Genomic DNA, 46,515 nt, shown 5'->3' with positions numbered 1-46,515 from the left:
CAGTACTTGCCCGAATCATATAAACCAAAATAGAACTTCATGTGATATTTCCCCGCCAGCCGAAGGAACATGTCCAACAAATCGACGGAAGGCATATAACACCCTTTGCCCAGCAAATGCGCCGAAGGATAAGTAATGAATTTGCGATAACCCGACCGGATCATTATGACCGTGTCAATTCCAATACTCTGCATATACCGGAAATCCTGATCCCATTCCCTTTCCCCCCAATTCTGATGGGGAATATCATGGGATATCTCATCCAAGAACGTGCCGGTAATTTTAAGTGCATCGCCCATGGGAACTAGCATGGAAGAGGCAGACTCTTGAGAAAAGAAGCAATCCCCATCACCCTCTCGCCCCAACAATGAAGGGGCCATGAATGCAGACGCACCGAACAAAGCGGTCCTCTTTAAAAAATCCCTGCGTGTTTTCATTATTAATAAAATTAAGATCAACCATTATATATTAAACCTATCGAATACACTTTTTTAAGATAAAAAATCAATTATGTTTTTCATTGTTTTAGATATTAATTGTTATTATTCAATTATCACGCTGCAAATATAGATATATTTATTATATTTGCAAGACTTAATAAAGTATTTAATTAATATATAACCTACAATTAATATATATTAACGCGTAATTACAAAACAATTTACATAATAACAAATCAAATACATAATATTTCAGAATAATAAATCCGTATTTATTAATATAATAAGCAAAATAGAGTAAATAACATAAAAATACATACATATGAAACAGAACTTATTAAAAGAAATGGAAACCGGGAGCAAGAATGCACTCTTAAAAAAAAGGATCATCACACATTATATATATAATGGGAGCTCCACTATTACCGACTTGGCCAAGGAACTCGATCTGAGTGTGCCCACAACCACCAAATTCATCAATGAAATGTGTGAGGACAACTATATAAACGACTATGGGAAACTGGAGACCAGTAGCGGCCGCCATCCAAGCCTATACGGACTCAACCCGGAATCAGGATACTTCATTGGAGTGGACATTAAGAAATTTGCCATAAACATCGGACTGATCAATTTCAAGGGGGATATGGTGGAAATCAGGATGAACATACCATACAAGTTCGAAAATACACAGGAAGCTTTGGAAGAACTGTGTGCACTCATCCGAAACTTCATAAAGGGAACGGAAATCAACGACAAGAAGATAATGAACATCTGCATCAACATCTCCGGAAGAGTAAATCCGGAATCAGGATATAGTTTCAGCATGTTCAACTTTTCAGAGCGTCCTTTGGCGGATGTATTGAATGAAAAAATAGGGTACCCGGTCTGCATAGACAACGACACAAGGGCCATGACCTATGGAGAGCATATGCAAGGATGCGTCAAAGGGGAAAAGGACATCATCTTTGTCAACATAAGCTGGGGACTCGGAATCGGCATCATCATAGACGGGAAGGTATACACGGGAAAATCTGGATTTTCCGGAGAATTCGGGCATGTCAATGTTTTCGATAATGAAATACTGTGCCACTGCGGCAAAAAAGGATGCCTGGAAACGGAAGCCTCAGGATCGGCACTACACCGCATCCTGTTGGAAAGAATCGGTAGCGGAGAAAGTTCCATACTATCAAAACGGACTGCAGAAAATCCGCCCACCTTGGATGAAATCATCACCGCAGTCAATAAAGAGGACTTGCTATGCATTGAGATAGTGGAAGAAATAGGCCAAAAACTGGGAAGGCAAATAGCTGGATTAATAAGCATATTCAATCCGGAACTAGTAATAATCGGGGGTACACTATCATCAACAGGAGACTATATAGTGCAGCCTATCAAAACGGCAATAAGGAAATACTCATTGAATCTGGTCAACAAAGACGCCACGGTGACTGTTTCCAAGCTAAAAGACAAGGCTGGAGTAGTTGGGGCCTGCATGCTGGCACGGAGCAGAATGTTCGAAATTTAAAACGACCATTGCCAGCATAATGGGATTGACAAAGAGTATACCAAGAACGCAACTATCATATGCAAAAATATTGAAAAAGCGAGTCAGTAGTTGGTTACTGATAAAAGCACAGAATAAACCAGCATCATGATAACCGATTTCCAATACTGCCTCATATTGTGGAATTCGAAAATGCAGATTATTAAACTGTCAATAAAGAGAAGATGGAATCTATAGGATATACTCGGAAATATTACGAACATAACAAAGATTTGGGAAAGTATACCCTAAGATAAGGACAGAAAAGCAAGAAGCCATCATTACGGGTATCTATATTACTATAATTCCCTATCTGTAGCCTGCGTAGTGGGTTTAGGTGACGGAAAGAGGTTGTGGCAATCACAATCTCTTTCTTTTTATGATACATGGGAAGCTGTTGCATTTCAGATAAAATCCTTTACCTTTGCCGGCAAACACATTTATCAAGATATCAGGATGAAGAAAGTACTTAAATTGGCCGGAGGATTCATGGTCGGGGCATGCATCGGTTTCGTAGGAGTAATAGGTGTAAGAGTCCTGGTTTTGGGAGACTCGTTCGACGGTTTACACAGCAAGTTTGCCGAAACCGGCATGCTGGAGACGGTAGGAATTTCCCTGTTAGCCATACTGATTCTGCTGTTCTCCATCTTCCTGCAAGTACTTCTGCACGAAGGCGGGCATCTTGTCTGCGGACTGGCAACCGACTACCGCTTCGTCTCCTTCCGCATCTTCAACCTTACCTTCATACGGAAAGACGGGAAATTATGCATCAAGCGTTTCAGCCTTGCCGGAACGGGAGGCCAATGCCTGCTTACCCCACCCGAAAGGCCTCTTGAAGATATCCCAACCACCTTGTACAACCTGGGTGGAGTGCTTGCCAACCTGCTGACCGCCATCCTTGCCTTCCTCCCCCTGCTGACCGTAGACGGGCTGCCTTACCTGCTGAAATTCTTCCTTCTGATGCTCTCTTTGATTGGCATTCTCCTTGCAGGGATGAACGGCATCCCCATGAAGATGGGCGGCATCGGCAATGATGCCGACAACATGTGCCTGCTTCTCAAGGACAGCAAGAGCAAGCAGGCACTGGTCACCCAGCTGCGCATCAACGCATTGGTGCAAGAGGGCATGCGTCCTAAGGACATGCCTGCCGAATGGTTCAGCCAAACGGAAGACATCAACTACAAAGATGCCCTGCAGGTCACCATAGCCTTGATGAGCGCCTCGCGCCTGCTCGACTGCGAAGAATGGGAAGCCGCCTACAATGCATTTGAGAAAATAATGAGCCACCGGCACGAAGTCATCGGGCTTTTGATAAAGGAAACCGCTTGCGAGCTGCTCTTCACCGCATTGGTGACAAAGAGGACCGCACGGGCAGAAGAATTATATACCGATGAGCTGGATACCTACATCCGGCAATATAAGGATGTGACGTCTTCCAAACAGCGGCTGCTCTGCGCCCTGGCACTCTACCGGGACAAGGATACGGCAAAGGCAAAAGAGATTTACGAAGCCACCTGCCAACGGAAAAACAAATACCTGATGCAGGGAGAAGTAGATTCGGACATAGCCTTGATGAAATCAATCCTTACCGCCAAGAATGCCTTGTAAGATGGAACGATATTTCTTTTACTTGTTATATCTGCTGCTTGGCTGCTCACTATGCGGTTGTAGCAGAAAACAAGCGCCAAAGCAGACACAAGACCCGGATACGGAGACCACCATCCCGTACGTCGACACCATAGCGGCACCCGTCCCTCCGGCTCCGGCTAAAAGCCGGACAGCCCGCTACCTGGACTCCCTCGGTTTCGTCAACATCGCCGAAGCGGACAGCAGCATCGCCATCGACTTGATGTACACCCGTGCCGACAACTTCACCGGAACCCTATTGTACGAAGACCTGAAAGAAGCCTACCTGCACCCCGATGCCATGAAAAGCCTGAAGCGGGCACAACGCCTACTGAAAGAACAGTACCCCGGCTACAGCCTCATCGTCTACGACGCAGCGCGCCCCTTGTCCGTACAGCAGAAGATGTGGAACGTAGTGAAAGGAACCTCCAAATACATCTATGTCTCCAACCCCTCACGCGGCGGCGGCCTGCACAACTACGGGTTGGCAGTAGACATCAGCATACTCGACGATAAAGGAACCCCTCTGCCCATGGGCACCCCGGTAGACCATCTGGGCAGGGAAGCCCACATCACAGAAGAAGCCGTGCTCGTGGCACAAGGCAAGCTGACGGAACAAGAACGTGAAAACCGGCTGCTGCTCCGGCAGGTAATGAAAGAAGCCGGATTCCACCCGCTACCCAGCGAATGGTGGCACTTCAATCGCGTCGGCAGGCAGACGGCGAAGGAGCGATACCGGGTCATCCCTTAACTCTCACCCCCAGCTTGTCCGAAAACTTAATTTTGCTATCGCTTTGACGCAGATGACACGGATTTTAATCTTCTTAATCTGCGTAATCAGCGTCATCTGTGTCTGAAAAATAATCAGACAGAAAGCTACGAATTCATGCCTTACTTTGCCCTTTTTGAGATAACTTTGCATCAGAATAAATAAGCCAAGCCATGCCTTTATCCCAAGACACCCTCCGTTTCATTCGCGAGCATCGTCGCGACGACGTGCGCAGCCTTGCTTTGCAGGCACGCCGCTACCCTTCGGTAGACATGCCCGCTGCCATCACACAAATTTCCGGCTGGCAGGTTGCCAAAGAGAAAATACCCGCATGGGCGAAGAACGACGACATCCTCTACCCCGCCCACCTCTCATTGGAGCAATGCTCCTCCCAAGCAACGGCACAGTATAAAGCGGAGATCATAGCTAACCTGCTATGCACAGAACAAGAGCATCCCGCGAAGGACAGCGCCCCTGCACCAGCCGCCACTTTTACCGACCTCACCGGAGGTTTCGGCATCGACTGCTCCTTCCTCTCCTGCTGCTTCGGGCACGCCACTTACGTAGAGCGCCAGGAAGCCCTCTGCCAGATAGCCGCACACAACTTTCCTGCCCTCGGCCTAAATCACATCTTCGTCTGCCACGCAGACAGCGTCCGCCATCTGCAAGAGATGGAACCCGTAGACTGCATATTCATAGACCCTGCCCGCCGCGACGGACACGGCGGAAAGACCATAGCCATCGGCGACTGCGAACCCGATGTAGCCACCCTGGAAGACCTGCTGCTCCGGAAGGCACGGCACGTACTGATAAAACTCTCCCCCATGCTCGACCTCACCCTTGCCATGAACGATTTGAAACATGTCCGCCAGGCACACATCGTCTCCGTAGGCAACGAATGCAAGGAGCTGCTGCTCTTGCTGGGACAAGGCGGAAGCCTGCCAACAGACGACGTCCCCATCCATTGCGTCAACTTCACCTCCGCCCCGGCTCCCCAAACCCTTGTCTTCACCCGCGGGCAAGAGAAAGAGTGTGCATGCCCCTACACTCCTCAACTGAAATCGTACCTCTACGAACCGAATGCCTCCGTGCTGAAAGCCGGAGCGTTCCGCAGCCTTTCCTTATTATATAAGGTTAAAAAGCTGCATCCCAACAGCCACCTCTACACTTCGGACAGCCTCCTTCCCGACTTCCCCGGCCGCAAGTTCCGAATCTCCTCCTCCTGCGGCTTCAGCAAGAAAGAAATGAAAGAGATGTTGGCTGCCGAGAAAAAGGCGAACCTCACCGTACGCAACTTTCCCGCCACCGTTGCCGAACTGCGCAAACGGCTGAAACTGGCCGAAGGGGGAGACTCTTATCTCTTTGCCACTACCCTGGCAGACGAAAAGAAGGTACTTATCCGCTGCCAGACTACCGGATAAGACACCAAACCCTATATCTTTCCTTGCACAAGATGTACATCTCATACTGTTCGAGATGTACATCTCATGCAGTCTGAGATGTGCATCTCGTGCATCCTTAGCATTAGTCTGCCAGACGACGACAAAAAGAGATAGCGCCGAAAGAGTACTACCTCCAAGAGCTTATGTAACTTCATTGTAACCGAATCGTTACCTGTTCTTCAACTCTCTGCAAAATCCGCGTAACGGCAACCTCCTACTTTTGCGGCAGATTATTAACAGATAATAACAATTATGAAACAGATCTTGAGAGCATTCTTATTCCTGCTCTTATTCACCGCCACCGGCAATACAGCCATGGCCGACGAAAAAGCAAATGTCACGAAACAAGGAACTGTACGCGGGCGTATCATTGACGCCACTAAACAGACTCTCCCGGGCGCTTCTATCTACATCGAGAAACTACACACTGGCGTGACGAGCGACGTCAACGGCTTCTACACTTTCTCTAACCTTGACCCGGGAACCTATACAGTAAAGGTGAGCTACGTGGGCTACTCGCCCGTAGAACTGAAAATCACCATCCCCGCAGGCCGCACACTGGAGAAAGACGTCGTGCTAAACGAAGGTGTGGAGTTGCAGGAAGTGGTGGTAGGCGGCGCCTTCCAGGGACAGCGCCGTGCCATCAACTCACAGAAAAACAACATGGGGATTACGAATGTAGTCTCTGCCGACCAGGTAGGCAAGTTCCCCGACTCCAACATCGGTGACGCCCTTAAACGCATCTCCGGCATCAACGTGCAGTACGACCAAGGCGAGGCGCGCTTCGGGCAAGTACGGGGCACGAGTGCCGACCTCAGCTCCGTCACCATCAACGGCAACCGCGTTCCCTCTGCCGAAGGCGATACGCGCAACGTACAGCTCGACCTCATTCCGGCAGATATGATTCAGACCATCGAAGTAAACAAGGTGGTCACTGCGGACATGGACGGCGACGCCATCGGCGGCAGCATCAACCTCGTCACCAAGAACTCCCCCTACAAGCGCACCATTGCCGCCACTGCCGGAACCGGCTACAACTGGGTGAGCGAAAAGGCGCAACTGAACCTTGGCTTCACCTACGGCGACCGCTTCTTCAACGACAAACTCGGCTTGATTGTATCGGCCTCCTATCAGAACTCACCTTCCGGCTCCTACGACACCGAATTCGTGTGGGAGCAGGACGATGACGGCAAGACGTACGTCAACGACTACCAAATCCGCCAATACTACGTCACCCGCGAACGCCAAAGCTACTCCGCCGCACTGGACTGGGACATCAATGCCAACCACAAACTCACCTTCAAAGGCATCTTCAACAACCGCAACGACTGGGAGAACCGCTACCGTACCACGCTGAAAGACCTTGACCCCGACGGCAACGCCACCGTACGCATACAGACCAAAGCCGGTACGCCGGACAACCGTAACGCCCGCCTGGAACGCCAGCGCACCATGGACTTTGCCCTCGGCGGCGAACACCTCTTCGGCTCACTCTCCATGGACTGGCACGCCAGCTATGCCAAAGCCAGCGAAGAACGTCCCAACGAACGCTACATCGACTTCCAACTGAAGAAACAGAAGTTCGACATGGACCTGAGCGACGAACGCGAACCGTTTGCCAGCCCCAAAGCAGGCTCTACCATGACGCTGAACGATGAATTCAGCCTGAAAGAGTTGACGGAACAGCAGGAAGACATCAAGGAGCAGGACCTGAAGTTCTCCGCCAACTTCAAGCTTCCCTTCAAGAACGGCAACAAGCTGAAGTTCGGCGCAAAGGTGGTGCGCAAGACCAAGGATAAAGAAGTGGACTTCTACGAATACTCTCCTCTGAACGAGGACGCCTTCATGACGAACAGCCTGGCAAATACAGTGGACCAAACCAACAAGAACTTCATGCCCGACAACAAATACCAGGCAGGCATCTACGCTAGCAAGGAATACACCGGCTCTTTAGACTTGAACAACGCTTCCCTCTTTGAGAAAGAGCAGGTGCAGGAAGAACTTGCCGGTAACTTCGATGCCCGCGAAACCGTGACTTCCGGCTACCTCCGCTTCGACCAAAAACTGACAAAAGACGTGGAACTGATGACCGGACTCCGCATAGAGAACACCAACCTTGCCTATACGGGACGCACCTACGATGCCGACGAAGACCTCACCAGTAAGACCGACCGTCAGCGCAACAGCTACATCAACTTCCTGCCGTCGCTGCTCGCCAAGTGGAATGTAAACGATGACTTCAAAGTGCGCGGTTCGTTTACCCAAACCTTGTCACGCCCCAAATACTCGGCCCTCGTGCCCAGTGTGAATATCAAGCGTTCCGACAACGAAATCACCATCGGAAACCCGGAGCTGAAACCTACCGTCTCCTACAACTTCGACTTGAGTGCCGACTATTACTTCCGCAGCATCGGTCTGATAAGCGCCGGCATCTTCTACAAGAAGATAGACGACTTCATCGTAGACCAGGTGAGCACCAACTACGAATACCAGGGTAACACCTACACCCGCTTCACCCAACCCAAGAATGCGGGCAACGCCAACCTGGTAGGGGTAGAGTTATCCTACCAGCGCGACTTCAGCTTCATTGCTCCCGCTCTGAAATGTGTAGGTTTCTACGGAACGTACACCTACACCCACTCCCGTGTGGAAGACTTCAACTTCGAAGGCCGCGAGAATGAGAAAGACTTGAGCATGCCAGGTTCTCCGGAGCATACCGCAAACGCTTCCCTATACTTTGAGAAAGGCGGCCTGAACCTGCGTCTGAGCTATAACTTCGCTTCCGACTTCATCGACGAAATGGGAGAAAGCACCTTCTACGACCGCTACTACGACAAAGTGAACTATATGGACGTAAACGCGAGCTATACCTTCGGAAAGAAATTCAAGACTACCTTCTACGCCGAAGCCAACAACCTGCTGAACCAGCCACTACGCTACTACCAGGGCACGAAAGACCGTACCATGCAGGCAGAATACTACGGCGTGAAAGTGAATGCAGGAGTGAAGATTAATTTTTAATGATGACTGATTATGAAGAAACTATTCCTTTTATTATTGGTTGCCCTACTCGGCAACGCGGCTATTGCCCAAATTACCGATTACTCCATCTTCGACAAGAAGTTCAACTTCTACGTAGCCAACGACCTCGGCCGCAACGGCTACTACGACCAGAAACCCATTGCCGAACTGATGGGACAGATGGCAGAGAACGGCGCAGACCCCGAATTCGTACTTGCCACCGGCGATGTACACCATTTTGAAGGTGTACGCAGTGTGAACGACCCTCTTTGGATGACCAACTACGAACTTATCTACAGCCATCCGGAGCTGATGATAGACTGGTTCCCCCTGCTGGGCAACCACGAATACCGCGGCAATACGCAAGCTGTGCTCGACTACAGTAACGTCAGCCGCCGCTGGACAATGCCTGCCCGTTATTATACCAAGACATTCGAGGATAAAGGCGCTACTATCCGCATCCTTTGGGTAGACACCGCCCCGATGATTGACAAATACCGCAATGAAAGCGATACCTATCCCGATGCCTGCAAGCAGGACTACCGGAAGCAACTTGCCTGGGTGGACTCCGTACTGAGCGCCGCCAAGGAAGACTGGGTTATCGTTGCCGGACACCATCCCATCTATGCCGAAACCCCGAAGGACGAGAGCGAACGCGCGGATATGCAGGCACACCTCGATCCCATTCTGCGCAAGCACAAGGTGGATATGTACATCTGCGGGCACATCCACAACTTCCAGCATGTACGCGTGGCAGGCAGCGACATCGACTATATCACCAATTCCGCCGGTTCGCTCGCCCGCAAGGTGAAGCCCATCGAAGGAACCGTATTCTGCAGCCCCGAACCGGGTTTCTCCATTGTATCGGCCAGCAAAAAGACACTGGAACTGCGCATGATTGACAAGAAAGGAAATGTACTGCACACGGTGACGCGCAGCAAATAACCTACTAAACTCTTCGCGACAGAAAATCCGGAAATGTTGAAGAAAATACAGTCACACTGAAGAATACATCGAAAAGTTTTCAAAACAAAACAGAAAAGGATCTTGCAGGAGATAATAGATGAACTGTAATATTATCACCGAATACGAAAAAGCTTGTACTTGCGGGATAAAGGGAAATCATGATTTCCCTTTATCCCGCAAGTCATCCTTGGGTATGGTCGTCTCACTGCCGTCACGCGTAGCTATGTAGTGAGGAGACATGATTTCGATGCCTGCTTCGTTGAAAACATCCTGGATATTCTGATGCAAATCAGAGTAAATCTGGCTAAGGCTGTTGGCATCCCTGATATAGGCATTCACTTGATAAACCGGATAATAATCCTGAAGGGAAGTTTCCAATATAAACGGGCGGGGATCATCTATCACTCCAGGGGTATTCAATGCAGCCTCTATCAACAGCTGGTGTGTCTTCCGCCACGGAACATCGTAGCCAATACTGACCTCCGAATGGATAATCAATCCATACTCACGGGCAGACTGGCTGTAATTGACCGTATGGGAAGACATGATGAAAGAGTTCGGAATGGTCACCACCTCATTCTTCGGGGTACGGATGCGGGTGACAAGCGGCGTTTTCTCAATGATGTTGCCCGTAGTGTCGTTCAGCTTGATGCGGTCACCCAGCTTGAAAGGTCGCATGTAGGTTATGACCAGCCCTGCAATGATATTGCCGATAACTGTACTGGAGCCGAGCGAAACAATCAAGCCGACAAACACAGAGATTCCCTGGAAGACTCCCGACTTGGAACCCGGCAAATAAGGGTAAATCATGGCAATCATAAACGCATAAAGCAAGAAGCGCACAATGTGATAGGTAGGAATGGCCCAATCCGGATAGAAGCCGTTTATCTTCAGCCGTTCAGCCTGCACCTCATTGGCAAGATAGCGCACCAGTCTGACTAAATACTTCACCGCATAGCATATCACAAAGATAGTGAACAGATTGGGTATATAGTCGGTTATTCCATTCAGAATGACCTTTATAGGATTCCAGATGTAGGAGAATAATGTATAAGCCAAACTCTTGGTCTGAGGGAAAATGGAGAATAACAGTGGAACTGTCAGCAACAACTGCAACAGCATGACCACATAACGCACCAGATTGGCAGCAAACACCAGCAGGTTGACCTGCTTCTGCGTATCCAACAATTCATAATCCTGAATGGAGATCGGTTTCAGTTTGGTATCCTTCAGTTTCTGGATGCGTAGTTTGAGCTTTCTGAACAGCCAGTTAGTAAACTTGAATAGGAAGAATTGTCCTACAAGCACCAGGATAAAATACAAGATGCGTTTACCCAACTGCCACAAGCTATGCTCCTTCTGCATGGCTTTTAGTTTGTCCACCACGACATGCCTCTTGCTGGCGGCCAGCTGGTCGCGAGTACAGTTTTCCCACAAAGCATCCTGATCGGTAAAGGAAATGATGACCTTTTCGCCATACATCAAGTCCGTAACAATATCCGTACTCTCCAAATAAACAGAGTCCGGACGCAGACTGAAACGCGTGCCCAATGCTTCGATGACGCTACTTACATCCTTGGCCCGCTGCTGAGGCGTATGCCCTCCACGCTTGGCATATAGATAGAACAAGGTGTCCTTCTCTACCACCACCGGAATACCCGGCGTCACCGTCCGCAACGAATCAATGCGTTGTTTCTGCAATGCCAGTTTCACCGAATCGGCCGCATAGCCCGCCAACTTCATCTGCTCCATTTCCATCCGCAAATTCGCCTCGTTCAGCCGGGCTGTTTCCAACTCCCGCCGGACAAGCGACAACTGAATCGAATCGGAGTCGGTCCTTGCCACTGTGACACTCCCCACACTATCCTCCCCTAAAACACTGAGCACTTTATCTACCAGCTGAGCTGACACTCCGCCCGCCAGCATCAACAGCCAACTAAGACAGAAAGTACGGATAACCTTCATATATAAACTTCTTGATTTGATTCTTTAATTATGCAAGCATACCCAATAAATGCTCCAAACATACAGAATGTTTTTAACTTCCTATCCTAATCAACATAACTTTTTCATGCAAACATGAAAATTCTATATCCAGTTTGCATTATCTTTGTACTCAAAATTGACATACTTATGGATATATTGTTTCTTGTCGGAGGACTGCTCCTCATTCTTTTGGGTGCCAATGGCTTGACAGATGGTGCCGCATCCGTTGCCAAACGTTTCCATATACCGTCCATCGTCATCGGGCTCACCATTGTTGCCTTCGGTACTTCCGCACCGGAACTCACCGTCAGCATCTCCTCTGCTCTCAAAGGCAGTGTAGACATTGCCATTGGTAATGTGGTGGGAAGCAATACGTTCAATACCCTGATGATTGTGGGTTGTACAGCCCTTTTTGCCCCGATAGCCATCACCCGCAATACACTGAAACGCGAAATACCCCTTTGCATCCTTTCATCCTTCGTCCTGCTGATTTGTGCCAACGATGTCTTTCTGGACGGCGGTGGGGAGAACATACTCAGCATCACCGACGGCCTATTGCTGCTATGCTTCTTTGCCATTTTCCTGAGTTATACTTTTGCCATCGCAAAAAGGGATGGAAGTATGAAGGAACCGGAAAAAGAGCACTTGCAGGAAGAAGACGAAATCAGACTGTTACCCGCGTGGAAGTCTACCCTATACATTCTCGGCGGACTTACCGGCCTCATCATCGGAGGTAATTTCTTTGTAGACGGCGCCAGCGGCATAGCCCGCGGATTGGGTGTCAGCGAATCCATCATCGGCCTTACGCTCGTAGCAGGCGGCACATCACTGCCCGAACTTGCCACCTCCATCGTAGCCGCCTTGAAGAAAAACCCCGAAATAGCCATCGGAAACGTCATCGGAAGCAATCTCTTCAATATATTCTTTGTGCTGGGTTGTTCGGCCTCCATCACTCCACTGCGTCTGACGGGCATCACCAATTTCGATTTGTGGGTACTTGTTGGGGCCAGCCTCCTGCTTTGGCTGTTCGGTGTCTTTTTCGGGAAACGCATCATCACCCGGCTGGAAGGGAGCATTCTGATTCTCTGCTACATTGCCTACACAGCGGTACTGATATACAACCTCTAACAGCAAATTTACAGACACTCTACGCGGTATTTTAAAGATTATCACGTATCTTTAAATAAGGCAAGCTGCATCTCGGCATAAAAAATAAGCAAGCTTATTTTGTTCTACTCTCAGTTTGCATTACCTTTGCCACCTCAATATTGAACAACTATGGCAATTACAATCAAGAAAGTAACCACAAGACGGGAATTGAAACGCTTTATCCGTTTCAACTACCTGCTATACAAAAACAACCCTTATTCCGTCCCCGACCTTTTCGATGACATGCTCAACACCTTCAACAAGAAGAAAAACGCTGCATTTGAATTTTGTGAAGCCGACTATTTCCTGGCTTATCGGGAAGGTAAAATCGTAGGACGTGTAGCTGCCATCATCAACCACAAGGCAAACCAAACCTGGAACAAAAAGGAAGTCCGCTTCGGCTGGATAGACTTCATCGACGATGCGGAAGTCTCCGATGCCCTGATTCGCACCGTGGAAGAATGGGGAAAAGAACGGGGAATGACACATATACAAGGCCCGCTGGGATTCACAGACTTCGATGCCGAAGGTATGCTTATCGAAGGATTCGACCAGCTCAGCACCATGGCCACCATTTATAACTATCCCTACTATCCGCAACATATGGAGCGCATGGGATTTGAGAAGGATGCCGATTGGGTGGAGTACAAAATCTACATTCCGGATGCCATACCCGACAAGCACAAGCGCATCTCCGACCTCATCCAGCGCAAGTATAACCTCAAGATAAAGAAATACACATCGGCCAAGAAGATTGCCCAAGACTACGGTCAGGCCATCTTCGAACTGATGAACGAAGCCTATCAGCCCCTCTACGGTTATTCTGCACTGAGCCAACGGCAGATTGACCAATACGTCAAGATGTACCTGCCCATCCTCGACCTTCGCATGGTGACACTGATTACCGATGCCGATGACCAGCTGCTTGCCGTAGGCATTTCTATGCCATCCCTCGCCGAAGCGTTGCAAAAAGCCCACGGGCGCCTGCTTCCTATGGGTTGGTATCACCTGGCCAAGACCATCTTCTTGAAGAAATATCCCAAAATGCTCGACTTGCTGCTGGTTGCCGTAAAACCGGAATATCAGAACAAGGGCGTCAATGCACTGCTGTTCTCCGACCTTATCCCCGTCTATCAGCAACTTGGTTTCGAGTATGCCGAAAGTAATCCGGAGCTGGAATTGAACGGCAAAGTACAAGCGCAATGGGAGTACTTCAAGACGGAACAGCACAAACGGAGAAGATGCTTTGTGAAGGGAATAAAATAAATTCTAAATCCAGAATATAAGCTTGTCAGAAGTCCATAAAAGACATTATTTTTTTGCGAACCCCCGAATTTCTCATTACCTTTGTCGCAATGCGCAATATGAAGGAATAACGTACTTATGGAAGATAACAACAATATGACCCTGCCGCTGGAAGAAGCAGACAACAATATCACAGAGAGCCCCGTTTCCAGCGTAGAATATACCGACGACAACATCCGCCACCTGGACGACATGGAGCATATCCGTGTCCGTTCCGGTATGTACATAGGCCGTCTGGGCGACGGCTCACAGAACGACGACGGTATCTATGTGTTGCTGAAAGAAGTGATGGACAACAGCATCGACGAGTTCAAGATGGGTGCCGGAAAGCGTATAGAAGTGACTATAGAAGACGGCCTGCGCGTCAGCGTGCGCGACTATGGACGAGGCATCCCGCAAGGCAAACTGGTAGAGGCAGTCAGCAAACTGAATACCGGGGGTAAATATGACTCGAAGGCTTTCAAGAAAAGTGTCGGACTGAATGGCGTGGGCATCAAGGCGGTCAATGCGCTGAGTAGCCGTTTCGAGGTACGCAGCTACCGCGACGACAAAGTACGTACCGTCATCTTCGAGAAAGGAACGCTGTTGAGTGATGTGACCGAAGACTCGACAGAAGAAAACGGAACTTATATCTTCTTTGAACCGGACAACACGCTCTTCTACAACTATTCCTTCCAGAACCAGTTCGTAGAAACCCTGCTGCGCAACTACACCTACCTGAATACGGGCCTCACCTTCATTTACAACGGACAGCGCATCGTCTCCCGCCACGGGCTGGAGGACTTGCTGAAAGACAACATGACCAGCGAAGGCCTTTACGACATCATCCACTTGAAAGGAGAGGACATCGAGATTGCCTTCACACATACCAATCAATACGGTGAAGAGTACTACTCCTTTGTCAACGGGCAGCACACCACCCAAGGCGGTACACACCAGACTGCCTTAAAGGAACACATTGCCCGTACCATCAAGGAATTCTACAACAAGAACCAGGAGTATGCCGACATACGCAACGGACTGGTAGCCGCCATCGCCATCGACGTGGAAGAACCCATGTTCGAAAGCCAGACCAAAACGAAACTGGGCAGCAACAACATGTGGCCTGCCGCGCCGCAGGAGCACAAGCCCGCCGGCCCCACAGTAAACAAATACGTAGGAGACTTCATCAAGACGGAAGTGGACAATTACCTCCACAAGAACCCGCTTGTGGCCGAAGTGATGCTGCAAAAGATACAGGACTCCGAGAAAGAGCGCAAAGCCATTGCCGGCGTCAACAAGCTGGTACGCGAGCGCGCCAAGAAAGCCAACCTGCACAACCGCAAGCTGCGCGACTGCCGTTACCACTTGAGTGACGGTAAAGGCAAGGATCAGGAAACCGAATCCTGTATCTTCATTACCGAGGGAGACTCTGCCAGCGGCTCCATCACCAAGAGCCGTGACGTGAATACCCAAGCAGTATTCAGCCTGCGTGGTAAACCGCTAAATACCTACGGACTGACCAAGAAAGTAGTTTATGAAAACGAAGAATTCAACCTGCTCCAAGCAGCCTTGAATATAGAAGACGGCATAGAAACACTGCGCTACAACAAAGTCATCGTAGCCACCGATGCCGATGTGGACGGCATGCATATCCGCCTGCTGATTATCACCTTCTTCCTGCAGTTCTTCCCCGACCTGATAAAGAAGGGACATGTATACATCCTGCAAACTCCGCTCTTCCGCGTGCGCAACAAGAAGAAGACAAGCTATTGCTACACTGAGGAGGAACGTGTGAAAGCCATTGAAGAACTGGGTCCCAACCCCGAAATCACCCGATTCAAAGGTCTGGGAGAAATCTCGCCAGACGAGTTCAAGCATTTCATCGGCAAGGACATGCGTCTGGAGCAAGTGTCGCTGCGCAAGACAGACCTCGTAAAGGAACTGCTGGAATTCTACATGGGTAAGAATACCATGGAACGGCAAAACTTTATTATCAACAACTTGGTTATAGAAGAAGACTTGGCATCATGAGAAGAGCTATCTTTCCGGGAACATTCGACCCATTTACTATCGGACACTCCTCGGTAGTGAGCCGTGCACTAACTTTCATCGACGAAATCGTTATAGGAATCGGCATCAATGAAAACAAGAACACGTATTTCCCCCTGGAAAAGCGCGAACAGATGATACGGGACTACTACCGGAATGAGCCGCGCATCATTGTGCAGTCATACGATTGCCTGACCATCGACTTTGCCCGGCAGGTAGATGCCAGCCTAATTATACGCGGCATACGCACCGTCAAGGATTTCGAATATGAGGAAACCATTGCCGACATCAACCGCAAACTGACCGGCATAGAAACCATCCTGCTCTTCACCGAGCCGGAACTTACCTGCGTCAGCTCCACCACTGTGCGCGAACTACTGCAATACGGCAAGGACATCAGCATGTTCATACCGGAAGGAATGGAGATTAGGGATTAAGGATTAGGAATTAAAATGGAGATGATGAAGAAACTATTTACTATTATAATATGTATATGCGCGATGACGGCGCAAGCGCAAAAGCCGAATAATGAAGCCCTGCGCAAACTACAGATGGCAGAGTTTGCCATCACCAACCTCTATGTGGACAAGGTGGATGAAGACAAGCTGGTGGAAGAAGCCATCATCAAGATGCTGGCACAACTCGACCCGCACTCCACCTACAACAATGCCGAAGAAGTAAAGAAAATGAACGAGCCGTTACAAGGCAATTTCGAGGGCATCGGTGTACAATTTCAGATGATAGAAGATACCCTGCTTGTGATACAACCCGTCAGCAACGGTCCTTCCGAGAAAGTGGGTATCCTTGCCGGTGACCGTATCGTAGCCGTCAACGACAGTGCCATTGCCGGAGTAAAAATGAGCACGGAAGATATTATGAGCCGCCTGCGCGGACCGAAAGACTCGGAAGTGAAACTGACCATCGTACGCCGTGGCGTGGAAGACCAGCTGTACTTCAACGTAAAACGTGACAAAATTCCCATCCTCAGTCTGGATGCCTCTTACATGATACAACCCAAAATTGGCTATATACGCATCAACCGCTTTGGAGCAACCACTGCTGAAGAATTTGCAGAAGCCCTGAAAAGCCTGCAGAAAAAGGGGATGAAAGACCTAATCCTCGACCTGCAAGGAAACGGAGGAGGGTATCTGAATGCCGCCATCGACCTTGCCAACGAGTTTCTCAAGCAAAAAGAACTCATTGTCTACACCGAAGGAAGGGCTTCGCGCCGCAGTGATTTCTTTGCCAAAGGTACGGGCAACTTCAAGAACGGACGCCTCATCGTATTGGTGGACGAGTACTCCGCTTCTGCCAGCGAAATCGTGACCGGGGCCATTCAGGACTGGGACAGAGGTGTGATAGTAGGGCGCCGCACATTCGGTAAGGGACTGGTACAGCGTCCTATCGACCTGCCGGACGGTTCCATGATTCGTCTGACCATAGCCCGTTACTATACCCCTTCGGGGCGTTGCATCCAGAAGCCTTACGACAGTACCGCCAACCTCGATGGTCGTCTGAGTGGAGAAAACAGTCAGGATAAATATAATCAGGAACTGATAGACCGCTTCAATCATGGAGAAATGATTCATGCGGACAGTATCCATTTTGCCGACTCCCTGAAAGTGCAGACCAAACGTATGGGGCGTACCGTTTACGGAGGTGGAGGTATCATGCCCGACTTTTTCGTCCCCATCGACACTACCCAGTACACAGACTATCACCGCAATCTCGTAGCCAAAGGCGTGGTTATCAAAGCCACTACCGGCTACATCGAGAAACACCGGAAGGAGCTGCAGAACAAATACAAGAAATTTGAAGCCTTCAACGAGAAATTCGAGATAGACGAAAACTTCCTTGCCGAAATACGTGCGCTTGCCGACAAGGAGAAAATCAAGTTTGACGAGAAACAGTACCACCAATCCCTACCGCTCATCAAGACACAACTCAAAGCCTTGATTGCCCGTGACCTATGGGACATGAACGAATACTTCCAGGTGATGAACAATACGAACCAGAGCGTACAGCAAGCTCTAAAAGTGTTGAATGACGACATTTACAGTACCATTATTCAATAGCCGGCTTGAAACCGACATTAGGCGCGGATTATGCGGAATACGTAAACTAAATCCGCGTAATCCGCGCCTAAAATTATTCTCCAAACAGCCATTTATTCAACCACTTGTTGACATAGATATTGACCACAGCACATCCTGCACCGATTGCAGCCCCCGCCAATACATCCGACGGATAATGCACTCCCTCGTTCATACGGGAAACTCCCACGGAACAAGCCCACAAGGCAGACGGAGCTATCACATACCATTTAGGATACTTCACACTGAGCGAGGTGGCAAGGGCAAAAGCCGTTGCCGTATGCCCGGAAGGAAAAGACGGGCTGCCTTCATGACTATATGCATGTACTCTGTCGGGATATTTATCATAAGGACGTTCACGACCCACCAGATACTTCATTCCATAAGTCACAACAAAAGCCCCCGCCACACTTGTACCTACGTAGACCGCATCTTTCAGCAAACCCTTATCATGTTTTATCCAAGCGGCAACGGCCATCGCCACCGGAACACCGACAGCAATATAGGGCTCCGAACGTGAAATTATCTTATTATAGTTACGGACAAACTTGCCATCCCAACTGTTAACCCGGTGCAAAGTGTTGATATCCCAATTCTGTGCCGAAAGACCGGATACAACAAGGCAGATAAAATATACAAAAAAAACAGCCTTTTTCATAAGTCCTTTATACTAGTTTGACGCAAAGATAGGACAAATAGATAGAGTTTTCACAAAAAAATTCTATCTTTGTTGCCACATTTATAATAATTTGCTAATCATTTCATGAGACTGGAAACTTACTGCAACCGACAGATTGATTGTGTGGTATGTCCTCAAAAATCAGAAGAAGTATTGGTTTACCGCCACTATCCCAAGGGACAACATTTCTCTGCTGAAAAGTGCACACAGAACTGCATGATATTTATGCTGAAAGGCGAATTACTTGTAAACAGTAACGAATATCCGGGCACCACTCTCCAAAGTCGCCAGCTCATCCTGCAAGCCATCGGCTCCAAAGTAGAGCTCTTGGCTCTAACCGAAGTGGAATATATTGTCTATTGGTTCACCGAGCTCCCCCTAATTTGCGAAGAGCGTTACAAAGAGATACTGAAACGCTCGGAAGCCCCCCTGATTTACACCCCGCTTACAGCAATTCCCATGCTCGAAGGACTTCTGAAAAGCCTTGCCTGCTACCTCAACGAGCAGCCTTATGCGTGCAGCAAATACATTGAAATGAAATGCCAGGAACTGGCATACATATTAACATGCTACTATCCACTACACCAAATCAGTACATTTTTCTACCCCATCAGCACTTATACGGAAAGCTTCCAGTATTTCGTCATGCAGAACTACGACAAAGTGAAGAATGTGGAGGAGTTTGCCCACCTCGGCGGATATACCACCACCACATTCCGTCGTATGTTTAAAAACATGTATGGGGTCCCGGTATATGAGTGGATTCTGGACAAGAAACGCGAAGGAATTCTGAACGACCTGCAATATACCAAACAACGCATTTCAGTCATCAGCGCCCGCTATGGCTTTGATTCCCTATCCCACTTTGCCCACTTCTGCAAAGACTCTTTCGGAGACACACCCCGCGCCCTGAGAAAACGTTTGGCAAACGGAGAAAAGATTTCCATTATCTGCAAAGAGCAAGGCAAAGACCAGGAGGACGAGTAAACCTTTTACTTGTCCGCAAACTTCGCATCCTGCCGGATTACGGAATTATTTCTTTAATCGCTTGCTTTATCGCTGGATTTCTCCTATTTTTGCGAAACATTTACAGAAGTATCCTGATAGAACAAATTTTCAAACTATTAAATAACTTAAATTCAATCATTTATGTGGTTAAGTAATTCATCTGTAGGAAGGAAAGTGGTGATGAGCGTTACCGGTATCGCCCTTGTCCTGTTTCTGACATTTCACATGGCGATGAACCTGGTTGCATTAGTCTCGGCTAATGGCTACAACATGGTTTGTGAGTTCTTGGGAGCAAACTGGTACGCATTGGTGGCTACGGTAGGTCTGGCTGCCTTATTCATCATCCACATCATCTACGCTTTCTGGTTGACTATGCAGAACCGTAAGGCACGTGGTAGCGAACGCTATGCCGTTACGGAAAAGCCCAAGACTGTGGAATGGGCTTCTCAAAACATGCTCGTATTGGGTATCATCGTAATCGTAGGTTTGGGCCTGCACCTCGTAAACTTTTGGGCTAAAATGCAGCTTCCCGAGTTGATGCACAACATGGGCATGCATGCCGACACCCTCACGCTGGCATATGCAGCCAACGGTGTCTATCACATTCAGAACACCTTCAGCAATCCGGTATTCGTAGTGCTTTACCTTGTTTGGCTGGGCGCATTGTGGTTCCACCTCACTCACGGTTTCTGGAGCTCCATGCAGTCTTTGGGCTGGAACAACAAAGTATGGATTAACCGTTGGAAATGTATCTCCAACATCTATTCTACTATCGTTGTCCTCTGCTTCGCTCTGGTAGTTGTCGTATTCTTTGCAAAATCATTGTGCGGCGCTTGCTAAATTCAAATTGTAAATGACTAAATTGTAAATTGCATTATGACTAAGATAGATTCTAAAATACCGGAAGGACCGGTGGCTGAGAAATGGACCAATTATAAGGCTCACCAAAAATTAGTAAACCCTGCCAACAAACGTCGTCTGGACATCATCGTAGTAGGAACCGGACTTGCCGGTGCCAGTGCTGCCGCCTCTCTGGGCGAAATGGGTTTCAGAGTATTCAACTTCTGTATCCAGGACTCTCCGCGCCGTGCACACTCCATCGCTGCACAAGGTGGTATCAATGCTGCTAAGAATTACCAAAACGACGGTGACTCTGTGTACCGTCTGTTCTACGATACAGTAAAAGGTGGCGACTACCGTGCCCGCGAAGCCAACGTTTACCGTCTGGCTGAAGTATCCAACAATATTATCGACCAATGCGTTGCACAAGGTGTTCCTTTCGCCCGCGAATACGGCGGTACACTGGACAACCGTTCTTTCGGTGGTGCCCAAGTATCACGTACTTTCTACGCTAAAGGTCAGACCGGACAGCAGCTGTTGCTGGGTGCATACTCTGCATTGAGCCGCCAGGTGAACGTAGGTACCGTAAAACTGTACACCCGCTACGAAATGGAAGATGTTGTCCTCATTGACGGACGTGCCCGCGGTATCATTGCAAAGAACCTCGTTACCGGTAAATTGGAACGTTTTGCCGCCCACGCTGTGGTAATCGCTACCGGTGGTTACGGCAATGCCTACTTCCTTTCTACCAATGCAATGGCATGTAACTGCTCTGCTGCAATGGCTTGCTACCGTAAAGGTGCCTGGTTTGCCAACCCTGCTTACGTACAGATTCACCCCACTTGTATTCCGGTTCACGGTGACAAGCAGTCCAAACTGACTTTGATGTCCGAATCTCTGCGTAACGATGGCCGTATCTGGGTTCCGAAGAAGCTGGAAGATGCCAAGAAACTGCAGGAAGGTACACTGCAAGGAAAAGATATTCCCGAGGAAGACCGCGACTACTACCTGGAACGCCGTTATCCGGCATTCGGTAACCTCGTTCCGCGTGACGTTGCCAGCCGCGCTGCCAAAGAACGCTGCGACAAGGGCTTCGGCGTGAACAACACCGGTCTTGCCGTATTCCTTGACTTCTCCGAAGCTATCAACCGTCTGGGTAAAGATGTCGTTGCACAACGTTACGGCAACCTCTTCGATATGTATGAAGAAATCACTGATGTCAGCCCATACGAAAACCCGATGATGATTTATCCGGCTATCCACTATACCATGGGTGGTATCTGGGTTGACTACGAACTGATGACCTCCATCAAGGGACTGTTCGCCATCGGTGAATGTAACTTCTCCGACCACGGTGCAAACCGCCTCGGTGCTTCCGCCCTGATGCAAGGTCTGGCCGATGGTTACTTCGTATTGCCTTACACTATCCAGAACTATCTGGCCGACCAGATTACAGTTCCCCGTTTCTCTACCGACCTGCCCGAATTTGCAGCTGCAGAAAAGGCCGTTCAGGAGAAGATTGACTGGATGATGAACATCAAGGGTAAGAAGTCTGTAGACTCTATCCACAAGGAACTGGGCCACATTATGTGGGAATATGTAGGTATGGGACGTACGGCCGAAGGCTTGAAGGAAGGTCTGAAGAAGCTGAAAGAAGTCCGCAAGGAGTTCGAGAAAGAACTGTTCATCCCGGGCGACAAGGAAGGTATGAATGTAGAACTCGACAAGGCTATCCGTCTGTACGACTTCATCACTATGGGCGAGCTGGTTGCTTACGATGCACTGAACCGTAACGAAAGCTGCGGCGGTCACTTCCGTGAAGAATATCAGACTGAAGAAGGCGAAGCCAAGCGTGACGATGAAAACTACTTCTACGTGGCTTGCTGGGAATATCAGGGTTCTGACGAAAAGGAACCGGTATTGCTGAAAGAGCCGCTGGTTTACGAAGCAATCAAGGTACAGACTCGTAACTACAAGAGCTAATCGGGAAGTTGAACATTTAAAGAATTAAAGAAAATGGATAAAAATATATCATTTACGCTCAAGGTATGGCGCCAGAAGGGTCCGAAAGCAAAAGGCGCTTTTGAAACATACCAAATGAAAGATATCCCGGGCGATACTTCATTCCTCGAAATGCTGGATATCCTGAACGAACAGCTGATTTCTGAAGGTAAAGAACCGGTTGTATTCGACCACGACTGCCGCGAAGGTATCTGCGGTATGTGTTCGCTCTACATCAACGGACACCCCCACGGTCCTGCAACCGGCGCTACGACTTGCCAGATTTATATGCGTCGTTTCAACGACGGCGATACCATCACTGTTGAACCGTGGCGCTCTGCCGGTTTCCCGGTTATCAAGGACTTGATGGTCGACCGTACGGCCTACGACAAGATTATGCAGGCAGGCGGCTACGTCAGCGTACGTACCGGTGCTCCCCAGGATGCCAACGCTATCCTGATTCCGAAGCCCATCGCTGACGAGGCTATGGATGCTGCCAGCTGTATCGGTTGTGGTGCTTGTGTGGCTGCTTGTAAGAACGGTTCTGCTATGCTGTTCGTTTCTGCCAAAGTGAGCCAGCTGAACCTGTTGCCCCAAGGCAAACCGGAAGCATTGCGCCGTGCCAAGGCTATGTTGAGCAAGATGGACGAACTCGGTTTCGGTAACTGTACCAATACCCGTGCGTGCGAAGCTGAATGCCCGAAGAATGTTTCCATCAGCAACATTGCTCGTTTGAACCGCGACTTTATCATTGCGAAACTGAAAGACTAATCCGGTCTTTCTGCAAATAATATAGGATGCGCTTCGGATAAACCTTTTGAGCAAGCTCAGATTTATCACTCAGCTTTCACTATATTTGATTAATATCACAAGAGACTCCTCTGCCGGGAAACCGCCGGAGGAGTTTTTTTATGACATGCCGCTTACTTCAGATAAATTGCCGGCACGCAAGCTACGGGGAGAAGCCCCGAAATTCTTTTTGCAGAAATTGGAAAAATGAGGCAGCGATTCAAAGCCATATTTATAGCAAATCTCTGATATGGAAGCATCCGTATAACGAAGTTCATAAACCACACTTTCCTTCCTCCGTTCCATCATCCACTCGTACACCGGTTGATGAAAAACAGAATTGAATATACGCCGGAAAGTAGCCACTGTATATCCTCCCAGCTGGGCAAATTCCTCTACTGTCTTGACTTTGGCATGATTCTGCAAGACAAAGTAATGGAAGGAATTAGTATACTGGGCAAGAGGATGTATCAGCATGGAAAGCTCATAGTCGGAGTAATAATTTCCAAGAATGAAAGCAAGTTCTTTTCGTTTGAAACAAAGCATTTCCCGGCAAATTTTCTCCTCGGACAAATAGGCCTTGGAACTTTCCAGAAAGAGCTGCAATTCGGGAGTAATGGTCAAAGGACAGAATATCAATGGAGGGGTAATCTCTTTCATGATATGGTTATACCGGTCCTCACAGAAGAATTCAGGCTTACTGAACCGGTAACAAACACATTCCACATCCGTCATGGCAAGTATTTCGTACTTGGAACCAATGGCTTGAAGGATGAACTCACCTGCATGCAACACAGTTCCCGCATACTCCTTACTGTTAACAAGCACTTCTCCTTGCAGCAGAAAAATTACAATATTTTCCTCACACTTCCGTGCCGGCAGATGGAATCCTCTGGGGTGAGAAGCATATATTATTGCATTGTCCACAGCCTTGGGACATTGAGCGCATTGTTTTTTACCTCCGCAAGCAGAAGAGTTGGGCATCGGCAAGTAGATTTGTTTGTTTGTTGCAGTGACAAAAATAGATAAATAATACTCATAAAAGAAACATTCCCCGAAAACTTTCATAAAGAAGTCTCGGGGAATGAATAAAATAGAAGCAATTCAGTTTTTTATTGCGGACAGTGCCGTTTTATTTTTCCACGTTCGTATCATCAGCCGTACTCCATGGACCAATTTCAGGTACAAAGGTTACTTTTGCCGCCTTATTGGCCAGCGTCAGCGTATAACGTATCTTTTTGCCTTCACCCCAGGCTTGTGTACCATCCAAGTCAATGGCGGAAGTTACAGTATCAAGAAGAACGTCTTTCTCATAGATGTCATAGACAACATTGATTTTGGCGTTCGTATCCAACGTCTGGGGCATCAACATCCAGGCTGTATTCACTTCCACACCCGTTGTATTCACTTCCAATGCACCACCGTCAATCGTATGTGCATAAGTAGCCGTTCCTTCCTGTGACTTCCATGTTGAATCATCAAAACCATAAGTTCCCTTATTGTGCACACCGGATATTGTAAGTGTTTTCAGTTTATAAGTCAAAGCGTCGGCTGCCTTGACAGTGAAATTTATTTGCGTCAGTATATGGCCGAATTTCAAAGATACCCCACTGGCATTTGATGCCTTGGTTGCATCCGTCGCTTTCGCGGCTACCAAGTCCGTTTGGGTAACTACATCCGCTACCGTATAAGTAATGGAAGGATATATAGCACCAGCAGCCGGTTGATTGTACGTCAAGGCCCCGGTACCCGGATCCCCGTAAGCAAAGAACTGCAAGTTATCCGTCATTGGCCAATAATATGTTCCCCCAGTCAAACTCCAGTCGGGAGCACTATAAGTTACCTTAACATCTGCCATGAATTCCTTCATTGCATCAAAAGTCGCAACAGAGGCCATTGTTGTTGCTCCCGTATTATAAGCATACACAGTGAACCCTACCTTCTGCAATTCCGGCAAATCAGTCACTGCGGCTCTCGTAGTGTTACCCACTACTGTTCCCAATTTAATCTCCGCCTTTTGTCCGGCATTCTCTATCTCCTCACTTTCCGAGCAACTCATTACTGCTGCTGCAGCCAAAGCCAAAAATAAAACCTTCTTCATAATTGTCTGTTATTAAAGTTAATATATTTATTTGTCTGTTTGCTATCAATTCACCGGTAGCTCCACATCCGTCTCATCATCCCAATCATCCACATCGCCACCAATCCCTCCATCTCCTTCATCGGTTCCCGGTTCCAAATCATCCACCACAACCTTGTCCTCCGGTACGGGAACCTCGATATGGATTTCCGACCCAGGAACGCCCACATCAGGTTCTTCTTCGCCTCCTCCCGAGGGAGGAGCTGTTTCAATCACTTCCGTGATATCCACCTTCACCTCTTGAACCGTTTTATCTCGTTTCACAATCTTCAATGTCAGCAACATAGGACTATCCGCACGGGTCTTGGCATCTTTCAGTAATACAAAACTGGAGAAATACCCCCATAAAAGCCCGTTTTCACGCTTTGTATTCACACATATAGGTACCTCGCTCAAATGGCAAGCACGGTTGCCTATAAAGTAACTTCCGTTCAAGCCGTCCACATGGCAGATGATGCTCAATATTCTATCCCATCCTTCCACCTTTATATCAAAGGAATAATGGTCCACTACCGCTTCCGGCTTCCAGTCCAACGGAAGCGCCACATCACTCTGCCTTATTTCCACCTCGTCCAAAGCCACCACATACAAAGGGTCGGGCGACCAAACCATATCTTCGTGTATATCCAGCCCCGTACAGTGTCCTGTAAAAGCCTCAATCGTCTCATAACTCTCGTCGCCCCGTATCTGTATACTCTCCGTATTGAAGTTATAGGCCACCACCGCATACCTCCCCGGCGGTACCTTCACCTCACCCCCTTCGGCAGGCAGATAACTTTCAACCTTTCTCCTCTGAGTATCTTTCGGATAGAAGATAATCCGCATGGTCTGCGGCAGCTTATCCGTCACCCCTTTCCAATCCAGTTTAATCTGTACTCCGCTAACGGGATAATCATCCAGCATATCGCGGAAGTCACAGCTTCCCAGCATTGGCAACAGTCCGAAGAACAGCCAGAGAATCATATGCCGTGCATCTTTCATACCACTCATCTCCCCGACGTTAGAAGCCACACCAAAGAAACTTTTGCTTTTGTCGGCCCGATAAAGCGATACTTTCCACTCCTGACCCAAACCAAGTCATTTCCATAAGAAGTATATTTCCGGTACTCCGTATCCAAGTATCCAATACCCACACTGAATTCAATCGCCAGATGCCGAGCCAGTGGACGCACATATCCATAAGTTATTCCAGCAGCAGCGTAATACTTCCCCCGGTATCCCTTCTCCTTTTTCAACTGAAAATCATAGGTACCTCCTTCGGCATATGCTCCCAGGAAATGTCCGAACAATATTCCATGCGTATAGCGGTTTCCCAACCAGTAACGTACCTCTGTCCCTCCCGAAAGGAACTGATAACAGAAACCACATCCGCTGTCAGACCACCAAGGGCATTTGTACTCAACATTCAAAGACCACCTCTTTCCCAATGGCAGCTCCACTTCTATGTTCGGAGCCAAGGCCAGGTCGTAAAGCAAATTATTTTTTAACGCCAGCACCGTTTTACAAGTATGGCTATGAGATTCCGCCGACTTATTCTGCCCTATTACCTGCCCCGACATCATGCAAAAAAGGAGTAGCCAAAGAACATATATAAGAATGCGTTTTCCCATAATTTCGCGTTGTATACAAACAAAAGTAGAAGATAATTACCGAATAAAATCCACTTTCCATCACTCTTTTCAAAGGCTGAAAGGTTCTGTGAAACGATTGAAACAGATTTGCAACTTTTGCCTTATCCGGGACGCTGTGAATAGATTCTTTCCATACTCTCTCAAAAAGTCAATCCGTGTGCGAAAACAGTAAAATTCAGTGAAAGAAATACAAAAGAAGTAGCAGAATCATTCTGAAATTTGGAAGATAACAATGGAAACCTTACATTTGTAATGTGATTTTTTTCATAGTATTAGATTTAAGGTTAACAAAGGTTGGAGTACGGCGGTACTCCTTTTTTTATACCCATACGTTTCTCCGAATGACAAAAAATAGCTATCTTCGATGGCTTTTATAACTGTTAAAGAAGAAAACATCACCACTTGAGCCCATTATGAAAAAACCGGTACTCGCATTGCTTTCCATAATCCTACTTACCGCAGGATGTTCCCAACGGCCTGCCACCACCAAGATACCCCTGACCAGCGCACACCGTGGTGCGGCCACCATTGCTCCCGAAAACACAATGGCATCCGTAGATTCGTGCATCAAATACGGTGTAGGCAATATAGAATGCGATGTCTGCATCAGTAAGGACAGTGTCTTCTACGTACTGCACGATTCCACCCTCGACCGTACCACCAACGGTACCGGCGCCATCTCCCAATGGCTGTCCACCGACATCGACACACTGGATGCCGGCTCTTGGTTTGCGCCCCGATTTGCCGGACAACGGGTACTACGCCTTACCGACCTGCTACGCAAGGCCAAAGAGCACGGTTTAAGAATCACCATCGACTACCGCAACGGCGGTCTGCACCAATTACTGAACTTGATAAAGGACGAAGGCATGCTGGAAAACTGCAACTTCACCTTCAGCAAGGAGTATCATGCCAAATGCTTCAGAAAGATGGCACCCGAGGTAAGAACCCTGCAAGCCTACATCAAAAGTGAAAAGGACATAGAGCATGTCGTAAAGGAACTGCATCCCGACATCGCTGTCGTCTGGATTGACTCCCTTACCCCGCAATTCGTAAAGAAATGCCGTGAGCACAACCTGCAGGTACTGGCACTTGTCCTGGGGCTGGACGACAAGACGGAAGAGAACCAGAAGGCGGTCGACCTGGGGGTAGACATCATAGCGACGGACCATCCGGAAAAGTTCATCATGAAATACGGGCAACCGTCCATATAAGGCAAGAGACCTGCTGCGCTTAGGTCAGCAAATGATAGACACCGCCCACCATTGCCTTGACCACTCCTTTCATCTCCAGTTCAAAAAGCAAGGCACTCATCCGGTTGACGGGTATATCCGCTTCCACCACCATCGCATTGATATGGAGGTCTCCCTGCCGCATAAGGATGCGTACAACAAGCTCCTCCTCTTCCGTCAGTTCCGGGAAGAGATTACGCTGAATACCTTCTGTCCGGGCAGGCTGCTCCGCTACGGACCAGCCCATAATCTGCACAAACTCTTCCGCATTCTGGATAAGGGCAGCCTTGTTGTCGCGTATCAACCGGTTGCAACCGATGGAAGATTCGTCCGTAACACGTCCCGGAACAGCAAAACAGTCACGATGATATCCCTCCGCCAACTCTGCAGTGATAAGGGAACCTCCCTTTGCGGCAGACTCCACCACAATGGTAGCATCACTCATACCCGCCACAATACGGTTGCGGCTGACGAAATTATGCTTGTCCGGATTCGTCCCGGTAAGGAATTCGGTCAGCAGTCCGCCTTGTGCCAGCATGTCGATGGCTGTTTTCCGGTGGACATACGGATAGATGCGGTCCAGTCCGTGAGCAAGGACAGCAACGGTAGGGAGATGATTTGCCAAAGCGGCCCGATGGGCATGGATATCTATCCCGTAGGCCAGTCCGCTTACTACCAGCACATCGGGACAAAGAACGGCCAAATCGCGCAGGAAGTCGATACAGAATTGCTTGCCGTAATCGGTGGCACGACGTGTACCTACCATATCGATGACATGCAGGCGGTTGAAATCGGTGTTTCCTTTAAAGAAAAGTACAATCGGCGCATCTTCACATTCACGCAAGCGCGAAGGGTAAGCCTCATCCTTCAACGTCAGGCAGGAAAGACGATTCTTCTCTACAAACTCCATCTCCTGCTCGGCACGCAGAAAGGCAGCGGGACAATCAAGAGCCGTCACTACCCCCGGATTCACACCGGGCATGATTTCGGGAAGCTCCTTCCGCCGACTGAATACTTCGGCAGCACTGCCCATACCCTCTATTAAACGCTTTGCCCCGATATGTCCTATACCGGGGCAAAGTGTGAGAGCTATACTGCAAATCCGTTCGTCACTGTTCATTCCACCAAAGATTACACGGACTTACACGGGTTGAGATAAGGGGCAAAAAGGCGGTCGAACAGTTCGCTGTCGCTCAACCGGCCATTGACTACACACACGGTCTCTACCACGCCTTTGAGGCAGACCTTACCGTCGGAAACACGGAAGATATCTTGATAGAAGACGTACTTGATACCTTCCTTCTTCATATAAAGTTTGGAAACAAACTCGTCACCACTCCTCAGGGGAGTCTTGAAAGCCATATTGATACGTGCCACTACCGGGTCTACCCCCTGCTCGTGCAGTCCGGCAAAGCTGACGCCGGCACTCAACAGAAACTCATGGCGCGTATGCTCCAGATAATGCTGATAATTGGCATTATTGACGATGCCTTGCAGGTCGCATTCATAGTCGCGCACCTTCATGGGAAGTTCATAGATATAATTCATATTTAGTATTGGACTATTTACTATTTGATACTTAGCCACGTTGTTTCTCCACATCCAAGCCTTTGAACTTCTTCAGTTCCTCTACGCTGACCAGCTTGTAGAGTTTGTCACTGGGACGTATTTTCACCGATTTCATCGAGAAATGCTGGCCTTTCTTTACAGTCTGCACGGGTTTCAAATCAACGCGTGCCTCGTCCAAAGTGACGAATTCGGCACCCGTTGTGGGACCCGTAATCAGCAACTTATCGCCTACGCTCACTTCGGCTGCTTCTACCAGGAACTCCGCCACACCGATGTTTGAGAAGTAGCGGATGCCCTTACCCACATAGATTTTACGTTCCGTAGCGGCAGAGCCGTAGTTCTTGGTCCATTCGCCCAAGCGTTGTCCCAGGTAGTAGCCGTCCCAGAAACCACGATTGAAGACCGTCTTCAAACGTTCATCCCACCGGGCAATCTTCTCATCGGTGAATGTATCGTCCAGATAGGAACGGATGGCTTCTTTGTAACACTCCACTACCGTGCGCACGTACTCGGGTCCGCGGGCACGTCCTTCAATTTTGAAAACACGAACACCTGCATCCAGCATCTTGTTCATGAAGTGGATAGTTTTTAAGTCTTTGGGGGACATGATGTACTGGTTGTCCACCTCCAATTCCACATCCGTCTCCTTGTCGCGCACCGTGTAGCTGCGGCGGCATACCTGCATGCAGGCACCGCGGTTGGCGGAGTGGTTCATTTCATGCAATGAGAGATAACACTTTCCGCTGACTGCCATGCAAAGGGCACCGTGGCAGAACATCTCTATACGTATCTGCTCTCCGCTGGGACCGCAGATATTCTCCTCACGGATATGTCGGTAGATTTCTGCCACCTGCTCCAAATTCAGCTCACGCGCCAGCACCACCACATCGGCAAACTGTGCATAGAAGCGCAAAGCTTCCACGTTGCTGATGTTGAGCTGTGTGCTGAGGTGTACCTCCTGCCCTATCTGACGGGCATAGCTCATCACCGCCACATCGGCGGCAATGACTGCCGAGATGCCTGCCGCCTTTGCCGCATCTACAATGGTACGCATCAGCGGAATGTCATGGTCGTATATGATGGTATTGACGGTGAGGTAGCTCTTTATGCCATGCTCGTCGCACGTCCGGGCTATCTCCCGCAAATCGTCGATAGTGAAGGTATTGGCCGAACGGGCACGCATGTTCAGGTTCTCGATACCGAAATAGATGGAGTCGGCACCTGCTTGTATGGCTGCTGCGAGAGATTCGCGCGAGCCTACCGGTGCCATGATTTCGAAGTCACTGATTGAGTGTTTCATCATTTCTTTTTGAATTAGAGTATGCAAAGGTAGGCTTTTTTCTGTACTTTTGCGGACAAATCCGCTTAGATTATGAAGATTAAAGATATAGACCTGGGCCCACGCCCCGTATTCCTCGCCCCGATGGAGGACGTCACCGACCCTGCTTTCCGCCTGATGTGCAAGCACTTCGGAGCAGACATGGTATATACCGAGTTCGTTTCTGCCGATGCCTTGATACGCTCCGTAGGCAAGACCCAGCAGAAACTGAACATCAGCGATGAAGAGCGGCCCGTAGCCATACAGATATACGGACGGGACACCGCCACCATGGTAGAAGCCGCCCGCATTGTGGAGCAGGCACATCCGGACACGCTGGACATCAACTTCGGCTGCCCCGTGAAGCGCGTTGCCGGCAAGGGTGCCGGTGCCGGTATGCTACAGAACATTCCGCTGATGCTGGAAATCACTCGTGCCGTGGTAGATGCCGTGAAGATTCCCGTCACCGTGAAGACCCGCCTGGGCTGGGATGCCAACAGTAAAATCATCGTAGACCTTGCCGAGCAGTTGCAGGACTGCGGCATTGCCGCCCTCACCATCCACGGCCGTACCCGCGCCCAGATGTATACCGGCGAGGCGGACTGGACACTTATCGGCGAGGTGAAAAAGAACCCACGCATGCACATTCCCATCATCGGCAACGGTGATATCACCACTCCCCAACGGGCCAAAGAATGCTTCGACCTCTACGGTGTGGACGCCATCATGATAGGCCGTGCCAGCTTCGGCCGCCCGTGGTTCTTTAAGGAAGTGAAGCATTATTTGGAGACGGGCGAAGAACTCCCTCCGCTGAGTTCCGAATGGCGGCTGAACGTACTCCGCCAGGAAGTGGAAGACAGCGTCAACCTGCTGGATGAACGACGGGGCATACTGCACGTGCGCCGCCACCTGGCAGCAAGCCCGCTCTTCAAAGGGATTCCCAATTTCCGCGACACCCGGATAGCCATGCTGCGGGCAGAGACGAAGGAGGAACTGTACCGCATCTTCGAAGAGATAGAACCGTTGCTGCCATAGGAGAAAACCGCATACGATTTTTACCATCGAGTCCGACACTTGAGCAATCATCCTCACGCCCCTTCTTGAATAGCTTCTGAGAGGGGGGCTATTCAGACGCAGATGACACGTTTTGTTGCCATCCGCATAACTCACTGTCTGTCAGCAAGAAATTTTGCCAATCACTTGCCTTGCCCTTGGCAAACTTTTGCCATGCCTATGGCAAAGTTTTGCCAACGCGGTGGCAAAGCCTTGCCATAGGGAAGGCAAAACCTTGCCAACAAAGAGGCAAGAAAAAAAACATTGTTTCTTTGGCAGAAAGAAACAAGTCCCTATATTCGTCTTCCCAAGAAAGAAAGAATCCCATAAATATGTCTTTATGAAAAAGAAAAAACTACTCAAACAGCTCATCGTAAACTTCCAGCATTCACTTCCGGCAGAAGTTTATCCGCGTACATTGGTATTACCCACAGACAGTGGAAAGATAATCACCGTGCCCGACTAGCGGAACATCGGCTGCGCAAACCATCGCTTGAACATCCACGTGGCCAGGATATAAATGCCGAAAGCCGATACGAAACCCACGATAGAGTCTATCAGGTAATGTGCCTGGATATAGACCGTAGCCCCACACAACAGCAGATAGAAAGGAAACAAGCAGGCAAACAGACGCTTGCTGCCACGCCATGCCATAATCATCAGTACCGTAGACATTCCGACGTGCGAACTGGGAAAAGCAGCCGTGGGGCGCTCACCCACCTGCTGGGAACTCTCCACCAGGTTGTAGAAGAAGCCGTGCTCATAGCCCGGACCGGGAAGAAGTTCCTGATGGTGATGGAAATAATCACCGATGGACGGGAAGATACCTTGCGCCACATGGTCGCTTCCAATGGCGGGGAAGTAGAACTGCGGCCCGGCAACGGGGACGAAGATATAAATAAGGTAATAGATGAAGAAAGCGGTGACGATGACGAACGAAACCTTCTCGAAAAGGTCGAAACGATAAAGGAAATACCACACCACCACCAGCAGAATCATCGGATAATAGAAGAAGTATCCCATATTGAACGGCTCGCTCACCCACATCTGCGGAAACCTTTCACAGAACCATACAGCAGGCTGTCCGCCAAACATCCATTGCTCCACCGACGCGAACACGTGGTCGAGATTGGGGAATATCCGGTTGAACTCAAAGGTGTCGGGATACCAATAGGAAAGCAGTGACATCTGGATGGCTATGCGCACAAAGGCAGAGAACTTGCAGGGTGCCAGCCGGTAAAGATACATCAGCAGGAACGTCATACCCGCAATAACAACACGGTCTGCAAGCATCTGCACCGGATGATCCATTTCCTGAAAAAGAAACAGAATGAGAATGGAAGTCAGCAAATTGTATATCAGCGTAATCTTCTCTACCGCAAAAAGCCCCTTACGGGTTTCTACCCTTTTAAATAAATCTAAAGCCATCCCTTATCCTTATACCAGGCAATGGTTTCCTTTACACCCCGTTCCAGGTCGTACTCAGGACTGAAGCCCAGTTCCTTGACGGCCGGTGTGATGTCACACTGCCAGTTGCGTTGTTTCATTATTCTATACTTGTCCGAATTGAGCGTACTGGTCTTGTTCTGCCGCTTCGCCCAGAATTCGGCGAGCAAAGATACGACTTTCAATACAATTAACGGACATCTCAAGCGAATAACAAACGGGTTGCCCAATTCTTTCCTTATCAAATCGGAAAAAGCACGGCTGCTATACACCTTCCCGTCAGCCAGGAAATAGGCGCGGCGGGACACCTGCTTCTCTATCCCGAGGAAGACGGCCTGCACGATGTCCTTTACATATACAAACGTCAAGTCCTGGCGGCGGAAGCCCACAGAAAAGTCCGTATGCTGCTGGATGGACTTTGCCATAAGATAATAATCCTTCTCACGCGGCCCGTATACACCCGTCGGCCGGTAGATGACGTAGGGGAAACCCGGAATACTCTGCAAATAAAGTTCTGTTTTCAGTTTACTGAGTCCGTAGGCGGTATTGGGTGAAGGGGGGTCACTCTCCATAATCGGGTCGTAGGTCCTCTCGCGTACCGGACCGAACACACTCAGCGTACTGATGAAAATAAACTGCTTGGGAATCATGTTCAGCTCCCTCAGCGTATCGATGAAGTATTTGGTCTGCAGGTAATTCACCAAATCGAATTCGTTCTTGTCCACGCACTTCGTCACACCGGCACAATGAACAATATAATCAAATTTATTGTAGGTCCCTTTATGTCCCGAAAGCTGCGCCCTCAGTTCATTGGGATGCGCAAAGTCCAGTTCGAGAAAATGTATCTTGCGGTCACGCAGATACTCGCGGCTGCTGGACGAGCGTACACCCGCCCACACACCGAACTTGCGCTTCAACGCTTCCTCCACGATGAAACTTCCGATAAATCCGCTTGCTCCTGTAATTAAAATCGATTCCACTTCTTCAGTTACAAATTACTAATTACTTTTCATCCGATTACTTTTCATCCAATCCGTCACCTTGGCGCTCCTTTATTACTTTGTCGCCTCGTTACTCTTCTTCACCGGCTCCACATGGATGCTGACCAGTGTTCCTTTGCCGAACTGCCTTTTCAACTTGTTCTCCACCGCCGTTGCCGTCTCGTGAGCTTCCTCCAGCGAGATGCTGCCATCCATACGCACATGCACCTCGATGGCACAATAACTGCCGATGCGACGCGTACGAAGGTGATGCGGCGAGCTGATACCGGGAAAAGAGAGAATTGTCTTTATTATCTCATCCTCTACCTCGGCAGGCAATGATTTCTCCAACAGTTCGTCCACACACGGTATCAACAATTGCACAGCCACCTTCATAATGAAGAAGCTGACAATAACCGCCGCCACCGGGTCCAGCACCCGCCAATGGTCACCCAAAAGAATGGCTCCACCTATCCCCACTGCCGTGCCTATGGATGAAAGCGCATCACTCCGGTGATGCCAGGCATTGGCAACAACCGCCTGCGAATTCAACTTCCTACCCTTGAAAACGGTATATTGATAAAGCACTTCCTTGAAAACGATGGATACCAATGCAGCCACCAGCGCCAGCATACCGGGCTCCTGCAAAGAACCGCCTTGCAGGAAACGGTAAATGGAGGAAGCCCCGTTCCAGAAAATGCCGAATCCCACAAACAACAGAAAGACACCGATAATGGCAGTTGCCAGCGTCTCGTACTTGCCATGACCGTAATCGTGCCCCTCATCCTCGGGCTTTGCTGAGATGCGCACAAATACAATGACAATAATATCTGTAATGAAATCCGACAAAGAATGCACCGCATCCGCCAGCATGGCGGCACTGTGCCCCACAATACCTGCAAAGAACTTGAAGACAAGCAAGAGAAAGTTTACCACACTTCCCACAACCGTCACCCGGTAAATGTCTTTTTCCCGTGTGGCATCTGCTTTTTTGTTCAGAGTTTGCATTTCCATCTGCTTTTCGTCTAAGGTACAGCCTATCTCGCTTTTTGTGCAAATATAGTACATAAATCCATTACAATCTGTCGTCTCTTCATTATTTTCAATAGAATGATAATATTTTGAAGTCTGAGTGAACGAAGGAACGTATTTATTTGTTTACTTTGCAAGAGAGAACAATGTGCACATTAATTCATTATCATTATGGCCAAAAAGAAAGAAAAGAAAGCCGGCAAACGCATGAAGAAGAAAGAACTCGTCAAAGTGTTGCTTGAATTCTTCCACACAAAGCAAGACGAAGTATTATCCTTGAAATACATCTTTGAACAACTTCACCTCACCACACATCCGCTGAAGATGCTGTGTATGGATATCTTGTCCGAACTGTCAATGGACGACTATATCACAGAAGTGGACAAACACAAGTACAAGCTGAACAACCACGGTGTGGAAATGACCGGAACCTTCCAGCGCAAAAGCAATGGCAAGAACTCCTTCATCCCTGAAGATGGAGGTGAACCGATATTCATAGCCGAACGCAACTCGGCACATGCCATGAACAATGATAAAGTGCGTATCGCCTTCTATGCCAAGCGCCGCGGACGCGAAGCCGAAGGAGAAGTCATCGAGATACTGGAACGTGCCAACGACACCTTCGTGGGTACCCTGGAAGTTGCCAAGTCATACGCTTTCCTTGTAACGGAAAACCGTACGCTTGCCAACGACATCTTCATCCCCAAAGAGAAACTGAAAGGCGGCAAAACGGGCGACAAAGCCATCGTAAAAGTGGTGGAATGGCCCGACAAAGCCAAAAACCCCATCGGTCAGGTAATCGACATCCTGGGACGCGCCGGAGACAACACCACCGAGATGCATGCCATCCTCGCGGAATTCGGGCTGCCTTATGTCTATCCAGCCGCCGTAGAGAAAGCCGCTGACAAGATACCCGCCGAAATCTCCGCCGAGGAAATAGCCCGACGCGAGGACTTCCGGGGCGTAACCACCTTCACCATCGACCCCAAAGATGCCAAGGACTTCGACGACGCCCTCTCCATCCGCAAACTGAAAGAGGGACTTTGGGAAGTGGGCGTACATATCGCCGACGTGACCCATTACGTGAAAGAGGGCGGCATCATAGACAAGGAAGCCGAGAAGCGTGCCACATCCGTCTACCTCGTAGACCGCACCATCCCGATGCTCCCCGAACGGTTGTGTAATTTCATCTGTTCACTCCGCCCCGACGAAGAGAAGTTGGCCTATTCCGTCATCTTCGAAATGACGGAAAAGGGAGAAGTGAAGAACTCGCGCGTAGTGCATACCGTCATCAAAAGCGACCGCCGCTTCACCTACGAAGAAGCCCAGGAGATTATCGAAACCGGCAAAGGAGACTTCAAGGAAGAGGTGCTCCAACTGGATAAGCTTGCCAAAATATTGCGTGAGAACCGCTTTAAGGCAGGAGCCATCAACTTCGACCGCTACGAAGTGAAGTTCGAAATTGACGAGAAGGGCAAACCCGTCAGCGTCTACTTCAAGGAGTCGAAAGATGCCAACAAGCTGATAGAGGAGTTCATGCTGCTTGCCAACCGTACCGTAGCCGAAAAGATAGGCCGTGTGCCCAAAGGCAAGAAAGCCAAAGTGCTGCCTTACCGTATCCATGACCTCCCCGACCCGGAAAAGCTGGACAATCTGGCACAGTTCATTGCCCGTTTCGGCTACAAGCTGCGTACCAGCGGTACAAAGACCGACATCTCCAAGTCTATCAACCACCTGTTGGACGACATCCAGGGCAAGAAGGAGGAGAACTTGATTGAAACCGTCTCCATCCGCGCCATGCAGAAGGCACGCTACTCCGTACATAACGTGGGGCACTATGGTCTGGCTTTCGATTACTACACCCATTTCACCTCGCCCATCCGCCGCTATCCGGATATGATGGTGCACCGTCTGCTCACCAAGTACTTGGACCAGGGAGGCCGCACCGTGTCCGAACAGAAATACGAAGCCCTCTGCGAGCACAGCAGCAACATGGAGCAGATAGCCTCCAACGCGGAACGCGCCTCCATCAAGTACAAGCAAGTAGAGTTCATGACCGAACGCCTGGGACAGACCTTCGACGGTGTCATCTCCGGTGTAACGGAATGGGGCCTCTACGTGGAGCTGAACGAAAACAAATGCGAAGGCATGATTCCCATCCGTGACCTCGACGATGACTATTACGAATTCGACGAAAAGAACTACTGCCTACGCGGGCGCCGTAAAAACCGGATATACAGCCTGGGAGACGCCATCACCGTCAAAGTGGCACGCGCCAATCTGGAGAAGAAACAACTGGATTTTGCACTGGTATAGAATAACCCTATAATTTAAAATCATCCCCGATCCCTTTCTTTCAGAGAGAGACCGGAGATGAGACCTGCACGATGAAGACGATTACTATTACGGACCCTACACAGATTGAGGAAATTATCCGCAAATGTCCATATTGCATAGTGGGCATCACAGACCTTGAAGGAAACCCATATGTGGTTCCCATGAACTTTGCCTATCAAGACGGAGTGATATACTTGCATTCCGGCCCGGAAGGTAGTAAAGTGGAGATGATAACAAAGCACCCGCAAGTTTGCATCACCTTCTGCGAAGGACACGAACTGGTCTATATGCACCGGCAAGTGGCATGCAGCTATAGCATGAAGTCGCGCAGTGTCATCTGCCATGGAAAAGTACACTTCGTGGAAGACATGGAAGAGAAGCGACGCGTACTCGACATGCTGATGAAGCAATACACGGAGAATGAATGCAAATATGCCGAACCTGCCGTACGCAATGTCAAGATATGGGAAGTGAAAGTAGAGAAAATGAGCTGCCGGTCGTTCGGGTTAAGACCAAGCGAACTATAAATACCATCTGCCAGCTACCTGCTCCACATTGATGGAGCGGATAACCGGCAGAAATGTTTGCTCTTACAATGGGTATTCCTCAAACGCATACAACAGCGTCGAAAGATACCGTTCTCCCGTATCGGGCAGCAGCGCGACAATCGTCTTGCCCTCATTTTCGGGCAACCTTGCCAGGCGGGCAGCCGCAGCAACGGCAGCCCCCGAAGAGATGCCGACCAGCAATCCCTCATACTTCGCCAGTTCGCGACCCGTACGGATGGCATCATCATTGGATACCTGCAGCACTTCGTCTATCACGGCACTGTTATAGTTCTTCGGCACAAATCCCGCACCGATACCTTGTATTTTATGGGGACCGGGCTTTCCGCCGGAAAGTACAGGAGAATCTTCGGGCTCCACAGCCACAATCCTTACCTTCGGGTTATTGGCTTTCAAGGCTGCGCCCACTCCGCTCACCGTGCCTCCCGTACCTACACCTGCCACGAAAACATCGACCCGACCGTCCGTATCACGCCAGATTTCCTGTCCCGTAATACGCTCGTGCATTGCCGGATTGGCAGGATTATCGAATTGCTGCAAAATCAGCGAACCGGGGTTGGCGGCCTTCAGTTCTTCGGCACGGGCTATGGCGCCTTTCATACCGTCGGCACCCGGGGTCAGCACCAGTTCTGCACCGAGAGCTTTCAAGAGGTTGCGGCGCTCCAGACTCATTGTGTCGGGCATCGTCAGTATCAGCTTGTAACCTTTGGCGGCGGCTACAAAAGCCAGCCCTATGCCCGTATTACCACTGGTAGGTTCGATGAGGGTGGCACCGGGCTTCAACAGCCCTTTTGCCTCGGCATCTTCTATCATGGCAAGCGCCACGCGGTCCTTCACGCTACCGGCAGGGTTAAAATATTCCAATTTGGCGATAACACGGGCTTTCAAACTTTTATTCTTGTTATAATTATTCAACTCCAACAAGGGAGTGTTGCCTACCAGGTCGGTAAGGCGTTCTGCTATCTTCTTCATAATCCAACTGTTTTAAAAACCCTCATTCCCCCTAAGGGAAAAGACTAACAATCCGGAGTGGAATGAGGTACGTTATTTCTTACAAGACAAAAGTAGCGCAAAATCGGTTCGTGGGAAATACCACAAATATGGTAAATATGTACTATAAATGAGGGATATGTAGGATATTTGACGAGTATTTCCTATCTTTGCCTCCACTTTTAAACTTAAGGATATCATAATGAGTCCACTCAACTTTACCCACATTTTGACACAAGCAGTCGATGAGCTATCGGAAAGCGAATCATACAAGGGACTGTTTCACCAGCATACGGACGGCAATCCGCTGCCTTCGGCAAAAGCGCTGCGCGACATCATCGAACTGGCGCGGGCCATCATCTTCCCCGGATATTTCGGAAATTCCACGGTCAACAGCCGCACGGTGACTTACCATATCGGCGTCAACGTGGAGCGCTTGTTCGACCTGCTGACCGAACAAATCCTTGCCGGACTCTGCTTTGCAGGCGATGGCGAATGCAATTGTTGTACCGAGCTCCAACGGGAAGAAGCCGCTTTATTGGCTGCCAAATTCATCAGCAACCTGCCGGCCATGAGACGGGTGCTTGCCACAGATGTGGAGGCTGCCTACAATGGTGACCCCGCCGCACAGTCGTTCGGCGAAGTCATCAGCTGTTATCCGGCCATCCGAGCCATCAGCAACTACCGCATTGCACACGAACTGCTCAAGTTGGGTGTCCCCCTCATTCCCCGCATCATCACCGAGATGGCGCATAGTGAAACAGGAATCGATATCCATCCGGGAGCGGAAATAGGCGGTTATTTTACCATCGACCATGGTACGGGTGTGGTAATCGGCGAGACCTGCATCATCGGCAACAACGTAAAGCTGTACCAGGGTGTGACCCTCGGTGCCAAGAGCTTCCCGCTGGACGAAGACGGCAAGCCCATCAAGGGTATTCCCCGCCATCCCATTCTGGAAGACAATGTGATAGTCTATTCCAACGCCACCATATTGGGACGCATCACCATCGGACAAGGAGCCACTGTGGGCGGCAATATCTGGGTGACGGAGGATGTTCCGGCAGGAGCGAGAATTGTACAGACAAAGGCGAAGAAATGAGAAGCCTCAAACCTCGTTTAAAAGGCAATATTGCTGCATTTGTCAGGCACTTGTGTCTGTCACGTCAGACACAAGTGTCCAACACAACAAACACCGGTGTCTGAGCCAACAGACGCCAGTGCCTAACAAACGGGAGGCAAATTACTGATAAACAATAGAATAAAAACAGTAAAATAGTAAATAAATAGATGAGCGAACAATCTTTTGAAATGATTGCCAAAACCTTCCAAGGACTGGAAGAGGTACTGGCACAAGAGCTGACTGCACTGGGCGCCAACGAAATAGAAATAGGCCGCCGCATGGTATCTTTCAGTGGTGATAAGGAAATGATGTACAAAGCCAACTTCTGCCTGCGTACAGCCATCCGGATACTGAAACCCATCAAACACTTCACAGCCAAGGATGCCGACGAGGTTTACGAACAGATTAAAGCCATCCGATGGGAAGACTATCTGGATACGGACAAGACCTTTGCCGTGGACGCGGTTGTATTCAGTGAAGAGTTCCGTCATTCCAAGTTCGTTTCCTACAAGGTGAAGGATGCCATCGTGGACTATTTCCGCGAGAAGACCGGCGAACGTCCCGGCGTGCGTGTCAACAAACCGGACGTGCTGCTGAACATACACATTGCCGAAACCAAATGTACGCTGTCTCTCGACTCCAGCGGCGAATCGCTGCACCGCCGCGGTTATCGCCAGGAAGCAGTAGAGGCCCCGCTGAACGAGGTGCTGGCCGCCGGCATGATATTGATGACTGGCTGGCGTGGCGAATGCGACATGATAGACCCGATGTGTGGTTCGGGAACCATTCCCATCGAAGCGGCGCTGATTGCACGCAACATCGCTCCGGGCGTATTCCGCAAGGAGTTCGCTTTCGAGAAGTGGGTGGATTTTGACCAAGAGTTGTTCGACACGATATACAATGACGACAGTCAGGAACGCGAATTCACACATAAGATTTACGGTTACGACAACAACCCGAAGGCAAACGAAATTGCCACACACAATATAAAGGCTGCCGGCGTAAGCAAGGATGTAGTATTGAAGCTGCAACCCTTCCAGCAATTCGAGCAACCTGCGGAGAAATCCATCATCATCACCAACCCACCCTATGGGGAGCGTATCTCTACCAACGACCTGCTGGGACTTTACTCCATGATTGGCGAGCGTCTGAAACACGCCTTTACGGGCAACACTGCATGGGTTCTATCTTACCGCGAAGAGTGCTTCGACCAAATCGGGCTAAAAGCCACCTCCAAGATACCTTTATTCAACGGTGCACTGGAATGTGAATTCCGCCAGTACGAAATCTTCGACGGAAAGTACAAGGAATTCCGTGCCGAAGGCGAGGAGTTGAGCAAGGAGCGCAAAGAATTTCGTCCGGCTTCAGGAGAAAGGAAAGAGTTCAAACCCGGAGAAAGACGCGAATTCCGTCCCCGATTCAGTGGAGAGAGACGTGAATTTGGTAGCGAAAGACGCGAATTCAACGGTGAACGCAGACCAAGAGAATTCAAGGACGGCGAAAAGCGAGAATTCCGTCCGCGTGAAAGAAGAGAGTTCAAAGACGGGGAAAAACGGGAATTCAGACCGAGGGAAAGACGCGAATTCGGTGGAGAACGCAGAACAAAGTCGGGTGAGTCTTACCCGGAAAGAAAAAGAAGAGAGGCGGGAAAGAAGGAAGAAGAATAACACGAACAATGACAAGGAGAATGAATGCAAAGAAAATAAGTAAGAGCATTCTTGCACTGCTGATGGCAGTGCCTGCTCTGTTTACAACAAACGTCATGGCACAAGAACTGAAAAAGCCGACCCTGGAAGACCTTATTCCCGGAGGTGAAACCTACCATACTGCCGAAAACAAGTGGTACCAGTGGTGGGGCGATGCCGCTTGTCTGGAACTTGGCATCGACAATATAGAAGGTACATGGGCTGTCAAAGGATTAGGTGCCAAGCCCGGAGAGAAATTCACTGCCATCACATTGGAAGAAGCCAACGCGCTGCTGGAAGAAAAAGGACTTGGAAAACTGCGTCACTTTCATGCTGCAAAGGCTGTCAACGTACCCCGAGGCGTCAATCAGGGTATTCAAGTCCAAATAGACCCACTCCTGCTGCTGAACACCGGCAAGTACCGTGCCCTCGTCGACTGGAAGAAGAAAAAAGTCATCTGGAGCCAGCCTTGCCCCGCCCAAGCCGCAAATGAGGATTGGAACGAGGTAAGCCGCCATTTGGCTTATACTATCGGCAATAATCTCTATGTGATGACCAGTGACGGGCAAACCCTGAAAGTCACCAACGAACCGGAAGGTATCGTCTGCGGACAAAGTGTGCACCGCAATGAATTCGGCATTTCAAAAGGCACTTTCTGGAATCCTGCTGGAGACCTGCTGGCTTTCTATCGAATGAACGAAAGCATGGTCACCCCCTATCCATTGGTTGACATCACGGCAAGAATAGCGCTGGTGGATAAAATACGCTACCCTATGGCCGGCATGCTCAGCCATCAGGTAAAGGTAGGCATCTACAATCCGGCTACTCAAAAGACCATCTACCTGGACATGGGCGACCCAAAAGACCGCTACTTCACCAACATCACCTGGGCACCGGATGGCAAAAGCCTCTATCTGATAGAGCTAAACCGAGACCAAAACCACTCCAAACTGTGCCGATACGATGCTGAAAGCGGAAAGCTGCAACAAGTGCTCATCGAAGAGAGACATCCCAAATATGTGGAGCCGCAATCTCCCATTCTATTCCTGCCATGGGACAGCCACAAGTTCATCTATCAAAGCCAGCGTGACGGCTTCAACCATCTGTACCTATACAATACGGAAGGGGAACTGCTGAAGCAACTCACCTCCGGCCCCTGGCTTGTACAAGACATCGTAGGTTTTAACCGGAACACGAAAGAGCTCATTATCAAGAGTACGGAAATCTCTCCTTTGCAGAGCAACCTTTACGCTGTCAACCTGAAGAATGGCAAACGCAGCCTGATAGGAGACCCAACCGGCGTGCACTCGGCACAAATCTCCGGCTTCATGGGAACTTACCTCATCGACAATGCCTCTTCGCCCACTTGCCCCCGTATCATAAAACTGATGTCCACCAACCCGAAGAAACAACGGGAACACACACTGCTGACAGCCAAGAACCCCTACGAAGGCTTTGAAATGCCCAGCATAGAAGTAGGCACCATCAAAGCCGCAGACGGCAAGACAGACTTGTACTACCGCCTGATAAAGCCTGCCGACTTCGACCCGGCAAAGAAGTATCCTGCCATCGTCTACGTATACGGCGGCCCGCACGCCCAGATGATAACGAACGGCTGGATGAACGATGCCCGCGGCTGGGACATCTACATGGCAAACAAAGGCTATATCCTATTCAGCCTCGACAACCGTGGCAGCAGCAATCGTGGACTGGAGTTTGAAAACGCCACCTTCCGCCAGCTGGGCATCGAAGAGGGCAAAGACCAGGTGAAGGGCGTAGAATTCCTGAAAAGCCAGCCTTATGTGGACGGAGAGCGTATCGGAGTGCACGGCTGGAGCTTCGGAGGACACATGACTACGGCGCTGATGCTGCGCTATCCCGAAATTTTCAAGGTAGGTGTTGCCGGCGGACCCGTCATCGACTGGGCATACTATGAGATAATGTACGGTGAACGTTATATGGACACTCCGCAGACGAACCCGGAAGGCTACAAGCAGACGAACCTGAAAAACCTTGCCGGTAACTTGAAAGGACACCTGCTCATCATACACGACGACCACGACGACACCTGCGTGCCGCAGCACACCCTTTCATTCATGAAGGCGTGCGTGGATGCCCGTACCTATCCCGATTTGTTTATCTATCCCACGCACAAGCACAACGTCCTGGGACGCGACCGTGTGCATCTGCACGAGAAGATAACAAGATATTTTGAAGAATATCTTTAATGTACAATGTACCATATACAATGTACAATTTGCTATGCAGTGCGGGCGTGCAAATAGGGAGTAGATGGTAGAAGAAAGAAGAGAATAAAAGAGAGAATAAATCATTAAGTATAACAATCTGTACAACTTACCTGATGTCCCACAGCACAGACAAATTGTACATTATAAATTGTAAATGAACCCATGAAAATATTATTATTAGGCTCCGGTGGCCGCGAACACGCTCTGGCATGGAAGATTGCCCAAAGCCCGAAAGTAGAGAAACTATATATTGCTCCCGGCAATGCAGGTACAAGCGAAGCAGGCGAGAATGTGAACCTGAAGGCGACAGACTTTCCCGCACTCAAGGCTTTTGCCCTTGAGAAAGAAATCGACATGATTGTTGTGGGCCCAGAAGACCCGCTGGTACAAGGCATCTTCGACAGTTTCAAGGAAGACCCTGCCACTTGCCATATCGACATCATCGGCCCCACCGCCAAAGGTGCCACACTGGAAGGTAGCAAGGAATTTGCCAAAGGCTTCATGATGCGCCACAACATCCCCACTGCCCGCTACAAGAGCATCACCGCCGACAACTTGCAGGAGGGGCTCGACTTCCTCGCTTCCCTCGAAGCGCCTTACGTACTGAAGGCCGACGGACTGTGTGCAGGCAAGGGCGTGCTGATTCTCCCCACACAGGAAGAAGCTCAGAAAGAGCTGAAGGAAATGCTGGGCGGCATGTTCGGCGATGCCAGCGCCACGGTAGTCATTGAAGAGTTCCTCAGCGGCATCGAGTGTTCCGTATTCGTGATGACAGACGGCCGCCACTATAAGGTATTGCCCGTAGCCAAAGATTACAAGCGTATCGGCGAAGGCGACAAAGGCCTCAACACCGGCGGTATGGGCAGTGTTACTCCCGTACCTTTTGCCGACGAAACATTTATGGAAAAAGTACGCACCCGCATCATCGAACCTACCGTAAACGGTCTGCTGGAAGAAGAGATCGGCTATCAAGGCTTCATCTTCCTGGGACTTATCAACGTGAAGGGCGAACCGATGGTCATCGAATACAACGTCCGCATGGGCGACCCCGAAACCGAAAGTGTGATGCTGCGCATCAAGAGCGACCTGGTAGACCTACTCGAAGGCGTTGCCCAGGGCGACCTCGACCAGCGTACACTGGAATTCGACCCACGCACAGCCGCTTGCGTCATGCTGGTGAGCGGAGGATATCCGGAAGCCTACGAAAAGGGCAAGGTGATGACCGGATTCGAGAAGGCTGCCGAAACAGACAGCATCCTCTTCCATGCCGGAACAGCCACCAAGGACGGACAGACCGTAACCGCCGGTGGCCGTGTCATCGCCGTCTGCTCCTATGGTGAAACGAAGGAAGAAGCCTTGCAGAAAAGCTACCGCGTGGCCGACATGATAGACTTCGAGAAGAAATATTTCAGAAGAGATATAGGATTTGATTTATAAATGAGAACGAAGAGATTCCAGAACCGGATAACGGCAGGG

37 protein-coding genes and 1 pseudogene are annotated in these 46,515 nt (G+C 49.4%); 24 read left to right on the top strand and 14 right to left on the bottom strand.

The genetic code is table 11. From position 1 onward, the window contains the following. Nucleotides 1-437, bottom strand: a 437-nt coding sequence (locus tag DWY57_RS17720; protein WP_119962173.1) for a DUF4434 domain-containing protein, incomplete at its 3' end; no start/stop codon positions are given. Nucleotides 438-762: 325 nt separating this feature from the next. Between DWY57_RS17720 and DWY57_RS17715 the strand changes: the two genes are divergently transcribed. From DWY57_RS17715 to DWY57_RS17680, 6 genes are all read left to right on the top strand, one after another. Further along, nucleotides 763-1,965, top strand: coding sequence for an ROK family transcriptional regulator (locus tag DWY57_RS17715; protein WP_117866658.1), 1,203 nt, complete (start codon nucleotides 763-765; stop codon nucleotides 1,963-1,965). A gap of 474 nt (nucleotides 1,966-2,439) precedes the next feature. Continuing rightward, nucleotides 2,440-3,591 carry a hypothetical protein gene (locus DWY57_RS17705; protein ID WP_243634713.1) on the top strand — a complete coding sequence of 384 codons (1,152 nt, stop codon included), beginning with the start codon at nucleotides 2,440-2,442 and terminating at the stop codon, nucleotides 3,589-3,591. Between the two features lies 1 nt (nucleotide 3,592). Beyond that, nucleotides 3,593-4,360: a M15 family metallopeptidase gene (locus DWY57_RS17700; RefSeq protein ID WP_117601089.1), complete on the top strand. Its 768-nt coding sequence runs from the start codon at nucleotides 3,593-3,595 to the stop codon at nucleotides 4,358-4,360. Between the two features lie 191 nt (nucleotides 4,361-4,551). Next, the gene (locus DWY57_RS17690; RefSeq protein WP_117964947.1) at nucleotides 4,552-5,799 is read left to right on the top strand and encodes a class I SAM-dependent methyltransferase; all 1,248 of its coding nucleotides are present in this window, start codon (nucleotides 4,552-4,554) and stop codon (nucleotides 5,797-5,799) included. 273 nt (nucleotides 5,800-6,072) lie between these two features. Continuing rightward, a complete protein-coding gene (locus DWY57_RS17685; RefSeq protein WP_119962169.1) occupies nucleotides 6,073-8,841 on the top strand; it encodes a TonB-dependent receptor in 2,769 nt (922 codons plus the stop codon). A gap of 12 nt (nucleotides 8,842-8,853) precedes the next feature. After that, nucleotides 8,854-9,786 carry a metallophosphoesterase gene (locus DWY57_RS17680; protein ID WP_165853620.1) on the top strand — a complete coding sequence of 311 codons (933 nt, stop codon included), beginning with the start codon at nucleotides 8,854-8,856 and terminating at the stop codon, nucleotides 9,784-9,786. 177 nt (nucleotides 9,787-9,963) lie between these two features. On the opposite strand, the gene DWY57_RS17675 is transcribed toward DWY57_RS17680, so the two are convergent. After that, nucleotides 9,964-11,772, bottom strand: coding sequence for a mechanosensitive ion channel family protein (locus DWY57_RS17675; RefSeq protein ID WP_117964966.1), 1,809 nt, complete (start codon nucleotides 11,770-11,772; stop codon nucleotides 9,964-9,966). A 168-nt stretch (nucleotides 11,773-11,940) separates the two neighbouring features. On the opposite strand from DWY57_RS17675, the gene DWY57_RS17670 reads away from it, so the two are divergent. The 5 genes from DWY57_RS17670 to DWY57_RS17650 all read left to right on the top strand — a co-directional run bounded on the left by DWY57_RS17670 (nucleotide 11,941) and on the right by DWY57_RS17650 (nucleotide 18,353). Beyond that, entirely contained in the window at nucleotides 11,941-12,921 is a 981-nt protein-coding gene (locus DWY57_RS17670) for a calcium/sodium antiporter (protein ID WP_117964968.1), read from the top strand. Nucleotides 12,922-13,071: 150 nt separating this feature from the next. Continuing rightward, nucleotides 13,072-14,208, top strand: a complete 1,137-nt coding sequence (locus tag DWY57_RS17665) for an N-acetyltransferase (RefSeq protein ID WP_117964970.1) — start codon at nucleotides 13,072-13,074, stop codon at nucleotides 14,206-14,208. A 135-nt stretch (nucleotides 14,209-14,343) separates the two neighbouring features. Then, nucleotides 14,344-16,260 carry a DNA topoisomerase IV subunit B gene (locus DWY57_RS17660; protein ID WP_117965078.1) on the top strand — a complete coding sequence of 639 codons (1,917 nt, stop codon included), beginning with the start codon at nucleotides 14,344-14,346 and terminating at the stop codon, nucleotides 16,258-16,260. Next, a complete protein-coding gene (gene coaD, locus DWY57_RS17655; RefSeq protein WP_005830918.1) occupies nucleotides 16,257-16,715 on the top strand; it encodes a pantetheine-phosphate adenylyltransferase in 459 nt (152 codons plus the stop codon). Before DWY57_RS17660 ends, coaD begins: the two co-directional genes overlap by 4 nt. Nucleotides 16,716-16,739: 24 nt before the next feature. Next, the gene (locus DWY57_RS17650) at nucleotides 16,740-18,353 is read left to right on the top strand and encodes a S41 family peptidase (RefSeq protein ID WP_165853621.1); all 1,614 of its coding nucleotides are present in this window, start codon (nucleotides 16,740-16,742) and stop codon (nucleotides 18,351-18,353) included. Between the two features lie 73 nt (nucleotides 18,354-18,426). Here DWY57_RS17650 and DWY57_RS17645 read toward each other — a convergent pair whose 3' ends face one another. After that, complete coding sequence (locus DWY57_RS17645) at nucleotides 18,427-19,029, bottom strand: phosphatase PAP2 family protein (protein ID WP_117601081.1); 603 nt, start codon at nucleotides 19,027-19,029, stop codon at nucleotides 18,427-18,429. A 105-nt stretch (nucleotides 19,030-19,134) separates the two neighbouring features. On the opposite strand from DWY57_RS17645, the gene DWY57_RS17640 reads away from it, so the two are divergent. From DWY57_RS17640 to DWY57_RS17625, 4 genes are all read left to right on the top strand, one after another. After that, nucleotides 19,135-20,037: an AraC family transcriptional regulator gene (locus tag DWY57_RS17640; protein WP_117601080.1), complete on the top strand. Its 903-nt coding sequence runs from the start codon at nucleotides 19,135-19,137 to the stop codon at nucleotides 20,035-20,037. A gap of 162 nt (nucleotides 20,038-20,199) precedes the next feature. Next, nucleotides 20,200-20,898 carry a succinate dehydrogenase/fumarate reductase cytochrome b subunit gene (locus tag DWY57_RS17635; protein ID WP_005830923.1) on the top strand — a complete coding sequence of 233 codons (699 nt, stop codon included), beginning with the start codon at nucleotides 20,200-20,202 and terminating at the stop codon, nucleotides 20,896-20,898. 36 nt (nucleotides 20,899-20,934) lie between these two features. Then, nucleotides 20,935-22,881, top strand: a complete 1,947-nt coding sequence (locus DWY57_RS17630) for a fumarate reductase/succinate dehydrogenase flavoprotein subunit (RefSeq protein WP_005830924.1) — start codon at nucleotides 20,935-20,937, stop codon at nucleotides 22,879-22,881. 33 nt (nucleotides 22,882-22,914) lie between these two features. Continuing rightward, a complete protein-coding gene (locus tag DWY57_RS17625) occupies nucleotides 22,915-23,670 on the top strand; it encodes a succinate dehydrogenase/fumarate reductase iron-sulfur subunit (protein WP_005830925.1) in 756 nt (251 codons plus the stop codon). A 138-nt stretch (nucleotides 23,671-23,808) separates the two neighbouring features. Here DWY57_RS17625 and DWY57_RS17620 read toward each other — a convergent pair whose 3' ends face one another. From DWY57_RS17620 to DWY57_RS17605, 4 genes and pseudogenes are all read right to left on the bottom strand, one after another. Next, nucleotides 23,809-24,672, bottom strand: coding sequence for a helix-turn-helix transcriptional regulator (locus DWY57_RS17620; protein WP_117601097.1), 864 nt, complete (start codon nucleotides 24,670-24,672; stop codon nucleotides 23,809-23,811). 148 nt (nucleotides 24,673-24,820) lie between these two features. Continuing rightward, on the bottom strand, nucleotides 24,821-25,789 hold the full coding sequence (locus DWY57_RS17615; RefSeq protein WP_119962167.1) for a fimbrillin family protein: 969 nt from the start codon (nucleotides 25,787-25,789) through the stop codon (nucleotides 24,821-24,823). A gap of 45 nt (nucleotides 25,790-25,834) precedes the next feature. Beyond that, entirely contained in the window at nucleotides 25,835-26,818 is a 984-nt protein-coding gene (locus DWY57_RS17610) for a DUF5119 domain-containing protein (RefSeq protein WP_118696482.1), read from the bottom strand. Beyond that, a pseudogene (locus DWY57_RS17605) lies at nucleotides 26,815-27,381 on the bottom strand (DUF3575 domain-containing protein); the annotation flags it as partial. The gene DWY57_RS17610 and the pseudogene DWY57_RS17605, both read right to left, overlap by 4 nt. A 491-nt stretch (nucleotides 27,382-27,872) precedes the next feature. Between DWY57_RS17605 and DWY57_RS17600 the strand changes: the two are divergent. Beyond that, entirely contained in the window at nucleotides 27,873-28,673 is an 801-nt protein-coding gene (locus DWY57_RS17600) for a glycerophosphodiester phosphodiesterase family protein (RefSeq protein WP_119962165.1), read from the top strand. 19 nt (nucleotides 28,674-28,692) lie between these two features. Here the strand turns inward: DWY57_RS17600 and dprA are convergent, their stop codons facing one another. Genes dprA through DWY57_RS17585 form a run of 3 tightly spaced genes read right to left on the bottom strand, consistent with a single transcriptional unit; the run spans nucleotide 28,693 to nucleotide 31,563 of the window. Further along, nucleotides 28,693-29,811, bottom strand: a complete 1,119-nt coding sequence (gene dprA / locus DWY57_RS17595) for a DNA-processing protein DprA (protein ID WP_117601074.1) — start codon at nucleotides 29,809-29,811, stop codon at nucleotides 28,693-28,695. Nucleotides 29,812-29,822: 11 nt separating this feature from the next. Then, complete coding sequence (locus DWY57_RS17590) at nucleotides 29,823-30,239, bottom strand: acyl-CoA thioesterase (RefSeq protein WP_117601073.1); 417 nt, start codon at nucleotides 30,237-30,239, stop codon at nucleotides 29,823-29,825. Between the two features lie 31 nt (nucleotides 30,240-30,270). After that, nucleotides 30,271-31,563 carry a peptidase U32 family protein gene (locus DWY57_RS17585; RefSeq protein WP_119962164.1) on the bottom strand — a complete coding sequence of 431 codons (1,293 nt, stop codon included), beginning with the start codon at nucleotides 31,561-31,563 and terminating at the stop codon, nucleotides 30,271-30,273. Nucleotides 31,564-31,632: 69 nt separating this feature from the next. Here DWY57_RS17585 and dusB point away from each other — a divergent pair, with 69 nt between their 5' ends. Then, nucleotides 31,633-32,613: a tRNA dihydrouridine synthase DusB gene (gene dusB / locus DWY57_RS17580; RefSeq protein ID WP_005834282.1), complete on the top strand. Its 981-nt coding sequence runs from the start codon at nucleotides 31,633-31,635 to the stop codon at nucleotides 32,611-32,613. 358 nt (nucleotides 32,614-32,971) lie between these two features. Further along, nucleotides 32,972-33,097, top strand: a complete 126-nt coding sequence (locus DWY57_RS21565) for a hypothetical protein (protein WP_005834280.1) — start codon at nucleotides 32,972-32,974, stop codon at nucleotides 33,095-33,097. Here the strand turns inward: DWY57_RS21565 and DWY57_RS17570 are convergent. The 3 genes from DWY57_RS17570 to DWY57_RS17560 form a co-directional block, all read right to left on the bottom strand. Further along, entirely contained in the window at nucleotides 33,094-34,059 is a 966-nt protein-coding gene (locus tag DWY57_RS17570) for a phosphatase PAP2 family protein (RefSeq protein WP_005830954.1), read from the bottom strand. The genes DWY57_RS21565 and DWY57_RS17570 overlap by 4 nt on opposite strands. Then, nucleotides 34,050-35,057: an NAD(P)-dependent oxidoreductase gene (locus DWY57_RS17565; protein ID WP_119962163.1), complete on the bottom strand. Its 1,008-nt coding sequence runs from the start codon at nucleotides 35,055-35,057 to the stop codon at nucleotides 34,050-34,052. Before DWY57_RS17565 ends, DWY57_RS17570 begins: the two co-directional genes overlap by 10 nt. Nucleotides 35,058-35,132: 75 nt before the next feature. Beyond that, complete coding sequence (locus DWY57_RS17560) at nucleotides 35,133-36,071, bottom strand: cation diffusion facilitator family transporter (protein WP_117601096.1); 939 nt, start codon at nucleotides 36,069-36,071, stop codon at nucleotides 35,133-35,135. A 189-nt stretch (nucleotides 36,072-36,260) separates the two neighbouring features. Here DWY57_RS17560 and rnr point away from each other — a divergent pair, with 189 nt between their 5' ends. After that, on the top strand, nucleotides 36,261-38,405 hold the full coding sequence (gene rnr / locus DWY57_RS17555) for a ribonuclease R (protein WP_119962162.1): 2,145 nt from the start codon (nucleotides 36,261-36,263) through the stop codon (nucleotides 38,403-38,405). Between the two features lie 71 nt (nucleotides 38,406-38,476). Then, nucleotides 38,477-38,953 carry a pyridoxamine 5'-phosphate oxidase family protein gene (locus tag DWY57_RS17550; protein WP_118696478.1) on the top strand — a complete coding sequence of 159 codons (477 nt, stop codon included), beginning with the start codon at nucleotides 38,477-38,479 and terminating at the stop codon, nucleotides 38,951-38,953. Nucleotides 38,954-39,016: 63 nt separating this feature from the next. On the opposite strand, the gene cysK is transcribed toward DWY57_RS17550, so the two are convergent. Then, entirely contained in the window at nucleotides 39,017-39,964 is a 948-nt protein-coding gene (cysK, locus tag DWY57_RS17545; RefSeq protein ID WP_119962161.1) for a cysteine synthase A, read from the bottom strand. Between the two features lie 220 nt (nucleotides 39,965-40,184). Here cysK and epsC point away from each other — a divergent pair, with 220 nt between their 5' ends. The 4 genes from epsC to purD all read left to right on the top strand — a co-directional run bounded on the left by epsC (nucleotide 40,185) and on the right by purD (nucleotide 46,476). Then, a complete protein-coding gene (gene epsC, locus DWY57_RS17540; RefSeq protein WP_117601067.1) occupies nucleotides 40,185-41,084 on the top strand; it encodes a serine O-acetyltransferase EpsC in 900 nt (299 codons plus the stop codon). Between the two features lie 188 nt (nucleotides 41,085-41,272). After that, on the top strand, nucleotides 41,273-42,772 hold the full coding sequence (locus tag DWY57_RS17535; protein WP_119962160.1) for a THUMP domain-containing protein: 1,500 nt from the start codon (nucleotides 41,273-41,275) through the stop codon (nucleotides 42,770-42,772). A 20-nt stretch (nucleotides 42,773-42,792) separates the two neighbouring features. Next, nucleotides 42,793-45,018, top strand: a complete 2,226-nt coding sequence (locus DWY57_RS17530) for a DPP IV N-terminal domain-containing protein (RefSeq protein WP_119962159.1) — start codon at nucleotides 42,793-42,795, stop codon at nucleotides 45,016-45,018. Between the two features lie 183 nt (nucleotides 45,019-45,201). Continuing rightward, nucleotides 45,202-46,476 carry a phosphoribosylamine--glycine ligase gene (gene purD / locus DWY57_RS17525; RefSeq protein WP_119962158.1) on the top strand — a complete coding sequence of 425 codons (1,275 nt, stop codon included), beginning with the start codon at nucleotides 45,202-45,204 and terminating at the stop codon, nucleotides 46,474-46,476. Nucleotides 46,477-46,515: the final 39 nt, after the last annotated feature.

The sequence above is a fragment of the Bacteroides sp. AF25-5LB genome (genome assembly GCF_003602965.1).
Lineage (GTDB): Bacteria > Bacteroidota > Bacteroidia > Bacteroidales > Bacteroidaceae > Bacteroides > Bacteroides uniformis.
The sequence above is the reverse complement of the archived record's forward strand: the minus strand, read 5'-3'. Positions and strand labels throughout refer to the sequence as shown.

Excerpts from the sequence above, each read along its gene's own strand:
- DWY57_RS17715 (WP_117866658.1), top strand. The coding sequence starts at position 763 with ATGAAACAGAACTTATTAAAAGAAATGGAAACCGGGAGCAAGAATGCA.
- DWY57_RS17705 (WP_243634713.1), top strand. The coding sequence starts at position 2,440 with ATGAAGAAAGTACTTAAATTGGCCGGAGGATTCATGGTCGGGGCATGC.
- DWY57_RS17700 (WP_117601089.1), top strand. The coding sequence starts at position 3,593 with ATGGAACGATATTTCTTTTACTTGTTATATCTGCTGCTTGGCTGCTCA.
- DWY57_RS17690 (WP_117964947.1), top strand. The coding sequence starts at position 4,552 with ATGCCTTTATCCCAAGACACCCTCCGTTTCATTCGCGAGCATCGTCGC.
- DWY57_RS17685 (WP_119962169.1), top strand. The coding sequence starts at position 6,073 with ATGAAACAGATCTTGAGAGCATTCTTATTCCTGCTCTTATTCACCGCC.
- DWY57_RS17680 (WP_165853620.1), top strand. The coding sequence starts at position 8,854 with ATGAAGAAACTATTCCTTTTATTATTGGTTGCCCTACTCGGCAACGCG.
- DWY57_RS17675 (WP_117964966.1), bottom strand. The coding sequence starts at position 11,772 with ATGAAGGTTATCCGTACTTTCTGTCTTAGTTGGCTGTTGATGCTGGCG.
- DWY57_RS17670 (WP_117964968.1), top strand. The coding sequence starts at position 11,941 with ATGGATATATTGTTTCTTGTCGGAGGACTGCTCCTCATTCTTTTGGGT.
- DWY57_RS17665 (WP_117964970.1), top strand. The coding sequence starts at position 13,072 with ATGGCAATTACAATCAAGAAAGTAACCACAAGACGGGAATTGAAACGC.
- DWY57_RS17660 (WP_117965078.1), top strand. The coding sequence starts at position 14,344 with ATGACCCTGCCGCTGGAAGAAGCAGACAACAATATCACAGAGAGCCCC.
- coaD (WP_005830918.1), top strand. The coding sequence starts at position 16,257 with ATGAGAAGAGCTATCTTTCCGGGAACATTCGACCCATTTACTATCGGA.
- DWY57_RS17650 (WP_165853621.1), top strand. The coding sequence starts at position 16,740 with ATGAAGAAACTATTTACTATTATAATATGTATATGCGCGATGACGGCG.
- DWY57_RS17645 (WP_117601081.1), bottom strand. The coding sequence starts at position 19,029 with ATGAAAAAGGCTGTTTTTTTTGTATATTTTATCTGCCTTGTTGTATCC.
- DWY57_RS17640 (WP_117601080.1), top strand. The coding sequence starts at position 19,135 with ATGAGACTGGAAACTTACTGCAACCGACAGATTGATTGTGTGGTATGT.
- DWY57_RS17635 (WP_005830923.1), top strand. The coding sequence starts at position 20,200 with ATGTGGTTAAGTAATTCATCTGTAGGAAGGAAAGTGGTGATGAGCGTT.
- DWY57_RS17630 (WP_005830924.1), top strand. The coding sequence starts at position 20,935 with ATGACTAAGATAGATTCTAAAATACCGGAAGGACCGGTGGCTGAGAAA.
- DWY57_RS17625 (WP_005830925.1), top strand. The coding sequence starts at position 22,915 with ATGGATAAAAATATATCATTTACGCTCAAGGTATGGCGCCAGAAGGGT.
- DWY57_RS17620 (WP_117601097.1), bottom strand. The coding sequence starts at position 24,672 with ATGCCCAACTCTTCTGCTTGCGGAGGTAAAAAACAATGCGCTCAATGT.
- DWY57_RS17615 (WP_119962167.1), bottom strand. The coding sequence starts at position 25,789 with ATGAAGAAGGTTTTATTTTTGGCTTTGGCTGCAGCAGCAGTAATGAGT.
- DWY57_RS17610 (WP_118696482.1), bottom strand. The coding sequence starts at position 26,818 with ATGAGTGGTATGAAAGATGCACGGCATATGATTCTCTGGCTGTTCTTC.
- DWY57_RS17600 (WP_119962165.1), top strand. The coding sequence starts at position 27,873 with ATGAAAAAACCGGTACTCGCATTGCTTTCCATAATCCTACTTACCGCA.
- dprA (WP_117601074.1), bottom strand. The coding sequence starts at position 29,811 with ATGAACAGTGACGAACGGATTTGCAGTATAGCTCTCACACTTTGCCCC.
- DWY57_RS17590 (WP_117601073.1), bottom strand. The coding sequence starts at position 30,239 with ATGAATTATATCTATGAACTTCCCATGAAGGTGCGCGACTATGAATGC.
- DWY57_RS17585 (WP_119962164.1), bottom strand. The coding sequence starts at position 31,563 with ATGATGAAACACTCAATCAGTGACTTCGAAATCATGGCACCGGTAGGC.
- dusB (WP_005834282.1), top strand. The coding sequence starts at position 31,633 with ATGAAGATTAAAGATATAGACCTGGGCCCACGCCCCGTATTCCTCGCC.
- DWY57_RS21565 (WP_005834280.1), top strand. The coding sequence starts at position 32,972 with ATGAAAAAGAAAAAACTACTCAAACAGCTCATCGTAAACTTCCAGCAT.
- DWY57_RS17570 (WP_005830954.1), bottom strand. The coding sequence starts at position 34,059 with ATGGCTTTAGATTTATTTAAAAGGGTAGAAACCCGTAAGGGGCTTTTT.
- DWY57_RS17560 (WP_117601096.1), bottom strand. The coding sequence starts at position 36,071 with ATGGAAATGCAAACTCTGAACAAAAAAGCAGATGCCACACGGGAAAAA.
- rnr (WP_119962162.1), top strand. The coding sequence starts at position 36,261 with ATGGCCAAAAAGAAAGAAAAGAAAGCCGGCAAACGCATGAAGAAGAAA.
- DWY57_RS17550 (WP_118696478.1), top strand. The coding sequence starts at position 38,477 with ATGAAGACGATTACTATTACGGACCCTACACAGATTGAGGAAATTATC.
- cysK (WP_119962161.1), bottom strand. The coding sequence starts at position 39,964 with ATGAAGAAGATAGCAGAACGCCTTACCGACCTGGTAGGCAACACTCCC.
- epsC (WP_117601067.1), top strand. The coding sequence starts at position 40,185 with ATGAGTCCACTCAACTTTACCCACATTTTGACACAAGCAGTCGATGAG.
- DWY57_RS17535 (WP_119962160.1), top strand. The coding sequence starts at position 41,273 with ATGAGCGAACAATCTTTTGAAATGATTGCCAAAACCTTCCAAGGACTG.
- DWY57_RS17530 (WP_119962159.1), top strand. The coding sequence starts at position 42,793 with ATGAATGCAAAGAAAATAAGTAAGAGCATTCTTGCACTGCTGATGGCA.
- purD (WP_119962158.1), top strand. The coding sequence starts at position 45,202 with ATGAAAATATTATTATTAGGCTCCGGTGGCCGCGAACACGCTCTGGCA.